The 57,671-nt window shown below is 71.7% G+C and carries 42 protein-coding genes, 3 tRNA genes and 3 pseudogenes (1 of these 48 running past the window's edge); 23 read left to right on the plus strand and 25 right to left on the minus strand.

What is annotated here, in order from left to right; genetic code table 11:
- Positions 1 to 201: 201 nt before the first annotated feature.
- The 3 genes from ACFWU6_RS18530 to ACFWU6_RS18540 all read right to left on the minus strand — a co-directional run bounded on the left by ACFWU6_RS18530 (position 202) and on the right by ACFWU6_RS18540 (position 3,651).
- Positions 202 to 795 carry a TetR family transcriptional regulator gene (locus ACFWU6_RS18530; RefSeq protein WP_383803785.1) on the minus strand — a complete coding sequence of 198 codons (594 nt, stop codon included), beginning with the start codon at positions 793 to 795 and terminating at the stop codon, positions 202 to 204.
- Between the two features lie 21 nt (positions 796 to 816).
- Positions 817 to 1,854: an aldo/keto reductase gene (locus ACFWU6_RS18535; protein WP_383981942.1), complete on the minus strand. Its 1,038-nt coding sequence runs from the start codon at positions 1,852 to 1,854 to the stop codon at positions 817 to 819.
- Positions 1,855 to 2,205: 351 nt separating this feature from the next.
- Positions 2,206 to 3,651 (minus strand): MFS transporter, encoded by a 1,446-nt coding sequence (locus ACFWU6_RS18540; RefSeq protein WP_383803782.1) that lies wholly within the window; start codon positions 3,649 to 3,651, stop codon positions 2,206 to 2,208.
- Positions 3,652 to 3,685: 34 nt separating this feature from the next.
- Between ACFWU6_RS18540 and dusB the strand changes: the two genes are divergently transcribed.
- The 3 genes from dusB (at position 3,686) to ACFWU6_RS18555 (ending at position 9,326) form a co-directional block, all read left to right on the plus strand.
- Positions 3,686 to 4,846: a tRNA dihydrouridine synthase DusB gene (dusB, locus tag ACFWU6_RS18545; protein WP_383803780.1), complete on the plus strand. Its 1,161-nt coding sequence runs from the start codon at positions 3,686 to 3,688 to the stop codon at positions 4,844 to 4,846.
- A gap of 375 nt (positions 4,847 to 5,221) precedes the next feature.
- Positions 5,222 to 7,930: a pyruvate, phosphate dikinase gene (gene ppdK / locus ACFWU6_RS18550; RefSeq protein WP_383803778.1), complete on the plus strand. Its 2,709-nt coding sequence runs from the start codon at positions 5,222 to 5,224 to the stop codon at positions 7,928 to 7,930.
- Between the two features lie 385 nt (positions 7,931 to 8,315).
- Positions 8,316 to 9,326: a helix-turn-helix domain-containing protein gene (locus ACFWU6_RS18555; RefSeq protein WP_383803776.1), complete on the plus strand. Its 1,011-nt coding sequence runs from the start codon at positions 8,316 to 8,318 to the stop codon at positions 9,324 to 9,326.
- Between the two features lie 127 nt (positions 9,327 to 9,453).
- Here the strand turns inward: ACFWU6_RS18555 and ACFWU6_RS18560 are convergent, their stop codons facing one another.
- Positions 9,454 to 10,614, minus strand: coding sequence for an alkaline phosphatase PhoX (locus tag ACFWU6_RS18560; protein WP_383981944.1), 1,161 nt, complete (start codon positions 10,612 to 10,614; stop codon positions 9,454 to 9,456).
- Positions 10,615 to 11,019: 405 nt separating this feature from the next.
- Here ACFWU6_RS18560 and ACFWU6_RS18565 point away from each other — a divergent pair, with 405 nt between their 5' ends.
- Complete coding sequence (locus ACFWU6_RS18565) at positions 11,020 to 11,427, plus strand: VOC family protein (RefSeq protein WP_383803772.1); 408 nt, start codon at positions 11,020 to 11,022, stop codon at positions 11,425 to 11,427.
- 9 nt (positions 11,428 to 11,436) lie between these two features.
- Here ACFWU6_RS18565 and nirD read toward each other — a convergent pair whose 3' ends face one another.
- Genes nirD through ACFWU6_RS18580 form a run of 3 tightly spaced genes read right to left on the minus strand, consistent with a single transcriptional unit; the run spans position 11,437 to position 15,993 of the window.
- Positions 11,437 to 11,769: a nitrite reductase small subunit NirD gene (gene nirD / locus ACFWU6_RS18570; RefSeq protein ID WP_383803770.1), complete on the minus strand. Its 333-nt coding sequence runs from the start codon at positions 11,767 to 11,769 to the stop codon at positions 11,437 to 11,439.
- Positions 11,766 to 14,297, minus strand: coding sequence for a nitrite reductase large subunit NirB (gene nirB, locus ACFWU6_RS18575; protein ID WP_383981946.1), 2,532 nt, complete (start codon positions 14,295 to 14,297; stop codon positions 11,766 to 11,768). Before nirB ends, nirD begins: the two co-directional genes overlap by 4 nt.
- Position 14,298: 1 nt before the next feature.
- Positions 14,299 to 15,993: an FAD-dependent oxidoreductase gene (locus ACFWU6_RS18580; RefSeq protein ID WP_383981948.1), complete on the minus strand. Its 1,695-nt coding sequence runs from the start codon at positions 15,991 to 15,993 to the stop codon at positions 14,299 to 14,301.
- A gap of 157 nt (positions 15,994 to 16,150) precedes the next feature.
- On the opposite strand from ACFWU6_RS18580, the gene ACFWU6_RS18585 reads away from it, so the two are divergent.
- Both ACFWU6_RS18585 and ACFWU6_RS18590 read left to right on the plus strand, forming a co-directional pair.
- On the plus strand, positions 16,151 to 16,381 hold the full coding sequence (locus tag ACFWU6_RS18585; protein ID WP_383981950.1) for a hypothetical protein: 231 nt from the start codon (positions 16,151 to 16,153) through the stop codon (positions 16,379 to 16,381).
- A 36-nt stretch (positions 16,382 to 16,417) separates the two neighbouring features.
- Positions 16,418 to 17,194, plus strand: coding sequence for a sulfite exporter TauE/SafE family protein (locus tag ACFWU6_RS18590; RefSeq protein WP_383981952.1), 777 nt, complete (start codon positions 16,418 to 16,420; stop codon positions 17,192 to 17,194).
- 6 nt (positions 17,195 to 17,200) lie between these two features.
- On the opposite strand, the gene ACFWU6_RS18595 is transcribed toward ACFWU6_RS18590, so the two are convergent.
- Positions 17,201 to 17,839, minus strand: coding sequence for a class F sortase (locus tag ACFWU6_RS18595; protein WP_383982009.1), 639 nt, complete (start codon positions 17,837 to 17,839; stop codon positions 17,201 to 17,203).
- A gap of 277 nt (positions 17,840 to 18,116) precedes the next feature.
- Positions 18,117 to 18,659, minus strand: a complete 543-nt coding sequence (locus ACFWU6_RS18600) for a hypothetical protein (RefSeq protein WP_383981954.1) — start codon at positions 18,657 to 18,659, stop codon at positions 18,117 to 18,119.
- A gap of 354 nt (positions 18,660 to 19,013) precedes the next feature.
- On the opposite strand from ACFWU6_RS18600, the gene ACFWU6_RS18605 reads away from it, so the two are divergent.
- The gene (locus ACFWU6_RS18605; RefSeq protein ID WP_383981956.1) at positions 19,014 to 19,481 is read left to right on the plus strand and encodes a gamma-glutamylcyclotransferase family protein; all 468 of its coding nucleotides are present in this window, start codon (positions 19,014 to 19,016) and stop codon (positions 19,479 to 19,481) included.
- A gap of 79 nt (positions 19,482 to 19,560) precedes the next feature.
- Here ACFWU6_RS18605 and dnaG read toward each other — a convergent pair whose 3' ends face one another.
- The 4 genes from dnaG to ACFWU6_RS18625 all read right to left on the minus strand — a co-directional run bounded on the left by dnaG (position 19,561) and on the right by ACFWU6_RS18625 (position 25,020).
- Positions 19,561 to 21,471, minus strand: coding sequence for a DNA primase (gene dnaG, locus ACFWU6_RS18610; RefSeq protein WP_383981958.1), 1,911 nt, complete (start codon positions 21,469 to 21,471; stop codon positions 19,561 to 19,563).
- Between the two features lie 34 nt (positions 21,472 to 21,505).
- The gene (locus ACFWU6_RS18615; RefSeq protein ID WP_383981960.1) at positions 21,506 to 22,780 is read right to left on the minus strand and encodes an NAD(P)/FAD-dependent oxidoreductase; all 1,275 of its coding nucleotides are present in this window, start codon (positions 22,778 to 22,780) and stop codon (positions 21,506 to 21,508) included.
- Between the two features lie 93 nt (positions 22,781 to 22,873).
- Positions 22,874 to 24,205: a deoxyguanosinetriphosphate triphosphohydrolase gene (locus tag ACFWU6_RS18620; protein WP_383807264.1), complete on the minus strand. Its 1,332-nt coding sequence runs from the start codon at positions 24,203 to 24,205 to the stop codon at positions 22,874 to 22,876.
- A gap of 56 nt (positions 24,206 to 24,261) precedes the next feature.
- Entirely contained in the window at positions 24,262 to 25,020 is a 759-nt protein-coding gene (locus tag ACFWU6_RS18625) for a sirohydrochlorin chelatase (RefSeq protein ID WP_383807262.1), read from the minus strand.
- Between the two features lie 311 nt (positions 25,021 to 25,331).
- On the opposite strand from ACFWU6_RS18625, the gene ACFWU6_RS18630 reads away from it, so the two are divergent.
- From ACFWU6_RS18630 to ACFWU6_RS18640, 3 genes are all read left to right on the plus strand, one after another.
- Positions 25,332 to 26,030, plus strand: a complete 699-nt coding sequence (locus ACFWU6_RS18630; RefSeq protein ID WP_383807259.1) for a vancomycin high temperature exclusion protein — start codon at positions 25,332 to 25,334, stop codon at positions 26,028 to 26,030.
- Positions 26,031 to 26,259: 229 nt separating this feature from the next.
- Positions 26,260 to 28,356, plus strand: a complete 2,097-nt coding sequence (locus tag ACFWU6_RS18635; RefSeq protein WP_383807256.1) for a molybdopterin oxidoreductase family protein — start codon at positions 26,260 to 26,262, stop codon at positions 28,354 to 28,356.
- 434 nt (positions 28,357 to 28,790) lie between these two features.
- Entirely contained in the window at positions 28,791 to 29,840 is a 1,050-nt protein-coding gene (locus ACFWU6_RS18640) for an RNA polymerase sigma factor (RefSeq protein WP_383982011.1), read from the plus strand.
- Between the two features lie 104 nt (positions 29,841 to 29,944).
- Here the strand turns inward: ACFWU6_RS18640 and ACFWU6_RS18645 are convergent, their stop codons facing one another.
- The 4 genes from ACFWU6_RS18645 to ACFWU6_RS18660 all read right to left on the minus strand — a co-directional run bounded on the left by ACFWU6_RS18645 (position 29,945) and on the right by ACFWU6_RS18660 (position 35,550).
- Positions 29,945 to 31,867, minus strand: coding sequence for an ABC transporter ATP-binding protein (locus ACFWU6_RS18645; protein ID WP_383981962.1), 1,923 nt, complete (start codon positions 31,865 to 31,867; stop codon positions 29,945 to 29,947).
- Positions 31,864 to 33,597 carry an ABC transporter ATP-binding protein gene (locus tag ACFWU6_RS18650; RefSeq protein ID WP_383981964.1) on the minus strand — a complete coding sequence of 578 codons (1,734 nt, stop codon included), beginning with the start codon at positions 33,595 to 33,597 and terminating at the stop codon, positions 31,864 to 31,866. The genes ACFWU6_RS18645 and ACFWU6_RS18650 overlap by 4 nt, the downstream gene beginning before the upstream one ends.
- Positions 33,598 to 33,752: 155 nt before the next feature.
- Positions 33,753 to 35,204 (minus strand): FGGY family carbohydrate kinase, encoded by a 1,452-nt coding sequence (locus ACFWU6_RS18655; protein WP_383981966.1) that lies wholly within the window; start codon positions 35,202 to 35,204, stop codon positions 33,753 to 33,755.
- Between the two features lie 43 nt (positions 35,205 to 35,247).
- Positions 35,248 to 35,550: a YtxH domain-containing protein gene (locus ACFWU6_RS18660; protein ID WP_383981968.1), complete on the minus strand. Its 303-nt coding sequence runs from the start codon at positions 35,548 to 35,550 to the stop codon at positions 35,248 to 35,250.
- A gap of 145 nt (positions 35,551 to 35,695) precedes the next feature.
- Here ACFWU6_RS18660 and ACFWU6_RS18665 point away from each other — a divergent pair.
- The 6 genes from ACFWU6_RS18665 to ACFWU6_RS18690 all read left to right on the plus strand — a co-directional run bounded on the left by ACFWU6_RS18665 (position 35,696) and on the right by ACFWU6_RS18690 (position 41,357).
- Positions 35,696 to 35,768, plus strand: a tRNA-Asn gene (locus tag ACFWU6_RS18665).
- A 5-nt stretch (positions 35,769 to 35,773) separates the two neighbouring features.
- Positions 35,774 to 35,846: transfer RNA gene (locus ACFWU6_RS18670), tRNA-Asn, on the plus strand.
- 187 nt (positions 35,847 to 36,033) lie between these two features.
- Positions 36,034 to 36,107: transfer RNA gene (locus tag ACFWU6_RS18675), tRNA-Ile, on the plus strand.
- A 922-nt stretch (positions 36,108 to 37,029) separates the two neighbouring features.
- Entirely contained in the window at positions 37,030 to 39,780 is a 2,751-nt protein-coding gene (locus tag ACFWU6_RS18680) for an ATP-binding protein (protein WP_383981970.1), read from the plus strand.
- A gap of 103 nt (positions 39,781 to 39,883) precedes the next feature.
- Positions 39,884 to 40,717, plus strand: coding sequence for an alpha/beta fold hydrolase (locus ACFWU6_RS18685; protein WP_383981971.1), 834 nt, complete (start codon positions 39,884 to 39,886; stop codon positions 40,715 to 40,717).
- A 58-nt stretch (positions 40,718 to 40,775) separates the two neighbouring features.
- Positions 40,776 to 41,357, plus strand: a complete 582-nt coding sequence (locus ACFWU6_RS18690; protein WP_383981973.1) for a sigma-70 family RNA polymerase sigma factor — start codon at positions 40,776 to 40,778, stop codon at positions 41,355 to 41,357.
- 65 nt (positions 41,358 to 41,422) lie between these two features.
- Here the strand turns inward: ACFWU6_RS18690 and ACFWU6_RS18695 are convergent.
- Positions 41,423 to 41,770, minus strand: a pseudogene (locus ACFWU6_RS18695) (TetR/AcrR family transcriptional regulator C-terminal ligand-binding domain-containing protein); the annotation flags it as partial.
- 399 nt (positions 41,771 to 42,169) lie between these two features.
- Here ACFWU6_RS18695 and ACFWU6_RS18700 point away from each other — a divergent pair.
- Entirely contained in the window at positions 42,170 to 42,643 is a 474-nt protein-coding gene (locus ACFWU6_RS18700) for a Dps family protein (protein WP_383981975.1), read from the plus strand.
- A gap of 546 nt (positions 42,644 to 43,189) precedes the next feature.
- On the opposite strand, the gene ACFWU6_RS18705 is transcribed toward ACFWU6_RS18700, so the two are convergent.
- Entirely contained in the window at positions 43,190 to 44,419 is a 1,230-nt protein-coding gene (locus tag ACFWU6_RS18705; protein ID WP_383981977.1) for an amidohydrolase family protein, read from the minus strand.
- Between the two features lie 133 nt (positions 44,420 to 44,552).
- Here ACFWU6_RS18705 and ACFWU6_RS18710 point away from each other — a divergent pair, with 133 nt between their 5' ends.
- Both ACFWU6_RS18710 and ACFWU6_RS18715 read left to right on the plus strand, forming a co-directional pair.
- Positions 44,553 to 45,023, plus strand: coding sequence for a MarR family winged helix-turn-helix transcriptional regulator (locus tag ACFWU6_RS18710; protein WP_383981978.1), 471 nt, complete (start codon positions 44,553 to 44,555; stop codon positions 45,021 to 45,023).
- 82 nt (positions 45,024 to 45,105) lie between these two features.
- Positions 45,106 to 45,678: pseudogene (locus ACFWU6_RS18715) on the plus strand (transposase family protein); the annotation flags it as partial.
- Positions 45,679 to 45,715: 37 nt separating this feature from the next.
- Here the strand turns inward: ACFWU6_RS18715 and ACFWU6_RS18720 are convergent.
- Complete coding sequence (locus ACFWU6_RS18720) at positions 45,716 to 46,048, minus strand: beta/gamma crystallin domain-containing protein (RefSeq protein ID WP_383981980.1); 333 nt, start codon at positions 46,046 to 46,048, stop codon at positions 45,716 to 45,718.
- A gap of 114 nt (positions 46,049 to 46,162) precedes the next feature.
- Positions 46,163 to 46,348, minus strand: a pseudogene (locus tag ACFWU6_RS18725) (DUF5707 domain-containing protein); the annotation flags it as partial.
- Between the two features lie 584 nt (positions 46,349 to 46,932).
- On the opposite strand from ACFWU6_RS18725, the gene ACFWU6_RS18730 reads away from it, so the two are divergent.
- From ACFWU6_RS18730 to ACFWU6_RS18740, 3 genes are all read left to right on the plus strand, one after another.
- Entirely contained in the window at positions 46,933 to 48,102 is a 1,170-nt protein-coding gene (locus ACFWU6_RS18730) for a serine hydrolase domain-containing protein (protein ID WP_383981982.1), read from the plus strand.
- A 503-nt stretch (positions 48,103 to 48,605) separates the two neighbouring features.
- Complete coding sequence (locus ACFWU6_RS18735) at positions 48,606 to 49,445, plus strand: alpha/beta fold hydrolase (protein WP_383981984.1); 840 nt, start codon at positions 48,606 to 48,608, stop codon at positions 49,443 to 49,445.
- A gap of 103 nt (positions 49,446 to 49,548) precedes the next feature.
- The gene (locus ACFWU6_RS18740; RefSeq protein ID WP_383981986.1) at positions 49,549 to 50,382 is read left to right on the plus strand and encodes an alpha/beta fold hydrolase; all 834 of its coding nucleotides are present in this window, start codon (positions 49,549 to 49,551) and stop codon (positions 50,380 to 50,382) included.
- An 806-nt stretch (positions 50,383 to 51,188) separates the two neighbouring features.
- Here ACFWU6_RS18740 and ACFWU6_RS18745 read toward each other — a convergent pair.
- Together ACFWU6_RS18745 and ACFWU6_RS18750 are read right to left on the minus strand one after the other, a co-directional pair.
- The gene (locus ACFWU6_RS18745; protein WP_383981988.1) at positions 51,189 to 52,943 is read right to left on the minus strand and encodes an AIPR family protein; all 1,755 of its coding nucleotides are present in this window, start codon (positions 52,941 to 52,943) and stop codon (positions 51,189 to 51,191) included.
- Positions 52,944 to 53,121: 178 nt separating this feature from the next.
- Entirely contained in the window at positions 53,122 to 54,279 is a 1,158-nt protein-coding gene (locus tag ACFWU6_RS18750) for a glutamate--cysteine ligase (protein ID WP_383981989.1), read from the minus strand.
- A gap of 216 nt (positions 54,280 to 54,495) precedes the next feature.
- Between ACFWU6_RS18750 and ACFWU6_RS18755 the strand changes: the two genes are divergently transcribed.
- Positions 54,496 to 55,758, plus strand: coding sequence for an MFS transporter (locus ACFWU6_RS18755; RefSeq protein ID WP_383981991.1), 1,263 nt, complete (start codon positions 54,496 to 54,498; stop codon positions 55,756 to 55,758).
- 266 nt (positions 55,759 to 56,024) lie between these two features.
- Here the strand turns inward: ACFWU6_RS18755 and ACFWU6_RS18760 are convergent, their stop codons facing one another.
- Both ACFWU6_RS18760 and ACFWU6_RS18765 read right to left on the minus strand, forming a co-directional pair.
- A complete protein-coding gene (locus tag ACFWU6_RS18760; RefSeq protein WP_383981993.1) occupies positions 56,025 to 57,395 on the minus strand; it encodes a carboxyl transferase domain-containing protein in 1,371 nt (456 codons plus the stop codon).
- Positions 57,396 to 57,578: 183 nt separating this feature from the next.
- Positions 57,579 to 57,671, minus strand: the end of a protein-coding gene (locus tag ACFWU6_RS18765; RefSeq protein ID WP_383807232.1) for a hypothetical protein. Its footprint extends 642 nt past the window's final position; 93 of the gene's 735 nt are visible here — the last part of the coding sequence; its start codon lies off the right edge, out of view; it ends in the stop codon at positions 57,579 to 57,581.

Here is a 57,671-nt window from a genome sequence, read left to right on the forward strand (position 1 = left end):
TCCGTGTGGTGAGTTCCTAGACAGCTCCCACCACACCGGAGGTCTTCGTCATGTTCAAGACCTGCCGAGTGTCAACAACGCTCGTGATCAATACAGCTAGGCCCTGTCCGCAGGGTGCAAGAAAGCCCGTGGCCCGGTGTGCACTGTGCGCACCGGGCCACGGGCCTTTCGCGCGTGTGCGTCAGGCCGACCGGTCCCCGGTCAGGCGCGCAGGCCCCGCACGACCAGGGCGGTGACCGCCTCGAACTCCGCGGTGATCGTCGGTGAGAGCCAGTCGGCCGCGTACTGCGGATCGTGGAAGCGGCCGGTGGCGTCGAAGACGGCGCGGGCCGCGGCCGGCACGTCGTCGGCGGCGAGCGAGCCGGCCGTGACGCCCTCGGCGATGATCCTGGCCAGCTGCTCGATCAGTTCGGTCAGGTGCGTGTCCACCACCCCGCTGTTCTCGGCGAGCAGCACGGTGTAGGTGGCGAACAGTTCCGGGTCGTCACCCGCCTTGTGGCGCTTGGCCTCGAAGAGCGCCTCCAGCCAGGCCTCCAGCTTGGAGGGGGCCGTCCCCGCCGGAGCCGAGGCGATCTTCTCCAGCATCACCGCGCTCCTGGTGAGCCAGCGCTCGGTCACCGCCTCGCGCAGCGCCGCCTTCGAGGGGAAGTGCCGGTACACGCTGCCGTGGCTGACGCCCAGGGCGCGGGCCACGTCCACCACGGTCGCCTTGGTGGGGCCGAAGCGGCGCAGCACCTCCTCGGTGGTTTCGAGGATGCGCTCGGGTGTCAGGGGCTCGGCAGCAGCGGGAGACATGGGTAGGACCGTACCGTCCCCTCAGTGTTCGCTGTCGAGGTGGGCCATCTGCGCGGCCGGGTACCGCTCGCCGGCGGCGGCGCCCTCGGGGACGGCCTCCTCGATCGCGGCCAGGTCGGCGGCGCTCAGCACGAGGTCCACGGCACCCAGTGCCTCGGTGAGCCGGTCCCGGCGCCGGGCGCCCACCAGCGGCACGATGTCCTCGCCGCGCGAGAGCACCCAGGCGATGGCGGTCTGGGCGACGGTCATCCCCCTGCCCTCCGCCACCTTGCGCAGTGCGTCGACCAGGTCGAGGTTCCGGTCGAGGTTTCCGCCCTGGAAGCGGGGGCTCATGCCGCGGAAGTCTCCCGGTGCCAGCATGCGGTCGCGGCCGAAGTGGCCGCTGATCAGGCCGCGGGACAGCACTCCGTACGCCGTGATGCCGACGCCGAGCTCGCGCGCGGTCGGCAGGATGTCCTGCTCGATCCCGCGGGATATCAGCGAGTACTCGATCTGGAGGTCCGATATCGGCGCCACGGCCGCGGCCCGGCGCAGGGTGTCGGCGCCGACCTCGGAGAGCCCGATGTGCCGGACGTGCCCGGCCTCGACGGCCTCGGCGATGGCCCCCACGGTCTCCTCGATCGGCACGTCGGGATCGACCCGGGCGATCCGGTAGATGTCGATGTGGTCCCGGCCGAGCCGCTGGAGCGAATAGGCGAGGAAGTTCCTGACGGCCTCGGGCCGGCCGTCATAGCCGGCGAAGCCGCCCTCGACCGTGCGCAGGGCGCCGAACTTGACGCTGGTCAGCGCCTGTTCGCGGGCCGCGGCCGGGGCGGTGCGCAGGGCTTCGTTGATCAGCAGCTCGTTGTGCCCCATGCCGTAGAAGTCCCCGGTGTCGAGCAGGGTGACCCCGGCGTCGAGGGCGGCGTGGACGGTGGCGAGGGACTCGGCGCGGTCGGCCTCTCCGTAGAGGGCCGACATGCCCATGCAGCCGAGGCCGAGCGGGAAGACGGCGGGCCCGGTGGAGCCGAGCCGGCGGCGGGTGGAGCGGGCGGCGGTGGACGTCTCGTTCGTGGTCATGGCAGAAGAATGGCATGACGAGTGACAGATTTCAATATCTGTCACTCGTCAGCGTGACGCGGCGGCTGGAGCGGTGGGAACGGTGGGAAGCCCGAACGACCTGGAGGGTGCGGCCTCGCCGAACGCCGCCGCGACCCGGCCGACCGCCGCCGCCACGGCGTGGCCCTCACCCCCGCCGGATCCGCCGTCCGGCGCAGGACGAACGCGGCCCTCGACGCGGTGGAGCAGGGGCTCTCCGCGGGACTGTCCCAGGCCGACCGGACGACGCTGCGCACCCTGCCGGCCCGGATCGACACCCGCGCGGTCGCGTGCGACGGCCAGGAGGGATGGCCCCGGTACCGGGGTCCGGCCTCAGGGGCGGGCGTCCGCCGGGGCCGGCGCCGACGCCGCGGGATCCAGGGTGCGGGCCGTGCGCTCCGCCGTGGCGCGGGCCCAGGGGCCGCTCGTCGCCGCGCCCACCACCAGGACCACCAGCCCGCAGACCGTGATGATCCACCAGGCCGGCCCGGTCGCCTCGGCGAAGTCCGAACCGTCCGCCATTCCGGAGGCCAGGACCGAGCCGATCACCGCCACGCCCAGGGTGCTGCCGGTCTGCCGGCTGGTGGAGGCGATGGCGGCGGCCACGCCCGCCTGCGAGCGCGGCATCCCGGACACCGCCGTGTTCGTCACCGGCGCGTTGACCATGCCGAAGCCGAGCCCGAAGAGCATGTACCCGATGAAGAGCAGCGGCGTCGAGGTCTCCGCCTGGAACACCGCGAAGAGCAGCCCGCTCGCCCCCATGGTCACCCCCGCCACCAGCAGCGGGAGCCGCGGCCCGCGGGCCGCGACCAGTCGGCCCGAGACCGGCGCGAAGAGGAAGGTCAGCGCGGCCATCGGCAGCATGTAGAGGCCCGCGTCCAGCGCGTCCAGCCCCCGCACGTCCTGGAGGTACAGGGTGTTCAGGAACAGGAAGCCGGCGAGTCCGGCGAAGGCGCTGACCGCGATCACGGTCGCCCCCGTGAAGGGCGCGCTCCGGAAGAACCGGAAGTCGATCAGGGGCTCCTCCCGCCGGGGCTCGTAGACCAGCAGCCCCACCAGCGCCACGACGGTGACCACGGCGCAGCCCACGATCAGCGGAGAGCGCCAGCCGATGGCCGGCGCCTCGATGATCCCGTACGTCAGGCTTCCGAGCAGCGCCATGACGAGCACCTGGCCCACCGGGTCCGGACGGCGCGGGCGGGCTGCCCGGGACTCGGGGATGTGGCGCAGGGTCAGTACGAGGGCGGCCAGGCCGATCGGCAGGTTGAGCCAGAAGATGGAGCGCCAGCCGACGGAGTCGACCAGTACGCCGCCGATCAGCGGGCCGGCCGCCATGGAGACGCCGGCGACGGCGCCCCAGACGCCGATGGCCCGGGCCCGCTCGGCGGGCTCGGTGAAGGTGTTGGTGATGATCGACATCGCCACCGGGTTGAGCATCGCGCCGCCGACCGCCTGCACCATCCGGTACGCGATGAGCCAGTCGAGGCTGGGAGCCAGCGAGCACAGCAGCGATCCGAGGGTGAAGAGGACGAGCCCCGCGACGAACACCTTGCGGCGCCCGATCCGGTCGGCCGTGGAGCCCGCGAGCATCAGCAGGGAGGCCAGGACCAGCGTGTACGCGTCGATGCTCCACTGCAGCCCCGCGACCGAGGCGTCCAGATCGCGGCGCATCGAGGGCAGGGCGACGTTGAGCACGGTGTTGTCGAGGCTGACGATCAGCAGGCTCATGCAGCAGATCGCCAGGACGAGCGTGCGCTGCCGGGGACTCGACTCGATCATGCCGCCGATGGTACGTCCGCCCCACCGCCCCGGCATGCGGGACAATGGGCGGATGACCACGCTTCCTCCGCCGCTCGCGATCGGCCCGTACACCGTGCAGCCGCCCGTGGTGCTCGCGCCCATGGCCGGCATCACCAATGCCCCGTTCCGCACCCTCTGCCGGGAGTTCTCGGGCGGCAAGGGGCTGTTCGTGAGCGAGATGATCACGACCCGCGCCCTGGTCGAGCGCAACGAGAAGACCATGCAGCTGATCCACTTCGACGCGAGCGAGAAGCCGCGCTCGATCCAGCTCTACGGGGTCGACCCCGTCACGGTCGGCAAGGCGGTCCGCATGATCGTCGAAGAGGACCGTGCGGACCACATCGACCTCAACTTCGGCTGCCCGGTCCCCAAGGTCACCCGCAAGGGCGGCGGCTCGGCGCTCCCGTACAAGCGGAACCTCCTGCGCGCGATCCTGCGCGAGGCCGTCGCGGGCGCCGGCGGCCTGCCGGTGACCATGAAGATGCGCAAGGGCATCAACGACGACCACCTCACCTACCTCGACGCCGGCCGGATCGCCGTCGAGGAGGGGGTCACCGCCATCGCCCTGCACGGACGGACCACCGCCCAGCACTACGGCGGAACCGCCGACTGGGACGCCATCGCGCGGCTCAAGGAGCACGTGCCGGAGATCCCGGTGCTCGGCAACGGGGACATCTGGTGCGCCGAGGACGCCCTGCGCATGGTCCGCGAGACCGGCTGTGACGGCGTCGTCGTCGGACGCGGCTGCCTGGGCCGCCCGTGGCTCTTCAACGACCTGGTCGCGGCCTTCGAGGGGCGCCCCGAGGACTTCCACAAGCCCACGCTGCGCGAGGTCGCGGCGGCCATGCACCGCCACGCGCAGCTGCTGGGGGAGTGGATCGGCGACGAGGCGCGCGGGGTGATCGACTTCCGTAAGCACGTGGCCTGGTACCTGAAGGGCTTCGCGGTCGGCTCCGAGATGCGCCAGAAGATGGCGGTGACCTCCTCCCTCGCCGAGCTGGACGCTCATCTGAGCGAGCTGGACCTGGACCAGGCGTGGCCCGAGAGCGCGGACGGCCCGCGCGGCCGGACGTCGGGAAACAACCGAGTTGTCCTGCCCGAGGGCTGGCTGAACGATCCCTACGACTGCGCGGGCGTGGGTGAGGAAGCCGAAGGGGACACGTCCGGAGGCTGAACCGACCTGGCAAAGCGTGCCATCGGCGGCGTGACATACGCCACGCATGGGTGGCCTTGCGCTCACATGAGCATAGAAACTCCGGATAAGACTTTCAAAGGGTGGCACTGGGTGCCACCCTTTGTGTGTTCAAGAGTTGAACGCAAAGGTATCGATGATCGCTCATCCGAGCCGAGACAGGCCGCAGGGGTCACGTCGGCCTTCGGGATGTGAAGGCTCTAGGGAGGTCTTGGCTACCGATGAGTTACTTTCGATGTCCTGGCGCACGAGTGGTTACAGCCGTATGACCGCCAAGTGGACGTACCCATAAGCCTTCGATCTGGGTATGTTCCTGGCCGTCAGGGCAGCCACCGAGTCCTCGAGGAGTCGAGACCCGTGTCGGAAAACAAAGATCAGAAGCTCGTCTACGACTTCACCGAGGGCAACCGCGACCTCAAGGACCTTCTCGGCGGCAAGGGTGCCAACCTCGCCGAGATGACCAACCTTGGCCTCCCGGTCCCCCCCGGCTTCACCATCACCACCGAGGCGTGCAAGGTCTACCTCGAGAGCGGCACGGCCCCGGCCGCGCTGCGCGACGAGGTCAGCGCGCACCTCCTCGCCCTCGAGGCGAAGATGGGCAAGAAGCTCGGCCAGTCGGACGACCCGCTGCTGGTCTCCGTGCGCTCCGGCGCCAAGTTCTCGATGCCGGGCATGATGGACACGGTCCTCAACATCGGCCTCTCCGACGAGTCCGTGGCCGGTCTGGCCGCGCAGTCCGGGGACGAGCGGTTCGCGTGGGACTCCTACCGCCGCCTGATCCAGATGTTCGGCAAGACCGTCCTCGGCGTCGACGGCGAGCTCTTCGAGGAAGCCCTCGAGGAGGCCAAGGCCGCCAAGAAGGTCACCGTCGACACCGACCTCGACGCCGCCGACCTGAAGAAGCTGGTCAAGCACTTCAAGAAGATCGTGGCGAAGGAAGCCGGCCGCGAGTTCCCGCTGGACGCCCGCGAGCAGATGGACCTCGCCGTCGAAGCGGTCTTCAACTCCTGGAACACCGACCGCGCCAAGCTCTACCGCCGCCAGGAGCGCATCCCCGGCGACCTGGGCACCGCCGTCAACATCTGCTCCATGGTCTTCGGCAACCTCGGCCCGGACTCGGGCACCGGCGTCGCCTTCACCCGCGACCCCGCCAGCGGGCACCAGGGCGTCTACGGCGACTACCTGCAGAACGCGCAGGGCGAGGACGTCGTCGCCGGCATCCGCAACACCGTGCCGCTCGCCGACCTCGAGACCATCGACAAGGCCTCGTACGACCAGCTCATGACGATCATGGAGACGCTGGAGACCCACTACAAGGATCTCTGCGACATCGAGTTCACCATCGAGCGCGGCCAGCTGTGGATGCTCCAGACGCGTGTCGGCAAGCGCACCGCCGGCGCCGCCTTCCGCATCGCCACCCAGCTGGTGGACCAGGGCCTGATCGACGAGGCCGAGGCCCTGCAGCGCGTCAACGGCGCCCAGCTCGCCCAGCTGATGTTCCCCCGCTTCGACGAGGCCGCCAAGACGACGCTGCTCGGGCGCGGCATCGCCGCCTCCCCGGGCGCGGCCGTCGGCAAGGCCGTCTTCGACTCCTACACGGCCGTCAAGTGGTCCCGCTCCGGCGAGAAGGTCATCCTGATCCGCCGCGAGACCAACCCCGACGACCTCGACGGCATGATCGCCTCCGAGGGCATCCTGACCTCGCGCGGCGGCAAGACCTCGCACGCCGCGGTCGTCGCCCGCGGCATGGGCAAGACCTGTGTCTGCGGCGCCGAGGAGCTCGACGTCGACACCAAGCGCCGCCGCATGACGGTCGGCGACACGGTCATCGAAGAGGGCGACGTCGTCTCCATCGACGGCTCCACCGGCAAGGTCTACCTCGGTGAGGTACCCGTCGTACCCTCCCCGGTCGTCGAGTACTTCGAGGGCCGCATGCACGCCGGCGCCGACGACGCCGACGAGCTGGTCGCCGCCGTCCACCGGATCATGGCCTACGCGGACCGCGTGCGCCGGCTGCGGGTGCGCGCCAACGCCGACAACGCCGAGGACGCGCTGCGCGCCCGCCGCTTCGGCGCCCAGGGCATCGGCCTGTGCCGCACCGAGCACATGTTCCTCGGCGAGCGCCGCGAACTGGTCGAGCGACTGATCCTCGCGGACACCGACAGCGAGCGCGAAGCGGCACTCAGTGCCCTGCTGCCGCTCCAGAAGAAGGACTTCGTCGAGCTGTTCGAGGCGATGGACGGCCTGCCCGTCACCGTCCGCCTGCTCGACCCGCCGCTGCACGAGTTCCTGCCCGACATCACCGAGCTGTCGGTGCGCGTCGCCCTCGCCGAGTCCCGCAAGGACGCCAACGAGAACGACCTGCGCCTGCTCCAGGCCGTGCACAAGCTGCACGAGCAGAACCCGATGCTGGGTCTGCGCGGTGTCCGCCTCGGCCTGGTCATCCCCGGTCTGTTCGCCATGCAGGTCCGGGCGATCGCCGAGGCCGCGGCCGAGCGCAAGAACGCCAAGGGCGACCCGCGCGCCGAGATCATGGTCCCGCTCGTGGGCACCGTCCAGGAGCTGGAGATCGTCCGCGACGAGGCCGACCAGGTCATCGCCGAGGTCGAGGCCGCCACCGGCACCAGCCTCAAGCTGACCATCGGCACGATGATCGAGCTGCCGCGCGCCGCGCTCACCGCGGGCCAGATCGCCGAGGCCGCGCAGTTCTTCTCCTTCGGCACCAACGACCTGACCCAGACGGTGTGGGGATTCTCCCGCGACGACGTGGAGGCCAGCTTCTTCACGGCCTACCTGGAGAAGGGCATCTTCGGCGTCTCGCCCTTCGAGACCATCGACAAGGAGGGCGTGGGCGCGCTGGTCCGCAGCGCCGTCGAGGCCGGCCGGGCCACCCGCCCCGACCTCAAGCTCGGCGTCTGCGGCGAGCACGGCGGCGACCCCGAGTCCGTCCACTTCTTCCACGAGGTGGGTCTCGACTACGTCTCCTGCTCGCCCTTCCGGATTCCGGTGGCGCGCCTTGAGGCCGGTCGAGCGGCCGCCGAATCGAAGGGCAGCGACAGCCGCTGACCCCCCGGCCCGAGAAGGGCCCAACCGACTGCGCCTGCCCCCGGGTTCCCTGACGCCCCGGGGCGGGCGCATCTTTTTTTCGCTGTTCAACAAATCTTTACGGCAGCAGGCGGTGGACGGATCCCCACCCGTCCACCGCCGCTGTCATTCTGCCGGGCACGTCGGCGCTTCCCGTTGCGACCGACCGCCAGGCCCCGCAAAGCCCCCCACGGCCTTCACGGAGCGTTTCGGTCGCATCGGAGTGTGCCCGGCGGAGTACAGGATTTCGGTTGTCACGCCTCCGCCGAAAGGGGTTTCAACTGTGGCTGAAAGGGCGTGGTGACAACGTGTGACGGCGTGCATACTCATGGGGCGGGGGGATTGCGGTTGCACAGGTGGGGGTTCGGTGCTGCGTATCCATTTCACTGGAGTGGACCTGGCACGCGTACGGATGGCAGGGCGTCCCGATGCGTTGTGGGAAACGATTCTCAGCTTTCACCGCTTAAGGGACCGGCGCGATGCCCGGCTCTTCGGTGAATGGCGGACGGAAACCCGGAGCAGGTTGAATAGTGAAACACGCATGCTCGGCATGCTCATACCGAGTCGCGGGTATTTCCCCGATTTCCTCACCCCCGTCGAGGGGCAGTACGGGTGGGACGTCGGGCTCGACGCCCTGCGCGGCATACGCCCCGAGCGGATACGGCGCGAGCTCCTGCTGCTGGGCGCGGGCACGACCGCCGGCTCGGTGGTGGCCGCGCGGCTGAGGGAGTTCATGGAGGGCGGCACCAAGCACCTGCCGCGGCTGATGGGCGAGCTGCGCGGCTACCACCGCGCGGCCGTGGAGCCCTACTGGTCGCACATCCAGGCCCAGATCGAGGCGGAGCGGGCCGCCCGCGGCCGGGCGCTGCTGGACGGGGGCGCGGACGAGCTGCTGGCCTCCCTGCCGCCCATGCTGCGGTGGCGGGCCCCGGTCCTGGAGTGCGACTACCCCGTCGACCGCGACGTGCGGCTGCGCGGGCGGGGGCTGCTGCTCCAGCCGTCCTTCTTCTGCCGGCGCACCGCCGTGACGCTGCACGACCCGGAGCTGCCCCCGGTGCTGGTCTACCCGGCCGCGGCGCAGCTCGCCTCGGCGCCCGCCGGAGGGGAGTCGGCCCGGCCCGTGGAGGAGCAGCGCCAGCGCACCCTGGGCAAGCTCGTCGGGCACACCCGCTCGGTGGTCCTGCGGGCCATAGGGGACGGTGCGACCACCAGCGAGCTGGCCCGCCGGGCCGGGGTCTCGCTGGCCTCCGCGAGCCAGCACGCCTGCGTGATGCGGGAGGCGGGGCTGGTGACCACCCTGCGGCACGGGAACGCGGTGCTGCACACGGTGACCCCGCTGGGCGCCGCCCTGCTCAAGGGCGGAGCCGTCGCGTCGTGAACTCCGGGACCGGTCCCGCCGGGGCCGTGCCGGCCGGGACCGGTCCCGCCCGGGCCGTGCCGGCCGGGACGGTCCCGCCCGGCCGCGCCGCCCCCGGCCCGCGGGACCGGGGCGGCGCGGTGCGGGGCTAGACGCGGAAGGGGCCCGTGACCTCGTACGTGACGCCCGCCGACGAGCTGCCGCTCGTACCGCGCTGGCTGCTGAAGTACAGCCGGGTGCCGTCGGGCGAGAAGGCCGGGCCGGTGATCTCCGAGGAGGACTGGCCGGTGATCCGCAGGAACGGGGCGACGACGTCGTCCGGGGTGATCACGCAGACCTCCATGTTCCCGCCGTCCTCGGCCACGTACAGGTCGCCGTACGAGGAGCCGGTGACGTTGTCCACGCCGGTCAGCGGGGCCGCCCCGCCGGGGACCAGGGAGTCGTCGTAGGCCAGCTCGTAGGTGCCGGCGGCGAGGTTCAGCTGCCAGACCCTGTTGTCGCCCTTGGTGGTGAACCACACGGTGTCGTTGGCGTAGTGGCAGCCCTCGCCGCCGTTGAACCTCTTCGCGCCCGACACCTGGCTGCGGGTGGCGGTCGGGGAGCCGTCCCGGTCCGGGACGTTGGCCCAGGTGAAGGAGCCGGAGGTGGCGGTGGAGGCCTTGAGGACCTGGAGGGTGCCGGCCGAGAGGTTCCCCCAGGTGGTCGGGACGAACCGGTAGAAGCAGCCGTCGCTCTCGTCCTCCGTCAGGTAGATGACCCGGCGGACCGGGTCGGCGGCCGCCGCCTCGTGCTTGAACTGGCCCATCGCGGGCCGCTGGACGGCCGCGTTCACCCCGTACGGGTCCGTCTCGTAGACGTAGCCGCGGCTGACCTCCTCACAGGACAGCCAGGTGTTCCACGGGGTCTTGCCGCCCGCGCAGTTCTGCCGGGTGTTCGCGAGGATGCGGTAGGCGCCGGTGATCGTGCCGGTCGGGCCGAACTTCACCGCGCTCGCGCCGCCGCCCGGGTTGATCTCCGAGTTCGACACGTAGATCCAGCCCGAGCCGTCCGCGAAGCAGGCGCCGCCGTCGGGCGCGCTGTGCCACTTGTACGTCGTGGAGCCGACGTTCTGGCCCGACCGGGCGATCACCCGGCTGGTGAAGCCCGCGGGCAGCTGGATGCCGTTCGCGTCGGCCGCGCCGAGCGCCCCGTACGGGCCGGCGCCGGGCTGGGCGGGAGCCGCGTAGGCGGCCCCGTGCATGAGGGTGCCGCCGAAGGCGGCGGCCGACGAGCCGATGACGGCGCCGCGCAGGAAGGTACGACGTTCCACGGTCACTCCTGTGGGAGGAAGGCCCCGGGCCCGGTCGGGCGCGGGGTCGCACGCGTCGAGGAACCTAGGAGCACTGAGTTGACGTGACGTCAATTCCTTATGACGCGGGAGCGACCGGCTCGGGGTCAATAGCCGTGCACCCTTCCTCGAGGCGGCCTCCACGGCCCCTCCGGAGGGATTTCAGGCCACCGGGCGACCGGTTCCGCGAAGGGGCGGCCCGTCGTGGGACGTCCTCCCCGACGACCCCACGTGTGGCTCCGTACCCCTCTGACCTGTGGCTCGTCGCCCGTCCGGAGGAACTTCCAGGAATGTTGACGGGCAGCGATGAGTTTTGCGGCGCCCCCTGGTCTACCCCTTGAACGCGCCGCACCGTGCGGGCCGCACCCCGAGGGAAGAGGGACCGAGATGTCCGACACCATGATCTTCGTCAACCTGCCGGTCAAGGACCTGGACGCCACCAAGGCTTTCTGGAGCAAGCTCGGCTACGCCTTCAACGCGCAGTTCAGCGACGAGAACTGCGCCTCCATGGTGATCAGCGACACGATCGTCGCGATGTTCCTGACCGAGGCCCGCTACAAGGACTTCACCCACAAGGAGATCGCGGACGCCACCCGGACCTCCGAGGTGCTGGTGTGCCTCAGCGCCGAGAGCCGCACCAAGGTCGACGAGCTCGTCGACGGGGCCCTCGGCGCCGGCGCCACCGAGCCCCGCCCGGCCCAGGACCACGGCTTCATGTACGGCCGTGCCTTCGACGACCTCGACGGCCACACCTGGGAGATCATGTGGATGGACCCGGCGGCGGTCCAGGGCTGAGCCCGGCCCTCAGGAGGTCGCGGCGGTCCGCACCGGATACGTCCGGACCGCCACCTCCTCGTCGTCCAGGCAGTGCCCCGACTCCAGGTCGAAACGCTGCTTCAGCAGCGGCGAGGCCACGAAGGGCCGTCCCGCCGCCCGCCCGACCAGCCCCCGCGAGAGCACGTGCGCACCGGTGAAGGGGTCCTGGTTGCCGATGGCGTACGGGCGCCCCGCGCGGTCGAGGAACACCGCGGCCTGGCTCCCGTCGGGCAGCAGGGCCGCGACCCCCCGCCCGGGGACGAGCGCGGACAGGTCGCACACCGCCAGCCATCCCTGCTCCAGCTCCAGTTCCACGGTCATCGGGTGCCTCCCAGCGGCTGCAGGGTCAGGACGGCCAGGTCGGGCTTGACCTGGTCGCGTTCGGGGACGAACCGCACGGTGGGGTCGGGCGCCCCGGGTGCGTTGACGAAGGACACGAACCGGCTCAGCCGCTCCGGGTCCGACAGGGTCTCGGCCCACTCGTCGCGGTAGTGCGCGACGTGGTCGGCCATCAGGGACTCCAGTTCGGCGCACAGCCCGAGCGAGTCGTGCACGATCACGTCCCGCAGGTGGTCCAGGCCGCCCTCCAGCCGCTCCAGCCAGGTGGAGGTCCGCTCCAGCCGGTCCGCGGTGCGGATGTAGAACATCAGGAACCGGTCGATGAGGCGGACCAGCTCGGCGTCGGACAGGTCCTGCGCGATGAGGTCCGCGTGGCGCGGGGTGGCCCCGCCGTTGCCGCCGACGTACAGGTTCCAGCCGCTCGCCGTGGCGATCACCCCGAAGTCCTTGCTCTGCGCCTCCGCGCACTCGCGGGCGCACCCGGAGACCGCCGACTTCAGCTTGTGCGGGGCGCGCAGGCCGCGGTAGCGCAGCTCCAGGTCGATGGCCATCCGGACGCTGTCCTGGACCCCGTACCGGCACCAGGTCTGCCCGACACAGGACTTCACCGTCCGCAGGGCCTTCCCGTACGCGTGGCCGGACTCGAATCCGGCGTCGACGAGGCGGGCCCAGATCTGCGGCAGCTGGTCCACGCTCGCGCCGAACAGGTCGATCCGCTGGCCGCCGGTGATCTTCGTGTAGAGCCCGAAGTCACGGGCCACCTCACCGATCACGATCAGCTTGTCGGGGGTGATCTCACCGCCCGGGATGCGGGGGACGACCGAGTACGAGCCGTTGCGCTGCAGGTTGGCGAGGAAGTGGTCGTTGGTGTCCTGGAGGGCGGCCTGCTCCCCGTCGAGCACGTAGCCGCTCGCTCCGAGCGTCGGGGCGAGCGAGGCGATGATGGACCCGACGGTCGGCTTGCATACCTCGCAGCCGTCGCCGCCGCGCGCCTCGGGGCGCCCGTGGCCGTCCAGCAGCTGCCCGTACGAGGTCAGCCGCCGGGTGCGGACGATCTCGTAGAGCTCGGTACGGGTGTGCGGGAAGCAGCCGCACAGCCCCTTGTCGGCGGCGGGGGGCAGCAGCTGCCCGATCACCTTGAGGCAGCTTCCGCAGCCGGTGCCCGCCTTGGTGCACTTCTTGACCTCGGGCACGGTGGCACAGGCCGCGATGGCCTTCTTGGTGACGTTGTGGCAGGAGCAGATCACCGCGTGGTCGGGGAGCGCGGACGGGCCGAGCGCGACGGGCGCGCCGAGGCCGGCGGGCAGGACCAGCTGCTCCGGGGCGACGGGCGGCACGCTGCCGGTGAGCGGGCGCAGCAGGCCGTACGAGTCGGCGTCGCCGACCAGGACCCCGCCGAGCAGCACCCCGTCGGGGGAGACCACCAGCTTCTTGTAGACCCCGGAGCGGGAGTCGGACCAGACCACGTCGAGGCTGTCGGGGGTGGCGCCGTGCGCGTCGCCGAAGGAGGCCACGTCCACGCCGAGGAGCTTCAGCTTGGTGGAGAGGTCGGCTCCGGTGAACTGCTTCTCCCGGCCCAGGAGGTCGTCGGCGGCCGTCTCGGCCATCTCGTAGCCGGGGGCGACCAGGCCGTAGACGCGGCCGTCCACCGCGAGGGCGCACTCGCCGATGGCGTAGACGTGCGGGTCGGAGGTGCGGCAGCGGGCGTCGACCGCGATGCCGCCGCGCTCGCCGACGTCCAGGCCGGCGTCGCGGGCCAGCTGGTCGCGGGGGCGCACGCCGGCGGAGAAGACGACGAGCTCGGTGTCGACGCGGGAGCCGTCGGAGAGCAGCATGCCGCTGACCCTGCCGTCCTCACCGGTCAGCACCTCCTGGGTGCCGACGCCGGTGTGGACGGTGAGGCCCATGGACTCGATGGTCCGCAGCAGGGCCGCGCCACCGCCCTCGTCGACCTGTACAGGCATCAGGCGCGGGGCGAACTCGACGATGCGGGCGGTGAGCCCGAGGCCCTGCAGGGCGCCGGCCGCCTCCAGCCCGAGGAGGCCGCCGCCGACGACCGCGCCGTGGGTGCGGGTCTTGGCGTACTCCTCGATCGCGAGGAGGTCCTCGATGGTGCGGTAGACGAAGCAGCCGGGGGCGTCCTTGCCGGGGACGGGCGGCACGAAGGGGTAGCTGCCGGTGGCGAGGACCAGGACGTCGTACGGGAAGACGCGGCCGGAGCGGGCCGTGACGGTACGGGCGGCCCGGTCGACCGCCTCGGCGGGGTCGTCGAGGTGCAGGGCGATGCCGTGCTGCTCCATGAAGCCGGAGGGCGTCATGGACAGGTCCTCGGGGGTGCTGCCGGAGAAGTACGAGGTGAGGTGCACCCGGTCGTAGGCGGGCCGGGGCTCCTCGCAGAGCACGGTGATCCGATGGGTGGCGGTGGCGCCGCGCTCGGCGAGCGCCTCCAGGTAGCGCTGGCCGACCATGCCGTGCCCGATGAGCACGAGGTGGGGCAGGGGCTCGGTCATGTCAGTGGCCTCCGTCATCGGTGAGCAGGCGGAACAGGTCGGCGGGGTCGTGCAGGGGCTCGCCGCCCTCCCAGCCGCGGGCGAGGGCGCCCACGCTGGAGAGCTCGCCGAGCAGGACCCCGCCGACGAGGCGGTCGCCGCGGACGACGACCTGCCGGTAGGTGCGGCGGGTGGCGTCCGCGAGGCGGATCACGTCGTCGCCGGGGAGCGGGGTGGTCTCGCCGAAGGCGGCGAGGTCGAGGGTGCGGTGGCCGGCTCCGCCGAGGGTGAGGCGGGTCAGGGCCCGGGTGCCGGTGTAGGCGGCCCCGCGGCCGGGACCTGCGCCGGTGGGGTGGGTGGGGTCGTGCGGGTCGGTGGGGTCGTGCGGGTCGGTGGGGCCTGTGGGGCCGTGCGCCGCGTCGGTGGGGCAGGGCGGGTCGGTGGGTCCGTGCGGGTCGGGCGCTTCGGTGGGGGGCCGGGGCCCGGTGGGAGCGGTGCCCGGGGCGACCGCGACCGCGACCCCGGCGCCGGTGGCGGAGGTCGTGGCGGAGCCGGGGAGGACCGGGGCTCCGGTGGCCGTGCCGGTGGTGGAACCGGCGAGCGCCGGGGTGCCGGAGCGGTCGGCGGCGGAGCCGTCCGGGGCCGGTTCCAGCAGGACCGCGGCCAGGACGTCGGCCTGCTCCAGGGCGGCCCCCGCCAGGCCGTAGACCCGTCCGGCGTGCTCGGCGCAGTCGCCGATGGCGTGGATGCGGGGGTCGCTGGTGCGCAGCCGGTCGTCGACGACGACGCCCGTGCGGACGTCGAGCCCGGCGGCCACGGCGAGCCCGGTGCGGGGCCGTACGCCGCAGGCCAGGACGACGAGGTCGGCCTCCAGCCGGTAGCCGTCGGCGAGCTCGACCCCGGTGACCCGGCGCGTCCCCGCCCCGCTCGTCCCCCACGGCCGGGCGGGGGTCCCCGCCCGGCCCCGCGTCCCGCCCGCCGCGGCAGGGGCCCAAGTGCGGGCCCGCGCTGCGGCCGCCGCGGGGGAGGCGTCGTGCGGCCCCCGCGGCGGGCCCGGGACCGGGGATGCGGTGGTGGTCAGGCCGCGGACCCGGCACTCCGTGTGGATCTCCACGCCGAGGGTGGTCAGGTGCGCGTGGAGCAGCGCCGAGGCGTCCGCGTCCAGCTGCCGTTCCATCAGGCGCTCGGACTGCTGGGCCAGGACCACCTGCGCCCCCCGGGCGGCCAGCGCCCGGGCCGCCGAGACACCCAGCAGGCCGCCGCCGATCACCACCACCCGGACACCCGGCCCCGCGGCCGCCGACAGGGCCACGCAGTCGTCCATGGTGCGGAAGGGGTGGACCCCCTCCGGGAGTTCCCGGCCCTCCGGCTCGAACAGGCCGCGCAGCGGCGGCAGGACCGGGTTCGAGCCCGTGGCAAGGACCAGGGTGTCGTACCGCTCCACGCTGCCGTCGTCGCAGTGCACGGCCCGCTCCGCGCGGTCGATCCGGACCGCCCGGACGCCCCGCCGCAGCGCCGGTCCGGGCGCCGGGAGGGCCGCCACCTCCGGTGCGTACCGGCCGGCGAGGATCTCGGCGAGCAGCACCCGGTTGTACGGGACGTGCGACTCCTCGCCGAGCACGGTCACCGTCACGGCCGCGCCCCGGCCCATCCGCTGCGCCAGCCGCAGGCCCGCGAGGCCGCCGCCGATCACCACCACACGCTGCTCCGAGGTCATGCCATGAGCGTGCGGGGCCGCTGTTTCCCCGCCGCATCGCCGTTGTTACCCGGGCGGAACGCCCACCTCAGCGCCGGGGTTAAGGGGCGGTGAGGCGTTTCTCAAGGCGGCCTTAAGGAGCGTCCGCGGCGTCGTCCGGGCACTTAGCGTGACCCGTATGCGAGATGCGGTGGTGCGGGTCAGGGGCGGGATGCTGGGCGGGGCGGGGGTCGTGACCCTGCTCTGGGCCGTGCAGGTGCGTCCCTCGGCCCGGCCCGACGCCCTCTTCGCCACGGCCGCCCACCTGACCGGCCTGCTCGCCGGGTACGGGGTGCTGGTGCTGCTGTTCCTGATGGCCCGGGTGCCCGCCCGGCAAAGCTCAACCTTCGCGCAAGTTTCCGGCGATTGATGGCCTCTGCATCCACTTGCTCCATAAGGTCGTCAGGTGCCTGACATATCGATGACCGTGTTCATCATGCTGTGCGTGGCCGCCGCGGCGGCCGGCTGGGTCGACGCGGTGGTGGGCGGCGGCGGCCTGCTCCTCCTGCCCGCCCTGCTCCTCGGCCTGCCGAACGCCCACCCCGCCACCGTGCTCGCCACCAACAAGGCGGTGGCCATCGTGGGCACCACGGGCGCCGCGGTGACGTACGTGCGCAAGGCCCCGGTGAACACCAAGCTCGCCGTCCGCATCGGACTGGCGGCGCTCGCCGGCTCGATGGGCGGGGCCCTCCTGGCCGACGGCATCGACAAGGACGCCATGCGTCCCCTGATCATGGCGGCCCTCGTGGTCGTCGCCGGCGTGGTGGTCTTCAAGCCGGGCTTCGGTGCCGCGCCGTCCACCGCGCCGGTCTCCCGGCAGCGAATCCTGCTCGCCATCGGCCTCGCCGGCCTCGGCATCGGCTTCTACGACGGCCTCATCGGCCCCGGCACCGGCACCTTCCTGGTCCTGGCCCTGACCGTGCTGCTCCACCTCGACCTGGTCTCCGCCTCCGCCACCGCCAAGATCGTCAATGTGTGCACGAACGCCGGGGCGCTCGCCATGTTCGCCTACCAGGGCCGGGTGCTGTGGCAGCTGGCGGCGCTGATGGCGGTGTTCAACCTGGCGGGAGGCATGATCGGCGCGAACATGGCGCTCAAGAAGGGCAGTGCCTTCGTCCGCTGGGTGCTGCTCACGGTGGTCGGCGCGCTGCTGGTCAGGCTGGGCTACGAGCAGTGGGGCTAGGGCAGTTCAGTACGTGCCGGTGAGGTGGGCGAAGACGACGACGTTGCCCCGGTAGCCCGTCCGCGGCGAGAAGCCGCCCCCGCAGGTGATCACCCGGAGCTCGGCGCGCCGCGAGGGGCCGTACACGACGGAGTCGGGGAAGGCGTTGGCGTCGTAGACCTCGACCGCGTGGACGGTGAACACCGCCGTACGGCCGTCCGCGCGCGGGACCTCGATGGCGGCTCCCCGGCGCAGCGCGCCCAGGTGGTAGAAGACCGCCGGGCCGACCGCGTCGTCCACGTGGCCCGCGATCACGGCGGTCCCGGTGGCGCCCGGAGTGGTGCCGTCGCGGTACCACCCGGCCAGGTCCCGCCGGGCGGGCGGGGGCACTTCGAGGCTGCCGCCGAGCTGCAGGCCGAGCCCGACGAGGGGTGCGTCGACCCGGATGGACGGGATGCGGACCCGCCGCGGCGGGGAGCCGGGGAGCGGGGCGATGCCGGGCCCCGGCGCAGTGGCGGCGCTCAGCGCCTCGGTGGGGGAGGGCAGCGGCGGGCCGATCGGCTCGCGGGAACCGCTGGTGACGAGCCAGATGCCGATGCAGGCGGCGAGGGCGACGAGTCCGCCGTGCCGGGCGGTGGGGGTGCGGCCGCCCCGGGCGTGGGCCAGGCCCCGGCCCGGCGCGCGGGCGGTGCGGCCCGGTGCCGGTGCGCCCGTCGTGACGGACGCGGTGGCGGGCCAGGGCTGCCGGTCCGGGGCCTGCCGGTGCGGGGCCTGGCGGGCCGGGCCGCGCGGGGCGCCTCCGACGTCGCCACCCATGCGTACCCCCTCGGCTTCCGGTTAGGGACTGGCCGTCGCCCGGCCCCGCGAACGGGGGGACCTCGCGGGACGGGCGACGGGGGGACGGTACCGGTCGGACCGCGGCCGGAGCCGCGGTGGGCGTCCGTCAGCTCCGCGTGCCGCTCGCCCGGCGACGCAGGAGCCAGGTACCGCCGACGGCGGCCGCGGCCAGTACGGCCGCTCCCGCCGCGAACGTGGCGGGGTCGGTGGTGGCGGTCGTGCCACCGCCCACCCCGGTGTGGACGGGACCCTGCGGACCGCGTTCGGTGACCGTCAGGTCGCCGGTGGCGAACTTGCCGTTCGCGCAGGTCGCGCCGATGCCGTACGTGCCGGGCTCGGTGCCGCGGGCGACCTGGAACTGCCCCACGACCACCTCCTTGTGGGTGCCCGGGACGAGCTTGAAGCGGCCCCCGCCGACCGTGCTGGCATCGCCCTCGGCGTGGCTGCCGCTGCCGCACGCCGTGGTGTTCACGGTGACGGTCGCGCCGGAGGCCGCGGACTTGGGCCACACCTCCAGGGCGGCGAAGTCGCCGGGGGCGAAGCCCGACATGCCGAGGTCCGCGGCGGCGAACGCACCGGCGACCGGGCCGGTGAACGCGGCTGCGGTCAGCGCGGTGGCGGTCAGCGCGTGGGCGGTACGTCGACGCATGGGAACTCTCCTGTAGACACGGGGCCGTGGTTCCGAGATAACCCCGCCCGCCCCGGGACCGCCTGCTGATGTCCCGTCAGGTGACCTCCCGCGCCCCCTGCCCGCATCCCGTCCGTGCAGGTCAGAGGGGCCGTTGCGGCCAATGGGGGCAGGCGCGCCGTCCGGGTGACGCACACCGGCGCGGGCGTGCGTACGGTGGGGTCGCGCGGGCGAAGTCGGGACGCCCGGCCCGGCCCGCGAACCAGCCGGCCCGACCGACGAGCCGGCCCGACCGACGTGTCGCCACAACCAACCCGACCGACGCGCCGCATAACCAACCCGACCGACGCGTCGCCACAACCAAGGAGTGCACCCGTGACATCGGCCGCTCGGCCCCAGGGGCCGGCCGCCCCGCTTCCGTTCTTCGTCTACGGCACCCTTCGCCCGGGGGAGGCCAACCACAGCCTGTTCCTGCGCGGCCGCACCGCCTCGCACGAGCCCGCCCTCCTGCCCGACGCGGCGCTCTACGACGGCCCCGGGTACCCGTACGCCGTCCACCGCGCCGGTTCCTCCGTCGTCGGAGAGCTCATCACCCCCGCGCCCGGCGGGTACGCGGAACTGCTCGCCGACCTGGACCGGCTGGAGGAGTACGAGGGACCGGGCCGCCCGGGGAACCTCTACGACCGGATCGCCCGCGAGGTGCTGCGCCCCGCGGGGCGCCCGGTCCGGGCCTGGGTCTACCTGGCCTCCCCGCTCCTCGCCCGCGACCTGTGCGCGTCGGGGACGGAGATAACGGGCGGCGACTGGCTCGGCCGCCGGGGGCGTCCCGGCGCGGAGGCGTGAGCGTGCGGGGCGCGAGCGTGCGTGCGGGGCGTGAGCGTGCGGGCGTGACGTGAGCGTGCGGGCGTGAGGGGAGTACGGGCTACAGGCCCTCGGCGCCGCGGTTGCGCAGCCGCCGGCCGTACTGCTGGAGAACCCACAGCTCCTCCTGGACCGCGGCCAGCTGCTCCGGCGGGGCCTGCGGGCCCAGCCGGGCCAGGGTGCCCTGGATCTCGTGGACCCGGCGGTCCACGGCGCGCAGCCGCACCTGCACCAGCTGGACGCCGGCGTAGATCTCGTCGACCGTCTTCGCGTGGATCGCCTCGACCGCGAGCTCCGTGACGAGGGCCCGCACGGAGTCGTTCGGGGCGGCCTCGCGGACCCGGGCCAGGTAGTCGTCCGTCCCGAGCGAGGCGCCGCCCGCGTCCAGGATGGCCTGGCGGACGGCCGCGTACGGCGGGGCGGTGAACTCGTCCATCCCGTACGCGTCGAAGGCGGGGGAGACCAGGGCGGGACGCTGGAGGGCCAGCTTCAGCAGCTCGCGCTCGGTGCGGTGGGCGGGACTGCGCAGGTTCAGCGCGGGCCCGCCGGACGGCCGTTCGGCGGGCGCGGGGGCGGCGTCGTAGGAGGGGCGCCCGCCCCCGCCGCGGCCTTGCTGCTGCGGCTGGTTGCCGCGCTCCCGGGCCCAGCGGGCCAGCTGCGCGACCCGCTTGACGACGAACTGCTCGTCGCGGATGCCGAGCATGCCCGCCAGCTGGACCGCCGACTCGTGCTGGATCGCGATGTTCTTGATGTGGGCGACGACCGGCGCCGCCTCGTCGAGGGCGGCCGCCCGCCCCGCCGGGTTCTCCAGGTTGTGCCGGGCCACGATGTGCCGCAGCGCGAACTCGAAGAGGGGGGTGCGGGTGTCCACCAGGGAGGCCACCGCCGCGTCGCCCTGCGCCAGGCGCAGGTCGCAGGGGTCCATGCCGCCGGGGGTGATCGCGATGGAGGTCTCGGCGGCGAACTTCTGATCGTCCTCGAAGGCGCGCAGGGCGGCCTTCTGCCCCGCCGCGTCGCCGTCGAAGGTGAAGATCACCTCGGCGGTGGCGTTGTCCATCAGCAGCCGGCGCAGGATCTTGATGTGGTCCCCGCCGAAGGCGGTGCCGCAGGTGGCGATCGCGGTGGTGACGCCGGCCAGGTGGCAGGCCATGACGTCCGTGTAGCCCTCGACCACGACGGCACGGGAGGTCTTCGCGATCTCCTTCTTCGCCAGGTCGATGCCGTACAGCACCTGGGACTTCTTGTAGATCGCCGTCTCGGGCGTGTTCAGGTACTTCGGGCCGTTGTCGTCTTCGCGGAGCTTGCGGGCGCCGAAGCCGACGACCTCGCCGGTGATGTCGCGGATGGGCCACATCAGGCGGCCCCGGAAGCGGTCGATGGGCTTGCCGCTGCGGCTGTCCTGGGCGAGGCCGGAGGTGATCAGCTCCTTGTCGCTGAAGCCCTTGCCGCGCAGGAAGCGGGTCAGGTGGTCCCAGCCGGCCGGGCTGTAGCCCACGCTGAAGTGCGCGGCCGCGGCCTGGTCGAAGCCGCGCTCCGCCAGGAACTTGCGGCCGATCTCGGCCTCGGGGGAGTCCAGCTGCTCGACGTAGAACAGGGCGGCCGCCTTGTGCGCCTCGACGAGGCGAATGCGCTCGCCGCGGCCGCTGGTGCCGGCGGTGTAGCCGCCCTCCTCGTACCGCAGGGTGATGCCGGCCTGGCCGGCCAGGCGCTCGACCGCCTCCGAGAAGGAGAGGTGGTCGATCTTCATGATGAAGTCGAGGGTGTCCCCGCCGGCCTGGCAACCGAAGCAGTGGTAGAGCCCCTTGCTGGGGCTGACCTGGAAGGACGGGGACTTCTCGTCGTGGAAGGGGCACAGGCCCTTGAGGTTGCCGCCGCCCGCGTTGCGCAGCTGGAGGTATTCGGAGACGACGGCGTCGATCGGGACCGCGTCCCGTACCGCCTTCACGTCGTCGTCGTTGATCCGTCCTGCCACCCGTGAAGTCTACGGCCGGGCGGCGACAAACCTGTCAGGCCCCCTCCGCCGTGACCAGGGACGCGAGCGGAACCGACGGGTCCGCGAGCTTTTCGCGGTCCACCGGGGCCTTTGACCTGATCAGGGCCTGGATGTGCTCGGTGACGTCCCACACGTTCACGTTCATCCCGGCCAGGACGCGGCCGCCGGAGAGCCAGAAGGCGATGAACTCCCGCTTGCCCACGTCGCCGCGGATCAGCACCTGGTCGTAGCCGCCGACCGGCGCGTAGCCCGAGTACTCCAGGCCCACGTCGTACTGGTCGGAGAAGAAGTACGGCACCCGGTCGTAGGCGACGTCCTGCCCCAGCATCGCGCGGGCGGCGGCCGGCCCTCCGTTGAGGGCGTTGGCCCAGTGCTCCACGCGCAGCCGGGTCCCGAGCACCGGATGGTGGGCGGCGGCCACGTCCCCGGCGGCGAAGACGTCCGGGTCGGAGGTCCGCAGGGAGGCGTCCACGGCGATCCCGCCGCCGTGCGCCCGGTCCACCAGGGCGAGCCCCGAGGTCTCCGCGAGCGCCGTCCGGGGCGCCGCGCCGACGGCCGAGAGCACCGCGTGCGCCGGGTGCTCCTCGCCGTCGTCGGTCCGGGCGGCCAGCACCATGCCGTCCTGGCCCACGATCTCGGTCAGCCGCACCCCGAAGTGGAAGCGCACCCCGTGTCCGGCGTGCAGGTCCGCGAAGAGCCGCCCGATCTCCGGGCCGAGGACCGCGTGCAGGGGGGTGGCCTCCGGCTCGACCACGGTGACCTCGGCCCCGTACCCGCGGGCGGCGGCGGCGACCTCCAGGCCGATCCACCCGGCGCCCGCGATCAGCAGGTGGCCGTTGTCCCGGCCCAGCGCGGCCAGCACGCCGCGCAGCCGCTCGGCGTGGGCCAGGCGCCGCAGGTGGTGCACCCCCGCCAGGCCCGTGCCGGGCACGTCGAGGCGGCGCGGCTCGGCGCCGGTGGCCAGCAGCAGCTTGTCGTAGTGCAGCAGGGTGCCGTCGCCCAGGCGCACCGACTTGTTCTCGCGGTCCAGGTGGACCGCCGGCTGCCCGAGGTGCAGCTCGATGTCGGCGCCGGCGTACCAGGACGGCGCGTGCACGAAGACGCTGTCCCGTTCTGCCTTGCCCACCAGGAACCCCTTGGACAGCGGGGGCCGTTCGTACGGTCGGTCGTGCTCGTCGCCGATCAGGATCACCCGGCCCGTGAACCCCTCCGACCTCAGCGTCTCGGCCGCCTTCGCGCCGGCCAGCCCTGCGCCGACGATGATGAACGTCTGGTGTGCGTCGACCACCTGATGCCTCCTCATAACCTCTTCGTCACGTGCGGCCACATGCGAGCGTCCCGCACTGAGCCTGCCCCGTGAAGGGGGAATGGCCCGATCGGCTCACCCCTCGGCGCGTCGGGTGCGCCGGGTGAGGCGGGCGTGCAGGGAGAGTGCTGCCGCGTCCGTGAGGCACGCGATCTGGTCGATGACCGCGCGTTTCCTCCCCCTGTCGTCGGGCGCGGCGTCGAAGATGGCCCGGAACTGCGGGTCCAGGCCCTCGGGCGCGCGGGCGCTGAGCGCCTCGGCGAGTTCGGCCAGGACGACGCGCTGGTCGGCGCGGATCCGCCCCTGCTCGTCGCGCTGCATGACGTACAGGTCGGCGACCGCCTTGAGCACCGCGCACTCGTTGCGGGCGGCGCGCGGGACGACCAGCTCGGCCCCGTACCGGGTGAGGCGGCCCGAGCCGTACGCCTCGCGCGTGGCGCCCTCCGCCGCCAGGCAGAAGCGGCCGATCAGCTGGCTGGTGGCGTCCTTGAGCCGGGCCTGGGCCAGGGCCGAACCGTCGTACCCGTGCGGCCACCACTCCTGCTCCATCAGCCGGTCCAGGGCCTCGCGCAGCTCCTCGGGCTCGGTGTCGGCGGGAACGTACCGCCCGATGGCCACCTGCCAGATGGCGGCGCGCTCGGGGTCGGCGAAGAGCAGATTGGGGTCGAGGTGCCCCGCGTGCAGCCCGTCCTCGAAGTCGTGCACCGAGTACGCGACGTCGTCGGCCCAGTCCATGACCTGGGCCTCGAAGCACTTGCGGTCCGCGGGCGCGCCGCGGCGCAGCCACTCGAAGACCGGCAGGTCGTCCTCGTACGCCCCGAACTTCACCGAGCCGGGATCGGTGGGGTGGTCGCCGCGGGCCCACGGGTACTTGGTGGCGGCGTCCAGGCAGGCCCGGGTGAGGTTGAGACCGACGCTGACGGGCTCGCCGCCCTCCCCGTCGGGCACGAACCGCTTGGGCTCCAGGCGGGTCAGCAGGCGCAGGGACTGGGCGTTGCCCTCGAAGCCGCCGCAGTCCTGGGCGAACTCGTTGAGCGCCTCCTCGCCGTTGTGGCCGAAGGGCGGGTGGCCCATGTCGTGCGAGAGGCAGGCCGCCTCGACCAGGTCGGGGTCGCAGCCCAGTGCCAGGCCGAGCTCGCGGCCGACCTGCGCGCACTCCAGGGAGTGGGTCAGCCGGGTCCGCGGGCTCGCGTCCCAGTCGTACGACCGGGTGCCGGGGGTGACGACCTGGGTCTTCCCGGCGAGCCTGCGCAGCGCGGCGGAGTGCAGCACGCGGGCGCGGTCGCGCTGGAAGGCGGTGCGGCCGGGCCGTTTGTCGGGCTCGACGGCCCGGCGTTCGGTGGCGGCGGGGTCGTACGGCTCGCGGGAGTCGGTCGGATGTGCGGGGACGTGTGCGGTGCCTTCCATCCTCAGACCGTAACCGCAGACACCGACGATCCGGGGGATACGGCCGTACGGGCGCCTCAGGCGCTGGCCAGGTACAGGCTGCCCTCCTGCCGGGCGAGGGCCTCGTCGTAGCGCTGCAGGACGAGGCGGGCGAGAGCCGGGTGGTCGCCGAGCGGGGCGGCGGCCGGGCCGGGGGAGGCGCCGGCGCAGCGGGTGGCGAAGAGGCCGGGCGCGGTGAAGTACGAGGCGATGGCGGGCCGGTGGTGGCCGCGGGCGGCGAGCGCGCGGACCGCGTCGGGGATGCCGGGGGTGGCGGCGGAGGCGTAGGCGGCGACCACGGCCACGCCGCCGAGGCGCTCGGAGAGCAGGGCCGCGGCGGCACGGGTGTCGGCGGCCGCGTCGGGATCGCGCGATCCGGCGGCGGCGAGCACCACGGCCGTGCCCGGGGTCCAGCCGGCCTCCAGGAGGCGGTCGCACAGGACCTCGACGAGCAGCGGGTGCGGGCCGAGCGGCGCGGCGACGCGCACCCGCAGGCGGGAGGCGCGGGCGGCGGCCGCCGGGAGGTCGCGCTTGACGTGGTGGCCGCGGCCCAGGAGCAGCGGTACCAGCACCGCTTCCCCGGGTGAGTCCCCGGCCGCGGGGGCCGGCCCGGAGCGGTCCGCCGACACCAGCTCCAGGGTGTCGGAGAGCAGCGGGCGGTTCAGCTCGATGTGCCCGAGCCGGACGTCGAGGCGCGGGCGGAGCTCACGGACGCGTTCGAGGAGCGCGAGGGCGGTGTGCCGGGCGCGCGGGTCGCGGCTGCCGTGGGCCACGGCGACGAGGGCGGGCTGCTGCATGGGTGGGCTCCGTGGGGCCGGGCCCGCGGCGGATGCAGCCCGCTGAGCTGCGTACCGAGTTGGGCGGTGATCCGGGTGAGCAGTTCGGCCGCGCTGCCGAAGGAGGGGGACAGGGTCTCGGGAGGGTGCACCGGCTCCGTCATGGACCGATCCTGCGCGCCGGAGGTTGCCGGGGCGTTGCGCCGACGTGACGGGTCTTTTCCTGCTGCTCACTCGCTCATTCGTACGGGTGAAAGGCGGGGCGGGCGGAACTGGGGGCCGGGCCGGTTCGTCCATCCGTACGAATGCCGGTGCGAGCAAGGGGGACGGTCATGAGGATGCCGGAGTGGGCGAGGGCGGCGGCGGCGCGGCTGCCGCGGGGGCGGCGGGCCCGGCGGCTGGCCGTGCAGGGCGTGATGGCGGGGTGCGTGCTGGCGCTGCTGCCCTCGGCGTGGACGCACGCGAGCGCCGCCGACCGGCTGCGGAGCACGGCCGACGCCCCCGCCGCCGAGGTGGCCGTGGTGTTCGGGGCGGGCCTGTGGAAGGGCCGGCCCACCCCCTACCTGGCCGACCGGCTCGACGCGGCCGCCGAGCTGTACCGGGCGGGCAGGGTCAAGGTCGTCCTGGTCACGGGGGACAACAGCCGCACGGAGTACGACGAGCCCGACGCCATGCGCACCTACCTGACCGGCCACGGGGTGCCGGGCGACCGGATCGTCAGCGACTTCGCGGGCTTCGACACCTGGGACTCCTGCGTGCGGGCCCGGCAGATCTTCGGGGTCGAGCGGGCCGTGCTGATCAGCCAGGGCTTCCACATACGCCGGGCCGTCGCCCTGTGCCAGGCGGCGGGCGTGGAGTCGTACGGCGTCGGGGTCGACGACGTGCACGACGCCACCTGGTACTACGGCGGCACCCGCGAGGTCTTCGCGGCCGGCAAGGCGGCGCTGGACGCGGCCTTCAAGCCCGCCCCGCGCTTCCTCGGACCGAAGGAGCACGGGGTGTCGCGGGCGCTGGCGGCCCGGGCGGACTGACACGCCGCCCGGCCGTGCCGACGGGCCACGGGCCGCGGGTCCGCCGGCCCGCGCACCGGGGGGTGGCACGGGGCGGTGATGGCCCCGGGCGGACCGGCCGTCCCCGCCACCGGCGGAGCCCGCCGGGCGCCGGCCTCACCGCGGTCTCCGGACGGCGCTGAGGTGACCGTACGGGAGGCGTAACCGGCGGCGGCCGCCCGTGTAACACCGCCGTCGCAGCCTGGACGGCATGCACACCCCGCAAGCAGCCGCCACCCCCACGCACTGCCCGTACTGCGCACTCCAGTGCGGGATGACGCTCCGCCCCGAGCCCGGTGGCACGGGCGTGGCGGTCGAGGAGCGGGCGGACTTCCCCGTCAACCGGGGCGCGCTGTGCGGCAAGGGCCGCACCGCCCCGGCCGTGCTCTCCTCCCGGGTCCGCCTGACCGAGCCGCTCGTCCGTACCCGCGCCGGGCGGCTCGAACCGGCCACCTGGGAGGTGGCCCTCGACAGAGTCGCCGAGGGCCTGGCCCGCACCCGCCGGACGCACGGGCCCGACGCGGTCGGGGTGTTCGGCGGGGGCGGGCTGACCAACGAGAAGGCGTACGCCCTCGGCAAGTTCGCCCGGGTCGCCCTGCGCACCTCGCAGATCGACTACAACGGCCGCTTCTGCATGTCCTCGGCCGCCGCCGCCCACCAGCGCGCCTTCGGGCTCGACCGGGGGCTGCCCTTCCCGCTGGAGGACATCCCGCGCACCGGCTGCGTGATCCTCGTCGGCTCCAACCTGGCCGAGACCATGCCGCCCGCCCTGCGCTACCTCACCGAGCTGAAGGAGAACGGCGGCACCCTGATCGTCGTCGATCCGCGCCGCACCCGTACCGCCGAGCAGGCCGACCTGCACCTGGCGCCCCGGCCGGGAACGGACCTCGCGCTCGCCCTGGGCCTGCTGCACCTGGTGGTCGCGGAAGGCCGTACCGACGAGGAGTTCATCGCCGCCCGCACCACCGGCTGGGAGGAGGCCAGGGCCGCCGCGATGGCGCACTGGCCCGAGCACGTCGAACGCATCACGGGCGTCCCGGTGCCCGCCCTCCGCGAGGCCGCGGCCCTCTTCTGCGCGCCCTCCTCCGCGATGGTCCTCACCGCCCGGGGCCCGGAGCAGCAGTCCAAGGGCACCGACACCGTCGGGGCCTGGATCAACCTGTGCCTGGCCACCGGCCGGGCCGGCCGGCCGCTCTCCGGCTACGGATGCCTCACCGGCCAGGGCAACGGCCAGGGCGGCCGCGAGCACGGCCAGAAGGCCGACCAGCTCCCCGGCTACCGCAAGCTCACCGACCCGGCGGCCCGCGCCCACGTCGCCGCCGTCTGGGGCGTCGACCCCGACAGCCTCCCCGGACCGGGGCGCAGCGCCTACGAACTCCTCGACGCCCTCGGCACGGACGTCAAGGCCCTGCTCCTGATGGGCTCCAACCCGGTGGTCTCCGCTCCCCGTGCCGGCCACGTCGAGGACCGCATCCGCTCCCTGGACTTCCTCGCCGTGGCCGACGTCGTGCTCTCCGAGACGGCCGCCCTCGCCGACGTGGTCCTCCCCGTCGCCCAGTGGGCGGAGGAGACCGGCACCACCACCAACCTGGAGGGACGCGTCCTGCTCCGCCGCCGCGCCCTGACCCCGCCACCGGGCGTGCGCACCGACCTGGACGTCCTGCACGGCCTGGCCGGCCGCCTCGGCGTCGAGAAGGGCTTCCCCACCGCCCCCGAGGAGGTCTTCGACGAACTGCGCCGCGCCTCGGCGGGCGGCCCGGCCGACTACTCGGGCATCACGTACGCGCGGATCGAGGCCGAACAGGGCGTCTTCTGGCCCTGTCCCGAGGGCGCGGAGGGCACGCAGCGGCTCTTCCTCGACTCCTTCGCCACGGACGACGGCCGGGCCCGCTTCGTCCCCGTCTCCCACCGCGACGCCGCCGAGGTCCCCGACGCGCAGTACCCGATCCTGCTCACCACCGGCCGGGTCGTCGCCCAGTACCAGTCCGGTGCCCAGACCCGCCGGGTGGACGAGCTCAACGCCGCGGCTCCGGGCCCCTTCGTGGAGCTGCACCCGCGCCTCGCGGCCCGCCTCGGCGTCACCGACGGCGCCCCGGTGGCGGTGACCTCCCGCCGGGGCCGCGCGGTGGCCCCGGCCCGCGTCACCGACACCATCCGCGCGGACACGGTCTTCATGCCGTTCCACTGGCCGGGCGAGGGCCGCGCCAACACCCTGACCAACCCGGCCCTGGACCCGGTGTCCCGGATGCCGGAGTTCAAGGTCTGCGCGGTCCGCGTGGAACCGGCCGCCCCGCAGCACCCGGCCTGAGGCCCTGCCCGCGCCGCCCGGCCCCGGACCCCGCGCGGGCGGCCTCCAACTCCCGTGCCGTAGAACGGCTCTCCAGGCGTGCGGGCCGGCCGGTTCCGGGCGGAGCGCCGTCGCGCCGGTCTCGTCCGGACACAGGGGGACGGTCTCCTCGGACATCCGTCCGATCCGCATCGGGGTTCCCGCCGGGGGGTAACCATCCGGTCACGCACCGGACTCAGAAAAGGCTCGCACGCCCCTCGTGGCAGTGATGTGTCGTACCCCACACTGAGTGCGGTGCCCCCGTCCTCGGAGCCCTGGAGGTCGCCCCCGTGCAGACCCAGACCGTGACCGTGTCCGTGACCGTGAGCGAGTCCTCGGAGACCGACGAGGCGGAGGCCGAGGCCGAGGCAGGGGCCGAGGTCGTGGACGAAGCGGCGGACGAAGCAGCGGACGAAGTGGCGGACGAGGCCGTGGACGAGGCGGCGGACGGAGCGGACGAAGACCCCGAGGTGCTGGAGCTGATCGAGCCCGTGCCGGCGCAGCGGCGCCGCAGCGCGGGCGCCGCCGCGCGCAGGGACGGCGGGGGCGGAGCGGGCCCCTCCGCGGACCTGTTCCGGCAGTACCTGCGCGAGATCGGCAGGATTCCCCTGCTGTCCGCCGCCGAGGAGGTCGACCTCGCCCGGCGCGTCGAAGCCGGGCTCTTCGCCGAGGAGAAGCTCGCCGGCGCCCCCGACCTCGACTCCCGGCTCGCCCTGGACCTCGACAAGCTCGTCGTGATGGGGCGGATGGCCAAGCGCCGCCTCATCGAGTCGAACCTGCGCCTGGTGGTCTCCGTCGCGAAGCGGTACGTGGGCCGCGGGCTCACCATGCTCGACCTCGTGCAGGAGGGCAACCTCGGCCTCATCCGTGCCGTGGAGAAGTTCGACTACGCCCGCGGGTACAAGTTCTCCACCTACGCGACCTGGTGGATCCGGCAGGCGATGTCCCGGGCCCTCGCCGACCAGGCCCGGACCATACGGGTGCCGGTGCACGTCGTGGAGCTGATCAACCGGGTCGTCCGCGTCCAGCGCCGCATGCTCCAGGAGCGCGGGTACGAGCCCACCGCCGAAGAGGTCGCCGCCCACCTGGAGCTGACCCCCGAGCGGGTCATGGAGGTCCTGCGCCTCGCCCAGGAACCGATCTCCCTGCACTCTCCGGTGGGCGAGGAGGACGACGTCGCCCTCGGCGACCTGATCGAGGACGGCGACGCCGCCTCACCCGTGGAGTCCGCCGCCTTCTTCCTGCTGCGCGAGCACCTGGAAGCCGTGCTCTCCACCCTCGGCGAGCGCGAGCGGAAGGTGGTCCAGCTCCGGTACGGGCTCGCCGACGGCCGTCCCCGCACCCTGGAGGAGATCGGACGGATCTTCGGCGTGACGCGCGAGCGGATCCGCCAGATCGAGTCCAAGACCCTCAACAAGCTCCGGGACCACGCCTTCGCCGACCAGCTCCGGGGCTACCTGGACTGACCGGCCGCCGCCCGCGCCGCCGTGACCGCGGCCCGGCCCGCGGCGGCCCGAGCCGCTCCCGCCGGATCGGCCGGATCGGCCGGCCGCCCGGCCCGCCCGGCCGTCTAGTCGACCTCCGCGACCGCCTGCGCGAACTGCGCCGCGTACAGCCGCGCGTACGCCCCGCCCGAGGCCAGCAGCTCCTCGTGGGTGCCCTGCTCCACGATCGAGCCGCTCTCCATCACCAGGATCACGTCCGCGTCGCGGATCGTGGACAGCCGGTGCGCGATCACGAAGGACGTACGGCCGTGCGCCAGGCGCGCCATCGCCTTCTGGATCAGCACCTCGGTACGGGTGTCCACCGAGCTCGTCGCCTCGTCGAGGACCAGGATCACCGGATCCGACAGGAACGCCCGCGCGATGGTGATCAGCTGCTTCTCGCCCGCGCTGACCCCCGCGCCCTCGTCGTCGAGCACGGTGTCGTACCCGTCCGGCAGCGTGCGCACGAAGCGGTCCGCGTGGGCCGCCTTCGCCGCCTCCTCGACCTCGGCGCGCGTCACCTCGCGCGAGGCGCCGTAGGCGATGTTCTCCGCGATCGTGCCGCCGAACAGCCACGTGTCCTGGAGGACCATGCCTATCCCGGCGCGCAGTTCCTCACGGGTCATCTTCGCGATGTCCACGCCGTCCAGGGCGATCTCGCCGCCCGTGACCTCGTAGAAGCGCATCAACAGGTTGACCAGGGTGGTCTTGCCCGCCCCCGTCGGGCCGACGATCGCAACCGTGTGACCGGGCTCGACCGTCAGCGAGAGGTTCTCGATCAGCGGCTTGTCCGGCTCGTAGCGGAAGGCCACCTTGTCCAGCGTCACCTGGCCGCGCAGCCGCTCCGGGCGCTCGGGGACCTCCGCGTCGGGGTCCTGCTCCTGCGCGTCGAGCAGCTCGTAGACCCGCTCGGCGGAGGCCACGCCGGACTGCACCAGGTTCGCCATCGAGGCGACCTGCGTCAGCGGCATCGAGAACTGGCGCGAGTACTGGACGAAGGCCTGCACGTCGCCGATCGAGAGGGTGCCCGAGGCCACCCGCAGACCGCCGACGACCGCGATCAGCACGTAGTTGACGTTCGATATGAAGAACATCACCGGCTGCATGATGCCGCTGACCAGCTGCGCCTTGAACGACGCCCGGTACAGCGCCTCGTTCTGCTCGGCGAAGACGGCCGCCGACTCCTTCTGCCGGCCGAAGACCTTGACCAGCGCGTGGCCCGAGTACATCTCCTCCACGTGCGCGTTGAGCGCACCCGTGGTCTTCCACTGCGCCACGAACTGCGGCTGCGACTTCTTGCCGATCCTCGCCGCGACGAAGACCGAGACGGGTACGGTCACCAGCGCGACCAGGGCCAGCAGCGGCGAGATCCAGAACATCATCGCGAGCACGCCCACGATCGTCAGCAGCGAGTTCAGCAGCTGCCCCATCGTCTGCTGGAGCGTCTGCCCGATGTTGTCGATGTCGTTGGTGGCCCGGCTGAGCACCTCGCCGCGCTTCTGCCGGTCGAAGTACGACAGCGGCAGCCGCGACAGCTTCGCCTGGAGCTCCTCCCGCATCCGGTACACGGTGCCGTTCATGACGTGGTTCGACAGCCGCGTCGCGACCAGCATCAGCAGCCCGGCCAGCGTGAAGGTCACCAGCGCCCAGACCGCCACGGCCCCGACCGCGCCGAAGTCGATGCCCTCGCCCGGGGTGAAGGCCGTGCCGGACAGCATGTCCGCCATGCCGCCCTGCCCGTCGGCGCGCATCCGCTCCAGCGCCTGTTCCTTGGTGATCCCGGACGGCATCTGCCGCCCCACGATCCCGGCGAAGACCAGGTCGGTCGCGTTGCCGAGGATCTTCGGCCCGACCACCGCGCAGCCGACGCTGGCGACGACGGCGACGACCATGCCCCACAGCTTGGCCCGGTCCTGCGCGAGCTGGCCCAGGAGCCGCTTGCCCGATCCCTTGAAGTCCATGGACCGCTGGACCGGGCCCGTCATCATCCGTCCTCCGGGCCCGCTCATGCGGCCTCCGCCTCCGTCAGCTGGGAGAGCACGATCTCCCGGTAGGTGTCGTTGCCGGCCATCAGTTCGTGGTGGCGCCCCTCGCCCACCACCCGGCCCCCGTCCAGGACGATGATCCGGTCCGCGTCGCGGATCGTGGAGACCCGCTGGGCGACGATGACCACGGTCGCGTCCCCGGTCTCCCGGGCGAGCGCCGCGCGCAGCGCCGCGTCCGTCGCGTAGTCCAGGGCCGAGAACGAGTCGTCGAAGAGGTAGATCTCCGGACGCTGCACGAGGGTGCGGGCGATGGCCAGGCGTTGGCGCTGGCCGCCGGAGACGTTGGTTCCGCCCTGGGTGACGGGAGCCTCCAGGCCGCCCTCCAGCTCGGACACGAAACCCTTGGCCTGGGCCACCTCCAAGGCCTGCCACAGCTCCTCGTCGGTCGCGTCCGGGCGCCCGTAGCGCAGGTTGGAGGCGACCGTTCCGGAGAACAGGTACGGCTTCTGCGGGACCATGCCGACCGTCTTGGCCAACAGGTCCGGATCGAGCCGCCGTACGTCCTCGCCGTCGACGAGCACCTCGCCGCCGGTCGCGTCGAACAGCCGCGGGACCAGTGCCAGCAGGGTGGACTTGCCGCTGCCGGTGGAGCCGATCACCGCGGTGACCTCGCCGGGGCGGGCCACGAGGTCCACCCCGCGCAGCACGGGCGCCTCCGCGCCCGGGTAGCGGAAGTCGGCGCCGCGCAGCTCCAGCTGCCCGTGCCGGGCCAGCTCGCGCACCGGGTCGACGGGCGGGACCACGCTGGAGTCGGTGTCCAGGACCTCCTGGATCCGCTCCGCGCAGACCTCGGCGCGCGGCACCATCATGAACATGAAGCTGGCCATCATCACGGACATGACGATCTGCATCAGGTAGGCGAGGAAGGCCGTCAGCTGGCCGATCTCCATGCCGCCGCTGTCGATGCGCATCGCGCCGAACCAGATGACGGCGACGCTGGAGATGTTCACGACCACGATGACGGTGGGGAACATCAGCGCGAGGAGCCTGCCGGCGGCCAGCGAGACGCCGGTGAGGTCCGCGTTGGCCTCCCGGAAGCGGTCCTTCTCGTACGCGTCGCGGACGAAGGCGCGGATCACCCGGTTGCCGGTGATCTGCTCCCGCAGCACCCGGTTCACGGTGTCCAGCCGCTCCTGCATCTGCCGGAACAGCGGCCGCGTCCGAACGATGATCGCGCCGACGGCGAGGCCCAGCACGGGGACCACGGCGAGCAGGACGCCCGACAGCTTCACGTCGAGGGAGAGCGCCATGACGATGCCGCCGACGCACATGATGGGGGCCGAGACCATCAGCGTGAAGGTCATCAGCGCCAGTATCTGGACCTGCTGGACGTCGTTGGTCGTCCGGGTGATCAGGGACGGGGCGCCGAAATGGCCCAGCTCCCGGGCCGAGAAGCCCTGCACCCGGTCGAAGATCCCGGCGCGCACGTCGCGGCCGAAGGCGGCCGCCGTGCGTGCCCCGTAGTAGACGGCGCCGACGTTGCACACCAGCTGGACGAGCGAGACGCCCAGCATCAGGGCGCCGAAGCGCAGGATGTAGCCGGTGTCGCCGTGGACGACACCGTTGTCGATGATGTCGGCGTTCAGGGTAGGCAGGTAGAGGCTCGCGCTGGTCTGCAGCAGTTGCAGCAGGACCAGCACGCACAGGGGTTTCCGGTACGGACCGAGACGGGTCCGCAGAAGTCGTATGAGCACGCGCAGGCTCCGGTCGGCAAGATCGAGGGGGTTCACCCCATCTTCGGCCAACCGGCGGCCCGATCCCCACCGGATTTCGCAAAGCCCGGTCAAAAGGAGTAGGCCGCCCCCGCGGCCCGAACCACGGGCGGACGCGGGACGCGGGACGCGGGCCGCTACGCGAACGCCCCCGGGTGGAGCTGCTCCCGCGTCGCGGTGTACTGCTGGCGCACTGCCCCCCAGGCGGGGAGGTCCTCGCCCGGCTCGAAGGTCTGCGCGGACGGGGCCGGCCACACCGGCGGGGTGTGCGGGGCCAGCGTGCCCCGCGCCGCCCCGAGCGCCCAGGCCGCCTGCCGGGCCGCGCCCAGCGCCGCGTAGTCGGCCGGCGCGGGCACCACGACCTGCGTCCCGAACAGCCCCGGGGCGAAGGCCTGCACGGCGGGCAGCTCGGCCGCCGCGCCCAGCAGGAACACGCGGCGGATCTCGACCCCGCGCGTGCGCATCACGTCGAGGGCGTCCACCAGGCCGCACAGCATCCCCTCGAACGAGGCGCGGGCCAGGTGCTCCGGCTTCATGGAGTCCCTGCGCAGTCCGGACAGGGTCCCGGCGGTGTGCGGCAGATTCGGCGTCCGCTCGCCCTCCAGGTACGGCAGGAGTACGAGGCCGTGCGCACCCGGAGTCGACTTCAGTGCGAGCGCGGACAGCCCCTCCAGGTCGGTGCCCAGCAGCTCGGCCGTGCCGCGCAGCGCCCGTACGGCGTTCAAGGTGTTCACCACCGGCAGGTGCAGGCCGCTGGCGTCGGCCAGCGAGGTGATCAGGCCGCCCGGCTCCGACAGGGCCTCGCGGTGCACCGCCATCACGGAGCCGGAGGCGCCCAGCGAGACCACGGCGTCGCCGGGCGCGAGGCCGAGCCCCAGCGCCGCGGCCATCGTCTCGCCGGTGCCGGCGGATATCAGCAGCCCCTCCGGCGTGGTCCCGGCCGCATCGGCCGGGCCGAGCACCTCGGGCAGCAGCGCCTGGTGCCCGAGCGCCAGCTCGACCAGGTCGGGGCGCCAGGAGCCGCTGGCCGCCGACCAGTACCCGGTGCCGGAGGCGCCGCCGCGGTCGGTGGTCCGCCGGGCCGGCCGGCCCAGCAGCTGCCAGACCAGCCAGTCGTGCGGGGACATCAGCACGGCCACCCGGCGGGCGGCCTCGGGCTCGGCGCGGGCCAGCCAGGCCAGCTTCGCGAGCGGCTGCGCGGAGTGCGGGACCGAGCCCACCGCCTCGGACCACGCCTGCCGGCCGCCGAGGGAGTCGATGAGGTCGGCGGCGGCGACCTGACCGCGCTTGTCGTTCCCGACCAGGGCCGGGCGGACGAGCCCGCCCTGGGTGTCCAGCGGCAGCAGCCCGTGCTGCTGCGCGGAGACCCCGATGGCCTGGACCCCTTCGAGGAGTCCACCGCCGGCGGCCTCGCCGAGCGAGAGCAGCCAGGCCTGCGGATCGGTCTCGTGGGGGTTGGCGCCGTCGGGTTCCCCGGAGGGCTGCGGATGGGGCGCGTACCCCTGGCGCAGTACGGATCCCGTCTCGGCGTCGCAGACGACGATGCGAGTGAAGGCGGAAGAGCTGTCCAGCCCGGCGACTATCCCCATGCGGAGAATTCTGCCGCACGCCGGCCCGGACTCCGCCGGCGGTTCAGGTGTTGCTCGTGCCCCAGTCGTCCTCGGCCCCGCCGCCGACCCGGTCGCGCAGCCCCCGCACCCGGCCGGCCAGGCTCTCCGGGACGACGTCGCCGACCTTCTCGCTCACCGCGGCGAAGGTCTTGACGGCGAACTGGCGCCCGTTCTGCCCGGCGCTCTCGGCGGCGTTGCGCACCACCGGGTGCTGGGCGACCTCCCGAGCGGACTTCCTCAGCTGCTCGTACCGCTCCCGCCCGGCCCTCGTCCCGAGGACGTAACCCAGGGCCAGTCCGACCGCGAACGTGATCTTGTACCGCATGCCTGCCACCCTTCGTCGTGTGGTGCCCGGCCTGCTGTGGATACCGATTGGCGGAGCACCCCCCTGCTTGCGCTAATCTATGTCTCGCAACGCGCAGTCGCCCCCCGGCAAGGCCGGAGGTGGGCTGTTCGATGTACCGCAGCAATCCCCTGTAGCTCAATTGGCAGAGCAGCCGACTGTTAATCGGCAGGTTACTGGTTCGAGTCCAGTCGGGGGAGCGCGGTCCCCTGTAGCTCAATTGGCAGAGCATTCGGCTGTTAACCGGAGGGTTGCTGGTTCGAGTCCAGCCGGGGGAGCAGGAAGAGGAAGAGGGCCCCCAGTGGGTCCTCTTCCTTTTTGTCGCCCCGTCCGGAACCGGGCAGCCCTCGCCGCGGTCTCTCTGAACAGGCGAAGCCGATCATGCGAGGCACCCGAGGCAGGAGATCGTATGAGCGGCTATGCTGCGGCAGACGGCGCGCACACGTGTACGCGCCACGCCGTGAAGGGGCGGTAGCTCAGCCGGTTAGAGCAGCGGACTCATAATCCGTCGGCCGTGGGTTCGAGTCCCACCCGCCCCACTCACCATCCCCAGGCAGAATCGCTCTGACCTGGGGAAACGTATTTTCCAGGGGTTTTTGCGTGTGGCGTTCACCTCGCGTGGGTGTGGCGAACGTGAGTCCTCGTACATTGAAGAGGAGCCCTGACGGCGTTGACCTGGGGTTTTGTAGCGACGTCCCCGTGGGAGCGTCGTGAAGCAATCCCACGGCTGCTGATGGATACGCCCACCACACTGACGTCGTCCTCCCCTGATCGTTGATCGAGGGGGCCGTAGCAGTCTGCCGCTGCCGCATAGGAGAGGGAGAGTTCGAGCAGGGCGTTGACCTCCCTGCCGGCCCTCGGGGCTCATCGACTTCATCGGCCTCTTGTGGTCGAGCAAGAGCTTCGCGCACCGCGACCGGGCGATGGCCGCCTCGCTCCATCGGGAGCTCGGTCCTGCTCAGGTCGCCGTGTGGTCGCCTTTGGTAAGGGCATGCTTGGTACGGCGGGGTTCACAGCGACTGCTTCTCACGGATCCGGCACAGGAGCTGACCGGATGGAAACCGGGTGGCTGGGTCCTCGCGCCGGGCTTGTACTGCTTCGCCATCGCAAGCCCGTTCTGCGATCTGACGCCGCTGCGGACTCTGACCACCAGGTGATGGTTGAGGCAGGCGATGATGCCCGCCGCGAGCGCGGCTCCGGCCACCATTCAGAGGCCGAGCGTGAACCCGGGCCTTAGGTCAAGGCCCGAAAGCCGTTCGGCCCCGCCGTGATCTCGGCGGCTCGGTTTCACGGGCGCGGACCGCGGTCGTTCCCACCCGGCGGCGTGCATACCATTCTACGGATGGCATCCAGACCCGGCCTCCAGATCGCCTGCCAGTGGAGATGTCGCCGGGTCGCCTGGTTCCGCGAGGACGCGGAGCCCTCGGGTGCTGGGGAGACGCAGAGAATCGGAGTGAGGGCATGCAGAGGCGGGCGCTGCTGGGTCGCGAGACGGAGCGTCGCGCGCTGGCTGCCCTGGTCGAGCAGGGGGCCACCGGGTCGGGCGGCGCGACGGTGATCATCGGCGCACCGGGGGTCGGCAAGTCGGCTCTGGTCGCAGAGGCCGCGGCCGCGGCAGCGCGCGGCGGGACCCGTGTGATCACTGCTGTGGGGGTCCAGTCGGAGGAGAACCTGCCCTGTGCCGGCCTGCACCAGCTGGTTCACCAACTACGGGACGGAATTGACGACTTGCCGGAGCGTCAGCGTACTGCGCTGCTCGCAGCCGTCGGGCTCGTCGACGAGGCCGTCCCCGATCTGTACCTCGTCGGCCTGGCCGCGCTGACTCTGTTGACAGACGCGGCAGCAGAGGCGCCGCTGCTGGTGGTCGTCGAGGACGCCCACTGGATGGATCATGCCAGCCTCGATGTGCTCGGGTTTGTGGCGCGGCGGATCGAGTCCGACCCCCTCGTCCTGGTCGCCGTCACCCGGCGCCTCGACGACCGGCTCAGCAGCGCCGGCCTGCCTGTGCTGCACCTGGGTCCGCTGACGGATGAGGTGTCGGGTGAGGTGTTGGACGCGGTGGCCCCCGGCCTGGGACAGCAGGTCAGGCGGCGGCTGTTGGAGGAGTCCGCGGGGAACCCGCTGGCACTGACCGAGCTGCCGGTCGCGCTGCAGTCGGTCGGCGGGGCGTACGCGCTCAACCCGGGTCCGTTGCCGCTGACCGCACGGCTGGAGAGGACCTTCACGGCACGAGTCTCTCGCCTTCCGGCCGACGCCCATACGGTTCTGCTCCTCTCGGCCCTCAACGGTGACGGAACGATGGACGAATGCCTCGCCGCGGCGACCCGGATGCTCGGAAGGGTGGTCGACGGCGCCGCTCTTGAGGCAGCGATCGACGCGGGTCTGGTAGAAACCCAGGGGCTGGCCTTCAGGCACCCGCTCATCCGCTCGGCGATGTACCACGCCGCTACCGCGGCGGAACGACAGACCGCACACGCCGCTCTGGCCGCCGCGCTCCAGGGGCAGCCCGATCGACAGGCATGGCACCGTGCCGCCGCCACCGCGGGTCCCGACGAACGAGTAGCACGGGATCTGGACTCCACTGCCGGCAGAGCCCTGCGGCGAGGCGGTGTCGCCGCAGCCCTTGCCGCGCTGAGGCGGGCGACGGAGCTGACGAAGGACCCGTCCGCGCGGGCAGACCGGCTGCTCCGGGCGGCGGAGCTCGCGCTCGAGTCGGGCCAAGGAGGCGTCGCGGCACATCTGCTGGCCCAGGCGCGCTCACTGGACCTTTCGGTCCGGGACCAAGGCCGTGCGGCCTGGGTCAGCATCGCTCTGGCCGAGGGGACACGGGGCGAGGGCGCCGCGACCGCCGCACTGGCCGAGCTGGCGGTCGAGATCGCCGCTGGAGGCGAACCGACACTGGGGCTGCGCATGCTGTGGGGCGCGGTCCTGCAATGCTTCTGGGGAGAGCCAGGGTCGGCCGCCCGCGAGCGGGTCGCCGCCGCCGCCGACCGGATGCCCGTGCATGCCGACGACGCCGACCTGGTCGCTCTGCGGGCGTACTCAGCCCCGGTCGAGCGCGGGGGAGCGGTCATGGAAGGCCTGGCGGGGCAGATGGAGCGCTCGTCAGAGAACGCAGAGGGAGACCAGCTCCTGGGGGGCGCCGCCGTTACGGTGGGTGCCCCCGCCCTGGCAAGCCGGTTGACGGCGAGGTCGCTGGACGTCCTGCGGGCGCAGGGCAGGCTGTCGATGCTGGCCCGCGCCCTCTGCGTCCAGGCGGGGAGCGCAGCACGGCTGGGTGACGTGCGCGCTGGTTTCCTCGCCGCGGAGGAGGCCGCGTCACTGGCCCGCGAGACCGGTCAGCCTCTCGTGCACGCGATGGTGAACGCCATCCGCGCGCAGCTGGCCGCCGTCAGTGGCGACCCGGCGTCGGAGGCGTGGGCGGCGGAAGCCGAGCGCGTGGCCCTTCCCAGCGGAGGGCGCCCGGTGCTGGCCATCGCGCAGATGGCCCGCGGGCAGGCGGCGCTCTGCCAGGGCCGCTACGGCGACGCGTACGGGCACCTGCACCGTGTCTTCGACCCGGCTGACTCCGCCTTCCACCCCTGGTTGCGCTTCTACGCGGTCGCGGAGCTGGTCGAGGCGGCTGTGCGCAGCGAAGCCCCGGAGGTGGCGCGCGACGTCGTGCAGGAGCTGACGCCGCTCGGGGAAATGACTTCTTCGCCCGCCCTGCTCTGCGGATTGCGACTGGGCCGGGCCCTGCTGAGCCCGCAGGATGGCGCCGAGCCGCTCTACAGGGCGGCCCTCGACGCCGTCCCCACAGAATGGCCGTTCGAGCGGGCGCGAGCGTGCCTCGCCCTGGGCGAGTGGCTGCGGCGGCACCGGCGGCCTGCGGAGTCCCGCGCCTCCCTGCAGGCCGCGCGCGAGATCTTCGACGCCCTCGGCGCGTCGGCATGGGCGGAGCGGGCACGGCAGGAGCTGCGCGCCGCGGGCGCGTCGTCCCCTCGCCAGGATCCGGCCGCGGTGGACCAGCTGACCTCCACCGAGCTGCACGTCGCCCAGCTCGCCGCGCAGGGTCTGACGAACCGGGAGATCGGCGAGCGGTTGTACGTCTCGCACAGGACGGTGAGCACCCATCTCCAGCGGATGTTCCCCAAACTGGGGGTAGCGTCCCGCGGCGAACTCGCCGCGGTGCTGGGTGGCACGATGACGTACGCCGAAGGCGCGACGTCATGACGTACGCCGAAGACGTAGTCCGACGGACGCGGTCCCCCCTGCTTGTTTCCTAGCTTTGTGCCGTGCCCGGTTCGCACACGGCGGACGGGCGGGAAGGCACATCATGGGAACCATCACCGTCGGAGCCGAGGGCTCGACCAGCATCGAGCTCTACTACGAGGACCACGGGGCGGGTCAGCCGGTCGTCCTGATCCACGGCTACCCGCTGGACGGGCAGTCGTGGGAGAAGCAGACCGATGCGCTGGTCAAGGCCGGCTACCGCGTCATCACCTACGACCGCCGTGGCTTCGGCCGGTCGAGCAAGACCATGACGGGCTACGACTACGACACCCTCGCCGCCGACCTGGACACCGTACTGACGCAGCTGGACCTGCGTGACGTGGTTCTCGTCGGGTTCTCGATGGGCTCGGGCGAGGTCGCCCGCTACCTCGGCGTTCACGGCTCGCAGCGGGTGGCGAAGGCGGCGTTCCTCGGTTCGCTCCAGCCGTTCCTGTTGCAGACGCCGGACAACCCCGCCGGTGTGCCGCAGAGCGTCTTCGATGGCATCGCGGAGCAGGCAGAGGCCGACCGATACGCCTGGTACGAGAGCTTCTTCGTCGACTTCTTCAACACCGACGAGACGCTCGGGACGCGACTCAGCGAGGCCGCGCTGCGGGCGAACTGGGCCACCGCCATCGGCTCGGCGCCCATGGCGGCGTACGCGTGCGTCCCGGCGTGGCTGACGGACTTCCGGGCCGACGTGGAGCGCATCGATGTGCCGTCGCTGATCCTGCACGGGACCGCCGACCGCATCCTGCCGATCGACGCCACAGCCCGCGAGTTCCGCCGCCGCCTGCCCGATGCGCGATACGTCGAGATCGACGGCGCACCGCACGGACTGCTGCTCACCCACGCAGCCGAGGTCAACGCCGCACTGATCGACTTCCTCGCCGCCTGAAAGTCGGCGCCTATCCCCCTGCACGCCACGGAAACTCGAACAGGATCGAGCGCCTCTCATGAACGGGATCATGGAAACGGAGGCCACTGCCCTCGTTCCGACTTCGTCGCAGACCCGGCACCCCGCGTCGGACGCTGACTGCGACGCCTTCATCGAGGACATCTACGAGCAGTACGGCTCTCTGCTCGTCCGGTACGCCACGCGGCTGCTGGATGGTGACTGGCACAAGGCAGAGGACATTTTCCAGGAGACCGCGGCCCGCGCCTGGAAGCACGCCCGCTTCCTGGGCAGCCGCAACGAACGCCTCAGACCCTGGTTGTTCACCGTGGTCAGAAATCTCGTCATCGACCATTACCGGGCACGCCAGGTCAGGCCGTTGGAGCTCGTGCCCGTGGAGGAGCTGGACACATCCAGCGACAGCACGGCATCCACGATCAACTCCCATGTTGTGGTGCAGGCCCTGGGGGAGTTGAACGAGCAGCAGCAAACCGTCATCCGCCTCATGTACTTCCTGGAATGCAGCGTGAATCAGGCTGCCGAGCACCTCGGTATACCGCCCGGTACCGTCAAGAGCCGTGCCTTCTATGCCATGCGGGCGTTGCGCAAGGCGCTCGAGAAGCAGGGCATCCTGGGGGTGTAGCCGCCGCGAGGCCACGTGCCCGCCGGAGCTCTCCCACGGGCCCCGCATCGCCGGTCGCATAATCTTCAGCGGGGTCTGTGGTCCAAGCTGGGAAGTACCACACAAGTGAAGTACGAGCGCAGGTACGCCGCGTCGGGGTCTGCCCCCGTCACTGCCCGCTGCGACAGCATCACGCCGAGCACCAGTTGAGGGAAGTAGGCGACGGCGGGACAGTCCATGGAGATTTCCCCTCGCTCAACCGCACGGCGTAGCAGCAGACGCAGCGCCTCCAGGTGCCCCTCGACGACATGTCTGCGCACGGCTTCCGCGAGATGGCTGTCGCCGCGAACCGCGTGCGTCACTGAAGAGAGCAGACGGGCGCATTGCCCCCCGTCTTCTCCTGCCAGCACGGCGACTTCGTCCAGATCGCCCGCGAGAGTGCCGTTCTCGAACCGCTGCGAATATGACGCGTCGGCGCTCTTCGCTCAGCCGGGACGGGACTGGAGCTGGGCTTGCCTGTGTCGTCTGCATGAGGGATTCCACTCTCGGTAGCGCTTGTCGGGATTCGGTGACGGGGCAGGGACTGAAACTGCGGGCACGGACGCCATGGGACGTACGAGCTCTGTCCGGGCCCGTCGTCCGCCCGAGCGGAACCCCGCACGCGCGGTTCGGGATCACTCGCCGGATGGCTGAACCCACGGCGGGCTCCCGCCGTTCCTAGCCTCGGGCTCATCAACGCCCCACGGAAACGAGCTGCGCACGTTTCTGCCAACGGCAGTCGTCGGCGTCCGCGACCCGGACGTCGGCGCCTCTCACGAAAGGACGGCACTCCTGTGCTGGTTATCAACAACCCTCTGCCGGAGCGCGAGCGCGAAACCGCGGGTGCGGCGCTGCAGGCGACCCTGGCCGACCTTCTCGATCTGTCCCTGGTGGCCAAGCAGGCCCACTGGAATGTGTACGGCCCGCGTTTCCGCTCGGTTCACGCCCAGCTCGACGAGGCCGCCACTGTTGCCCGGAACCACGCTGACACGGTGGCCGAGCGTGCGGCAGCCCTGGGCGTCAGCCCGGACGGACGGGCCGGGACCATAGCGGGTACCAGTGCGGTGCCCGCCTTTCCGTCAGGGTGGACCAAGGACTGCGACGCCGTGGAGGCCCTGGTGCGCGCGCTCTCCACGGTTGCCGAAAGACTGCGTGAGCGCATCGTCGAGATCGGCCCGGTGGATGTGGTCACTGAGGACCTCCTCATCGGACTCACGGCTGATCTGGAGAAGCAGAGCTGGATGTTCCAGGCGGAGAACCGGGTCTGATCAGCCCCGGTTCCTGCGAGGCGATCTCCGCCCTGCGCTCCTGGCGCCGGCGGAGATCGCCTCGCGGACAGGGGCGTCGACGGGTCCAGGTCTGGTTCGCGGCACCGGTACGAGGCCACAGCGGTGTTCGCCACATGCACATGTCGAAGAGCGTCCGACCTGCGAAGAGCCGGTGGTCCTGCCCCTGATCGGCGCCGGGTCAGTGCCTCCGGGCTCGGTGACACACCCCCTCGGATCATGGTTGACAAGGGGGGAAGTCATGCCGAGCCCGGAGGTCGGCAGGCCCGTTGCGGGGCCACGAAAGCGGGCCCGGGGCGGGTCGGCAGCGCGGCGACACCGCCGCCGAAGTAGTGGGTGTGCACGTCGATACGGGTGCCGGACACACAACCGCCTAACTGGGGACACGCGGGATAAGGCGCACCGAACATGCCCGCCAGGGACCGCCCGCTCGTTGCGGCGGTCCCCGGCGGGCTCTGCGTCACGGCAAGGCGGCGCAGTCAGTGGATTTCGCGCCGGCGGCATGGGGTGGTGGGCGGCAGTCGGCGGTCAGCTTTCGAGCCGGGTGCCGCGGCGCCATACGGCCCGGGTGTTGAGGGTGTCGCTGATCGTGGTGGTGGGGTCGCCGTCGACCAGGAGCAGGTCGGCGCGCAGGCCTTCGGCGATACGGCCGCGGTCGGTCAGGGCGAAGCGCCGGGCGGTGGTGGAGGTGGCCGCGCGCAGGGCCTGTACCGGGGTGAGGCCCGCCCGTACGAGGTACTGCAGCTCGTGGTGGACGCTGGCGCCGTGGGCGAGTCCGCCCAGGAACGGCATCGCCATGGACACATCGGTCCCGGCCAGGATGTCGACACCGGCGTCGTGCAGCGCGCGCACGGAACCCAGCACGTCGGTGATCTTGCCCTGCGGGTAGTGGTTGAAGCTGCTGCGCAGCGTCGTCGTCCAGGCCTCGTCCAGCCGGGATGCGACGCGCGGGTCGTCGGCCAGCTCGTCACCGCTGATGCCCATCATCGAGGCGTCCAGCACGACGCAGGGCACGACGAAGGCGCCCGACTCCCGGATCAGTGTGATGATCTCGTCGGTGTGCGGGCCGTCCATGAACAGGTGGACCAGGCCGTCGATGCCGGCCTCGATCGCCATGCGGGTCGCGTCGATCGTCAGTGTGTGGGCGACGGTGAGCATGCCGAGCCGCTTGGCCTCGGCGACGCCCGCGTCCAGGGTTGCCCGGTCGAGCATCGGTAGGCCGGGGTGGCCTTCGATCGAGCCGTCGTCGACCATGAACTTGATGTAGTCCGAACCGCGTTCGATCAGCTGCGGAATGAACCCGACGGCCTGCTCGGGGGTGGTCGAGAACGGCATCAGCGGCGCCGGCCCGGCCGGCCGGGCCGCACCGGGCGGCGGGCCGGGACGGAAACCCTCGGGAAACAACTCGCTGGGGTGGCCGCCGGGCGGGGTGATGCCGAACCCGGAGGAGCGCACGTCCGCCAGGGCATCGTTGCCGGTGATGTGCGCACGGTTGTCGGCGGTGTTCGTCCCCTGCATCTCCAGCTCGGTCGTCACCCCGAACCGCAGTGCCAAAGCTAGAGACTCCGCATTGGTGTGGACGTGGGCGTCGATCAGGCCGGGCAGCAGCGTTCCGCCCTGCGCATCCACGATCTCGGCTCCCGCGGGCGCCTGCCCGCCAACCGCGAGGATCCCGGTGGCGTCGAGGACGACGGTGCTCGCCTCCAGCGTCCGGTCGCCGTCGAAAACCCGTGCGTTGATGATGGCCGTGGTGCTCATGGCTGTTTCCTGTCGTTGTCCGTCCGAAGCGGTCACCGGTCCTGCCGGCCCCACCAATCTCCTGCAAAAAGCAGATGCATGCATTATGGCACGGAGTTGTTTTTCGCAGCGATCTGGGGTTACGCTGTCAGGTGTGACCAGGGGAAACGAGACTCAGGACGACGCACTGCTGGACGCGGTCGGCGCGGCGTTCGCCCGACTGCGCCGCCGCACCGCCCTGGTGGACGTCGATCCACCCGTCACGCGCAAGGACATGGCCCGCAACCAGGTCATCAACATCGTCGACGAGGCCGACGGCGAGATGACCGTCGGCGGCGTCGCCTACCAGCTCACCGTCGACTCCTCCGTCGCCAGCCGGATGGTGAGCGACTGCATCACCGCAGGACTTCTCGTGCGAGCCGCCTCCCAGCGCGACGGCCGCCGTACCGTGCTCCACCTCACCCCCGCAGGCACCGCCCTGCGCGACCGCTTCAGAAGCCAGCACCGACAGGCCTTCGAGCACATCACCCACGACTGGCCCCAGGCCAAACGCCTCGAATTCGCCCGAATGCTCATCGACTACGCCGACGCCGCCGCCGAACTCGGCACCCGTATCACACCCTGAACGGCCACGGGTACGCCCGCGAGAATCCGCACCCCCACCAGTCCAGCCGTGGGCACTGTCACCTCCGTGCGGCCCATCGTGATATGCCACCGCCGTCGTGCGGCTCCTCGCCGATCGGACGCCGGGCCTGCTCGAACACTGCGCGAGCACGACCCGGACCACGTGCTGCCGGACGGCACCCTCAGCGAGTGCGACCGCCAGGGCGACGGAAGCGCCTACTGCGCCCACAAACACCGGCGCCACGGCGTGGACGCGAGGATCGTCACCAATCCCGAAGGTCGGCCTTCTGCGGAACGCGCAGACCTTGCCGGGCCGCGCTCAGGAACTGACCGCCGCGCGCACTCACCGCCTCATCCGAATCCGCGAGCGCCAGGACGTTCCGATCGTCGCCGACCGCGCCTGCACCGGTGCTGACTCCCGGGCCGCGCTGCCCGCTCAACGCCGAACTGTCACCGCCCGTACGGACGCTGAAGCGGGCACTCGCCCAGGCCCGCGCACCTGTCGAACGAGGCGTCGCCCGCCGGAAGCCCCGGCGGATTCTCCACCGGAGCTGCCGCAGCCCGAGCCGCACGACGGACATCGCCGCCACGGCCCCGCCCTGGAGAGGCGACGCCGAAAAGACTCGATGGACCCAGCGCAGCGACGTCATCGCTGATGAGGACCCGCTGTCACCTCATTCGCGGCGACGGGCGCTACCAGATCGTGATCTTCGTGATCTTGTGGATGGAGAGGTTACCGAAATGCCACTTGTCCACGGTCCCGCTGGTCGCCGGCTCGCCCAGCCTCGGCACGTACTCGAACGTGACCTTGTTGTCTCCGGTCCAGATCCGGTCCACGCCGTAGATCGCCACGCTCTGCACGCCCGCGTTGGCGAAGCAGAGGTCGCCGCCCGCGTTGTGGAGCTTCAGGAGACCCAGTCCATTGCAATCGGTGCGGTTGATGGCGGACGCCGACGAGGCAGGCAGCACGACGGCCATAGCTCCGGCCGCCGCGACTACCGCGAGGCGTGTGATGAAGCGCTTCACTGGTGAGTTGTTCCTTCCATGGTGGTGTGGTGCCGCCGAGAGCCGCAGCGCACGGCGGCATCGCAGGGACGCATGCACGTCCAATCAGCGCAACGTGGAAAAGGGTGCTCCCGTTCACCACTTGAGCGCCTTACTTCGGGCGCGGTCGCGGTCTCCCTGAACAGCGGGGCGAGCTGCCGCGCGCATCTTTGCCTCGGTCGGACCAAGCTCGGCACTCGCGGGCCGTACGAGGACCTTGAGACCGTGGACGCCCGAATCGTCCTGCCCCTCCGCCGAGAAGCTGAGCGGCCCGGCCCGGCCCGGCGCGGCTGCTCGGCGGAGTTACGCGATGGGGCTGGTCATTCTTCACGGTTGGCTCCGTGGCGGGTGAGGCCATGGCGAGGCCACCTGCGGTCACCGCGCCGATGGCGGCGACGCCGATGAGGGACCGGAGGATGCGCTCATGGGAGGTCTCCTGGTTCATGCGGGGGCCGGCGCGGTGTGCCTGGGGATGCGGCCGGGGGGTCAGGGGCGAAAAGGACGGTGACACCGTCTGCGGAGTTGCCCCCGGGCTGTCTCCCCGACGTTCTCGGGACTAGGGCCCGGGGCCCGGTCCGGTCCTCGGGAGGCCGGATGACCGCCGTGTGCAACCCGGGGTAAAGGATCCTCCCGTCCGTCCGCCGACAGGTCGCCACCGCCCTCTACCCCGCAGACCGGCATCCGCATCGTCCGGGTCCGACGGCTCGCGACCGGTACGCGTCCGCCCTGGGGCGGCACGGCTGAGCGAGAGGGCTTGCGCACGGGTTCCGTATCCGTCCCTCGCAGGAGCCGCGTGTGAACAGATGCCATGACCTGCTGCGATACATGAACCGCTGTGACGTTCAGCCCGTTGGAGGAGCGAACGGTTGTCGTCCGGAGTGGAGAAGAACATGGTCGTCGAGGGAACGAGCACTGCCCGGTTCGAACCGGTACGAGCGGCGCTGGCAGCGCACCTCGAAGCCGGCGAGGAGTTGGGGGCGTCGATCGCCGTCGATGTGGACGGGGTCATGGAAGTCGATCTGTGGGGTGGCCACGCGGACCAAGCGCGGACCGTGCCGTGGCACCGGGACACCTTGGTGAGCCTGTGGTCGACCACGAAGACCCTCACCAATCTCGCGGCACTCGTCCTCGTCGACCGGGGCGCCCTGGATCTGCGCCGCCCCGTGGCGCACTACTGGCCCGAGTTCGCCGCCCAGGGAAAGGAGCACATCGAGGTGCGGCACGTCCTGTCCCACACCTCGGGACTTTCCGGCTGGGAGCAGCCCTTCTCCATGGAGGACCTGTACGACCGGCCCACCGCGAGCGCCCGGCTGGCCGCGCAGGCCCCGTGGTGGGAGCCGGGCACCGCTTCGGGCTACCACGTGCAGACTCAAGGACAACTGGTGGGAGAGCTTGTCCGGCGGGTCAGTGGCCGTACGTTGACGGAGTTCGTCGACACCGAGATCGCCAGGCCGGCGCAAGCCGATGTCCAGATCGGTGCGCGTCAGGCCGACTGGCCGCGCATCGCCGATCTGGTGGCCCCCTCGCAGCTTTCCGGGATACCCACCGGCCTCGATCCCGAAGGGATCTTCACCAGGACGTTGGCCGGAAGCCCCGCCCGTGACGAGCACGTGGACACCCCGCAGTGGCGCTCCGCCGAACTCGGAGCCGTCAACGGCCACGGCAACGCACGAGGTCTGGCCCGTGCCCTCTCCGTCATCTCACGGCGTGGCCAGGTGAACGGCCTCCGGCTGCTCTCCGCGGAGACGGTGGACAAGGTGCTCGATGTACAGGCCGACGGAGTCGACCTGTTCCTGGGCGCCCCCGTCCGCTGGGGCATCGGCTACGCACTCGCCGACCCGAGGACGATGCCGCACATGCCCACCGGCAGAATCTGCTTCTGGGTCGGCCGGGGCGGTTCGATCGTCATGATGGACCTCGACCGGGGTGTCACGTTCTCGTACACGATGAACCGGGTGGGCGACGGGATCCTCGGCTCGGAGCGCACCCACGACTACATCAAGCAGGTCTACGAAGTCCTGGAATCCACCGGCTGACGTGCGCCCGGTCCCCGGCTCGGCAGGCGACTCCGTGTGCGACCACACCGGGCCCCGCGGGTCGGTGGCGAAAGCCCCGCCGATCACCGCCGCATGTATCGCAAGCTGTCGGCACAGGGTGGAACGGCCGGTGTCGAGCAGGGCCCGCATCGCCGCGAGGGCCTCCCGGGCGCGTGCGACGACCGCGAACGAGCAGCCCATTTTCGGGTGAACCGGTCCGGCCGTCCGGTCGTCGTACGAGACGAAGGACGCTCCACTCCCGGCAACCGGGCGAGAGCAGTGCCTCAGGATCACTCGAGCCGCAGACCCGCAGCCGCACTCCCCGTACCGCTGCCGACGACGGCCACCAGCAGGCCGATCCATGCTGATCACATAGCGCGGGCGGACGTACGCGAACTCAGCCACCGGCGAGGCGACTCGGGGCCCTTTTCCTCGGACGCACCGGCCTGCTTCGCCCGCACGGTCCGTCGAGGACCATCAACCAACCAAGAGGATTTTCACGCATGCGCATCACTCATCTGGCCCGTCCGAGCCGCAGATCCGTGCTGCTCGGTGTCACCACGGCCGTAGGCCTGTCCGTTGCCGCAGTCACCCTGCCCGGTACAGCCGGCGCGACGCCCCACCACGCGACACGTCCGACGATCGTGCTGGAACACGGAGCGTTCGCCGACGCCGCGAGTTGGGACGGTGTCGTCGCCCGGCTTCAGCGCGCCGGCTATCCGGTTGTGGCCGCCGCCAACCCCCTGCGCGGTCCAGCGACCGATGCCGCCTACCTGCGCAGCGTCCTCGACCACATCGACGGGCCCGTAGTCCTGGTCGGCCACTCCTACGGCGGCACCGTCATCAGCCAGGCCGCCGCGGGCCTCGAGGACAAGGTGAAGGCTCTGGTCTACATCGCGGCGTTCCTGCCGGACGCAGGCGAGAGCTCGATCGGACTGACGAACAAGTTCCCCGGCAGCACCCTCGGCGAGGCCGTCGACTCCGTCAACTACTCGCTGCCCGACGGCGGTCAAGGCGCGGACGTGTACATCAAGCCCGAGAAGTTCCGCAACCAGTTCGCCGCGGACGTGCCGGCGGACAAAGCCGGGCTCATGGCTGCCGGCCAGCGTCCGGTTGCCGCCGCCGCTCTGGAGGAGAAGTCCACCGAGGCCGCGTGGAAGACGATTCCCTCCTGGTCGCTGGTCACCACGGAGGACCGCAACATCCCTGTGGCCGCCCAGCGCTTCATGTCGGCCCGCGCCAAGGCCCGCACGACGACCATCGACGCGTCGCACGCGGTATCCGTATCCCGCCCCGAAGCCGTCACCCGCATCGTCGAGCAGGCGGCCCGCACGGTCCGATGACCGACGGCCCGGCTTGTCGCCCGACGCACCTCACCGCACTCGCACAGCCGTGCCCCATCGTGCCCCGCACCATCAGACGCCACACCGGAAGGCAGAAACCACCATGGCGTTCATCACCGTCGACCAGGAAAACTCCACCAGCATCGAGCTGTACTACGAGGACCACGGCACGGGGCAGCCGATCGTGCTGATCCACGGCTACCCGCTCGACGGCCACTCCTGGGAGAAGCAGTCCGCCGCACTCCTGTCGGCCGGCTACCGAGTGATCACTTACGACCGGCGCGGTTTCGGCCGCTCCAGCCAGCCCACCACCGGCTACGACTACGACACCTTCGCCGCCGACCTGAACGTGGTCCTGGAGACCCTCGACCTCAACGACGCCGTTCTGGTGGGCTTCTCCATGGGCACCGGCGAGGTCGGCCGTTACCTGGGCACCTATGGATCCGACCGGATCGCCAAGGCCGCCTTCCTCGCCTCCCTCGAACCATTCCTCCTCAAGACCGACGACAACCCCGGCGGCGTCGACGGCACCATCTTCAAAGACATCGAAGGCGCCGTCACCGCCGACCGCTACGCCTACTTCACCGCGTTCTACGAAAACTTCTACAACCTCGACGAGAACCTCGGCACCCGCATCAGCGAGGAGGCCGTCCGCAACAGCTGGAACGTCGCCGCCGGAGCCTCCTCGTACGCCTCCCTGGCCTGCGTGGCCACCTGGTCCACCGACTTCCGTGCCGACCTGCCCAAGATCGACGTACCGACACTCATCCTGCACGGCACCGCCGACCGCATCCTGCCCATCGAGGCCACCGGAGAACGTTTCCACCAGGCACTCCCGCAGGCCGACTACGTTGTCATCGACGGCGCCCCCCACGGCCTGCTGTGGACCCACGCCCAGGAAGTCACCGACGCCCTCCTCGCGTTCCTCGCCAAGTGACCAGCGGCCGACGCCCCTTCACCTGCCGCGAGGTGGCATGCGGCAGGTTACGCACCGGGCGCGAGGCTGGTGTTGGCCCTCGGATCATCGGGCATCGCCTCATGAACGGTGGACTCGGCGCGACCGCACGCCCTCCTCTCAGGGCTCAGGGCGCACACCTTCGTCACACTCTGGACAGTCGTCGGTGACGAGGGCCCGGACCGTCCGGCAGTCGTTGCCACTCCGGTGTGTGGGGGCGGGCCTGGCAGGATGTGCAGATCAGCATTGTCGCCGCCCATCAGTGTCCGCAGACTCCGAGGAAGTGGCTTGTGCCGGAAGCGAGGGCGTCGTTCGCCCGAGGTTATGACGGCGACGGCGTGGAAGAGACCCGCCCGGTGGCGAGGCCAGTGGGTCATGTCCCTGCCGAACAGCTCCTGACCGTTCCACGGGATGCGGGGCGAGCTGGCTCATGGTCAGGTGCATGTCGGCTGTGGAGCCTCCCCGGGAGGGTCGCTGCCAACTGCCGTTCCAGCGGGCGGCGTCCGCACCAGGGGGGCTCCGACGCCGTGACATGCCGGCTGCGGCGGGTTCGTCTCATCGCGAAGGGTAAACGCGTCGTCAAGCTCTGGACCCCTCTGCGCAGGTCCCCTGGATGCCCGGTGCGGGGACCGCGACTCGCTCGGCCGGTGCCGTGAACTGCAACCTCTTGGGATGACGGGACTGTGCTTAGGCGGCAGTCGGGGGCGGGACCAATCCATCCCGCCCCCGACGGTTTCGGGGTCACTCTCTACCGCGCTGTCGGGGTGTTGCGGCTCAGATGATCCCGGCTACTTGAGGAGCGAATGAATGAGGTCCTGAGTGAACTGCTGCCGCTTCAGTCGATCTGGGGAAGGGAGCTGGCCCCCGCCGACGGCGGCCACCATCTCTGCCACGGCACGAAAAACCGGCACTTGGTCCGGCTTCTTCAGGGCTGTGATGATGTCCAGGCTTTGATCCTCGCACTTTCGGCTTTCCAGCGAGGCCGAATTCTTTCCCAGGACGTGGTACTTGTACGCCATCAGGATGTGGTAACGCGCCGGCTTGTAAATCGGGTCGAGACCCGTCCTGAAGGCATTCTCCAACTTGTAGGCGGCAAATGCGCTCGCCATGTAGGGGAGGAGCTTGTGATCCTCTCGGAAAATTGATGTGCCGACGTCGTTGTAGAGTCGGTGTGTGTATCGGGCGGCAGCGTGGGGCGTGTCCAGAAATACTGCGGAAATCGCTCGCATCTGATCGCCGATGGTTACGATTCTCGTCTTGGTGACTTCTTTGTTGTAGAACTGGCCAGACCTGCGTTCGTAGGTGAGTTTAACGTCAGGGGTGTCCAGTCGGTAGAAATCCTCAAGTCGCTTCTGAATCTTGGTCAGGGCGACGAGATCGTTCTCCTGGACCGCCGTCTGGGAGTTGGTTGCGCGAATGATCTGGGTGGCTACCTCTTCATCTCCCGTGACGACCAGTCGAATCGGTACGTACACCGCGGAGAGGTCGTCTCCCAGTGATTCCTTCGACAGGTAGAGGCAGTGGCTGGTCTGGCAGCCGTTCACGATCTGGTAGCCGGACACGGCCACGGCGTCACCGGGCTTCGGAGCATAGGCCGAGGCGACGACCGTGACCCCGTTGTTGAGGACGGGGAGCAGATTCCGCTCGGGAGAGCTGAGCGTATTCATGATCTGCTTGTTCACAGGGTTCTCTTCACCCTTGAACCCGCGGACGTTGTCGTAGAAAACGCGCTCGTCGAGCGAGCCGTCGTCGCCGCTCTCGATCAACTTCAGCAGCTCTGAAACCGACACGACACCGAGAATTGCTTGGTCCACTCCCGGCATTTTCGGGAGATTGACCTGCTTCTCGAGCTGAATTTCCACCTCGTTCGCATGGTTCTTCTTGACCCAGGAGTCATGGATGTCGTCGGCTCCCGGGGCGGTCACGAGAACCTTTCCGACGAATCCAAGGTTTTCGATGTGCTCCGTGACCGTTCGAATCTTTTCCTTCGTGCTGTCCGCACTCGTGGAAGTCTTCGGTGCTGTGGTGACGAAGGACAGAGTGACTGCGGGTGAAGCCTTGAGGCGGCTCGCGTAGTTCTCGAACACAGAGCTCAGCGCCTGGGACAGTGTGTTGATTCGTGGAAAGGAGGGGAAGCCGTCGTTATTGAGGAACTTGCGCACCGTGTCGCCGAAGCTCAGGATCTCCGAGCCCGACACCGTGCCGGACTGCTTTGCCTGAATGAAGTGCAGGGATACGTCGACCTTCGCGCTGTTCTCGCAGATTTCGCGGACGTCGTGTGTGTCCCATGCGAGCTGGCCGTTGATCTCCAAGGCAATGATGTCGATGCCGATCGTGCCGGCGTCCAGCAGGAGATCGGTTTTTTGTACCTGTGAAAGGAGATCATCCGGCAGGATGAGGCTGGCTGCGAAGAGTTCGAAGGCGTCGGAGTCTTTGAGTTTGAGCAGTTCCTCTTCTTCGCGGAACTTCTTGAACAGGCCCTGAGTGAGAGGGTTCACGTGGTGCTCCGACTTGATTGACCGGTGGTGTTGAACGTCGGACATTTTACGGAGTCTCGTCCTCTCGGGAAGGGGATTTCCAACAACTACCCGGGTTGCTGGAAGTACCTCTGTCTTCCGCAGTGGTCCCGCCCTTCACCTTCAGGGCGTTCGGAACCGCGGGCGCGGTGTGGCACGTGCGCCTGCGGCTCCGACGGGAGTCTCTGTGCCGGGCTCGGCCCCGTCAGAAGTTCTCCGTTTCGTCCGCGAGTTGGCGCAGTACGTCCGTCAGGTCTTGGCGGCGGGCGAAGGCCGCGCGTTGGCGGTGGGCGCCCGAGCCGTCGCGCAGGAGGCCCGCCATGGTCTTCGCCGCGTGGTCCAGGTCGCCCGCGGCGGCGAGCTCCGGGGCCACCAGATCGAGCAGGGCCTCCGCGAGGTCGGCCGCCGGAAGCTCCGTGCCCGAGTACGGGTCGAGGCCGAAGCCCTCCAGGCCGTCGTGGGCCGCGCGCCAGCGCGCCAGGCGCAGTACGTCGTCCCGCAGCGGCGGGTCCGGGCGGCGCTCGCCGATCTCCCGCAGGGACGTGGCCACCAGGGCCCGGGCCAGCTCGGCCTGGAGGACGGCCGTGTCGATGTCCGGGGACATGTCCGGCGCCCGGATCTCCAGCGTCGGCCAGTGCCCCGAGGGGCGGAGGTCCCAGTAGACCATCTTGAGGTCCAGGGCCGCCCCGGAGCCGAGCAGGGTCTGCACCGAGCGCCGAAAGTGCGCCGTCGAGGTGAAGTGCGGGGGCAGTCCCGCCGACGGCCAGCCCGCCCAGGCCATCGCCCGCCAGCTGGCGTGGCCGGTGTCGCGGCCGCCCCAGAAGGGGGAGTTGGCGGACAGTGCGATCAAGGTGGGCAGCCAGGGCCTGACCCGGTTGGACACGGCCACCGCCGTGTCCACGTCGAGGGTGCCGATGTGGATGTGGCGGCCGCAGCTGACCAGGGTGTCGGTGAGCGCGCCGAAGCGGCGGTGCTGCTCGCGCTGGCGCGGTTCGTCGTCGGTCAGGCGCAGCGGCCCCTCCACGGCCAGCACCGGCGACGGCGCGGCCAGCAGTCGGCAGCCGTGGGCGCGGGCCGCCCGCCCGAGCGTGCGCCGCAGGGCGACGAGCTCCTTGCGCAGCGCGGCCGCCGAGTGCGCGACCGGGGTGGAGAGCTCCACCTGGTAGCGGGTGCCCTCGGGGTGCAGCTCGCCCGGCAGTCCGCCGGCCGTGGCGAGGACGAGCGGTGCGGCGGGGACCACCCGGAAGGTGCGGGCGTCGACGAGCAGGAACTCCTCCTCGACTCCGAGGGTGAGGGGGACGGGGGGACGCACCGTGTTCCGGGCGGTGCCGGTGCTCGTGGTGCTGTTGCCAGGTTCGATCACTACGCCTCCCTGGACATACGAGTCTTTTCATGATGAGCCGAACACGAGGCGGGGAGCGCACGCCGATTCGGTCAAATGTGCGGTGTTAGTGGCGGGTTAGCGGCAAGAGCCGGTCCGCGCCGAAAGCCCCCGGAGCCGTACGGGGCGACTGTTGCCGGTGTGTGAAGAGGGGAAAATCCCCCGGGGCCGGCGGCCGGCCGGTGGTTATCATCCGCTGTGACCCGTACGACCGCACCCTCCCGCCCCCGGTCCCGCATATTCGCCGACCTGACGCCGCTGCGCACCTCCCCGGACTACCGGCGGCTGTGGATCGGCGGCACCATCTCCTGGGTCGGCCAGGCGATGACCGCCCTGGCGATCTCCCTCCAGGTCTACGACATCACCCGCTCCAACTTCTCCGTCGGACTGGTCGGCCTCTTCTCCCTCGTGCCGCTCGTCGCCTTCGGCCTCTACGGCGGGGCCATCGCCGACACCCTCGACCGGCGCAAGCTCGGCCTCTACGCCTCGCTCGGCGCCGCCGCGCTGTCCATCGCCCTCGCGGCCGCGGCTCTGCTCGACTACCACCGCGTCTGGTTCCTCTACGCCGTCGTCGCGCTCCAGGCGGTGTGCGGCGCGCTGACCGGGCCGGCCCGGTCGGCCATGATCCCCCGGCTGCTGCCGGCCGAGCAGCTCCCCGCGGCCAACGTCCTGAACTCCGTGACGATGACCTCCGGCTTCATGGCCGGACCGATGCTCGGCGGCCTGATCGTCGGCTGGTGGGGCTTCCAGGCCGCCTACCTCGTCGACGCCGTGACCTTCTGCGCCGCCCTCTACGCGATGTGGCGGCTGCCCCCGATGAAGCCGGACCGCGCCGAGGGTGCGCGGGGGCGTGCCTCGGTCCTGGACGGGCTGCGCTTCCTCGGGACCAGGCCCAACATCCGGATGACCTTCTTCTCCGACCTGGCCGCCATGGTCCTGGCCCAGCCGAAGGCGCTGTTCCCGGCCATCGCGGTGCTCTGGTACGGCGGCGACGCCAAGACGGTGGGCCTGCTGGTGGCGGCGCCGGCCGTCGGGGCGCTGCTGGGCGGGGTGTTCTCCGGCTGGCAGGGCCGGATCCGCCGGCACGGGTTGGCGATCCTGCTCGCCGTCGCCGCGTGGGGGCTGGCCATCGCCGTCTTCGGACTCACCAGGAACCTGTGGCTCGGGCTGCTCTTCCTGGCCCTGGCCGGGTGGGCCGACACCATCTCCATGGTGTTCCGCTCGACGATGATGCAGGCGGCCACCCCTGACGAGATGCGGGGACGCCTCCAGGGCGTCTTCATCGTGGTCGTCGCCGGCGGGCCGCGGCTGGGGGACTTCCTCGCCGGGACCGTCGCCGACCTGACCTCTCCGGCGGTCGCGATCACGGGCGGCGGGCTGGGCTGCGTCCTGGTACTGGCCCTGCTGGCCTTCCGCTGGCGCGGCTTCGCCCACTACGACGCCAGGACGCCCCAGGCCTAGGTCCTGTCGTCGAAGTAGCGCCGGTCAGGCCCGCGGTGTCCGGCGCCGTGCATCGCAAGGCGGAGGGGCGCCCGTGTACTGGGCGTACTCGGGCGCCCCGACAACGCGGCGAGGTGCGGTGCCGGGCGCCGCGGGCCAGGCGGGACTTTGACGACAGGGCCTAGCCTTGGTGATCGCAAGGGCGCCGCAGGGCGAACCCGCGGCGGACCGGTGGCCGGCGGCGGACGCGCGCCGTCTCGGGCGGGCCCGGTCCCGCGGCGCTCCGGTCACCCCCGGGGCGCATCGGCCCGGCGCACCACCCCGCGTGCCACGCCCAGCTCCACCAGGTCGTGGGGCCGGATGCGGAGCTGCTCCGCGGTGGCGGGGGCGGCCGCCGGGGGCCGCTTGAGGATGGCCGCCGCGAGCTCGGGGGCGATGACCGAGAAGTAGCTGTCCGGGGTGACCCAGGTGTTGCCGGGCGCGGCCAGGGCGAGGGCGCCGCCCGAACCGCCCTCGCCGATCAGCAGGGTGGTGACGGGCACGGCGGCGCCGGCCAGCGCCGCGAAGGCGTCCGCGATGGCGGGCCCGGCGCCCGCGCGTTCGGCCGCCGCGTCGTTGGCCGCGCCGGGGGTGTCGACCAGGGTGAGCACGGGGATGCCGAGCCGGTCCGCGAGGCGGATGACCCGGGCCGCCGTACGGTAGCCCGCCGGACGGACGGCGGTGCCGCACTGGGCGGCGTACGCCACGGCCCGGCCCTCCCGCAGCCCGAATCCGCACAGCATCCCGGGGTCGGTGCCGCCCGCCCGGTCCCCGGAGAGCGGCAGGCGCAGGGTGAAGTACGCGTCCAGGTACGCCCCGGCACGCGGCCGGTCGGGGTGGCGGGCACGGCGGACCGCGTCCCAACCCGTGGCCGGCGGCGGGCCGTCGGGTACGCCGCCCAGCGCGGCCGGGGGCTCGACGGCCCCGCCGGAGCGGGGTGCGGTCAGGATGCGAAGCCAGTCGGCGAGGGTGGCGGGAAGCTCCGCCGCGGGCACCACGGCGTCCACGTGCCCGGCGGCGTACTGCCCTTCGGCCGTGTAGGCCGCCGGGTCCGCGTCGGCCGGACGGACGCGCGAGCCCGCGAAGCCGACCTGGGCTCCGGGGAGCGCCAGGACCACGTCGGCCCCGGCGCCGAGGGTGGCCCAGCCGCCGCCGGTGGTCGGATCGCGCAGGACGGCGAGCTGCGGGAGCCCGGCGGCCCGGGTCAGGACGCACTGGCGGGCCACGCGCTGGAGCTGGGTCAGCGCGAGCATGCCCTCCTGCATGCGGGAGCCGCCGGTCGCGATGAGCGAGACCAGGGGCAGGCGGTGGTCCCGGGCGTGCGCGTAGGCGGCTTCGAGACGGTCACCGGTGCGCCGGCCGAGCGAACCCCCGAGGAAGCCGAACTCGAAGGAGATCACGACGGCTCGGCCGCCGCCGCCGAAGCGGGCGGTGCCGGTGACGACGGACTCGTGCTCGCCGGTCCGCTGTGTGGCGCGGGCGCGGGTGTCGTCGTAGCCCGCCCAGGCGAGGGGTCCGTCCGGCGGCGACTCCCCCTGGGGGACGGGGAGTTCGGCGAAGCTGCCGGGATCGGCCAGGGAGGCGATGGCCGCACGGGCCGAGAGCCGGGTCGTCGTCACGGGGTCACCCTAAGGGCTGTCCGGGAAGCGCCACCGGCCCGGAGGCGGCTCTGGTGAAGGCGGCCTGGCGGGGGCCCTGGTCGGTTCGTCTTGTCCCGATCATGGCGATCGGGGCGGGAGCCGGATTCGGCATTGCCCGGAGCCCGCCCCCAGACGCCCCAGGCGGCGCTCCGACGTCCGACCTCATCCCGGTGAGGGCAGCGGGAAGGCGATCGCGAGCGCGTAGGCGGCCACGAGGCCGTAGCCGAGGCGGAACGTCCAGGCGCGGACGGTGCC

Source organism: Streptomyces sp. NPDC058674 (assembly GCF_042716505.1).
In the GTDB taxonomy this organism is placed as follows: domain Bacteria; phylum Actinomycetota; class Actinomycetes; order Streptomycetales; family Streptomycetaceae; genus Streptomyces.

Coding starts and splice junctions, on each gene's coding strand:
- ACFWU6_RS18530 (WP_383803785.1), bottom strand. CDS start 795: ATGTCTCCCGCTGCTGCCGAGCCCCTGACACCCGAGCGCATCCTCGAA.
- ACFWU6_RS18535 (WP_383981942.1), bottom strand. CDS start 1,854: ATGACCACGAACGAGACGTCCACCGCCGCCCGCTCCACCCGCCGCCGG.
- ACFWU6_RS18540 (WP_383803782.1), bottom strand. CDS start 3,651: ATGATCGAGTCGAGTCCCCGGCAGCGCACGCTCGTCCTGGCGATCTGC.
- dusB (WP_383803780.1), top strand. CDS start 3,686: ATGCGGGACAATGGGCGGATGACCACGCTTCCTCCGCCGCTCGCGATC.
- ACFWU6_RS18565 (WP_383803772.1), top strand. CDS start 11,020: ATGTCCGACACCATGATCTTCGTCAACCTGCCGGTCAAGGACCTGGAC.
- nirD (WP_383803770.1), bottom strand. CDS start 11,769: ATGACCGTGGAACTGGAGCTGGAGCAGGGATGGCTGGCGGTGTGCGAC.
- nirB (WP_383981946.1), bottom strand. CDS start 14,297: ATGACCGAGCCCCTGCCCCACCTCGTGCTCATCGGGCACGGCATGGTC.
- ACFWU6_RS18580 (WP_383981948.1), bottom strand. CDS start 15,993: ATGACCTCGGAGCAGCGTGTGGTGGTGATCGGCGGCGGCCTCGCGGGC.
- ACFWU6_RS18585 (WP_383981950.1), top strand. CDS start 16,151: ATGCGAGATGCGGTGGTGCGGGTCAGGGGCGGGATGCTGGGCGGGGCG.
- ACFWU6_RS18600 (WP_383981954.1), bottom strand. CDS start 18,659: ATGCGTCGACGTACCGCCCACGCGCTGACCGCCACCGCGCTGACCGCA.
- ACFWU6_RS18620 (WP_383807264.1), bottom strand. CDS start 24,205: ATGGAAGGCACCGCACACGTCCCCGCACATCCGACCGACTCCCGCGAG.
- ACFWU6_RS18625 (WP_383807262.1), bottom strand. CDS start 25,020: ATGCAGCAGCCCGCCCTCGTCGCCGTGGCCCACGGCAGCCGCGACCCG.
- ACFWU6_RS18630 (WP_383807259.1), top strand. CDS start 25,332: ATGAGGATGCCGGAGTGGGCGAGGGCGGCGGCGGCGCGGCTGCCGCGG.
- ACFWU6_RS18635 (WP_383807256.1), top strand. CDS start 26,260: ATGCACACCCCGCAAGCAGCCGCCACCCCCACGCACTGCCCGTACTGC.
- ACFWU6_RS18645 (WP_383981962.1), bottom strand. CDS start 31,867: ATGAGCGGGCCCGGAGGACGGATGATGACGGGCCCGGTCCAGCGGTCC.
- ACFWU6_RS18655 (WP_383981966.1), bottom strand. CDS start 35,204: ATGGGGATAGTCGCCGGGCTGGACAGCTCTTCCGCCTTCACTCGCATC.
- ACFWU6_RS18660 (WP_383981968.1), bottom strand. CDS start 35,550: ATGCGGTACAAGATCACGTTCGCGGTCGGACTGGCCCTGGGTTACGTC.
- ACFWU6_RS18680 (WP_383981970.1), top strand. CDS start 37,030: ATGCAGAGGCGGGCGCTGCTGGGTCGCGAGACGGAGCGTCGCGCGCTG.
- ACFWU6_RS18685 (WP_383981971.1), top strand. CDS start 39,884: ATGGGAACCATCACCGTCGGAGCCGAGGGCTCGACCAGCATCGAGCTC.
- ACFWU6_RS18690 (WP_383981973.1), top strand. CDS start 40,776: ATGAACGGGATCATGGAAACGGAGGCCACTGCCCTCGTTCCGACTTCG.
- ACFWU6_RS18705 (WP_383981977.1), bottom strand. CDS start 44,419: ATGAGCACCACGGCCATCATCAACGCACGGGTTTTCGACGGCGACCGG.
- ACFWU6_RS18735 (WP_383981984.1), top strand. CDS start 48,606: ATGCGCATCACTCATCTGGCCCGTCCGAGCCGCAGATCCGTGCTGCTC.
- ACFWU6_RS18740 (WP_383981986.1), top strand. CDS start 49,549: ATGGCGTTCATCACCGTCGACCAGGAAAACTCCACCAGCATCGAGCTG.
- ACFWU6_RS18745 (WP_383981988.1), bottom strand. CDS start 52,943: ATGTCCGACGTTCAACACCACCGGTCAATCAAGTCGGAGCACCACGTG.